Here is a 57671-nt window from a genome sequence, read left to right as displayed (position 1 = left end):
GATGACGTTTCGAGCCTGATCTGGCTGTACCTCAATTTCCGTCATTTCAGTTATCTGGAAACAGCGATCGACCGCTGGACCATCGGCGATGCCTATCTGGTGCAACTGGACAATGTCGCGCGCGAGATGCATCAGGGCATCAGCGAGAATGTCGCGACGCCGGCTGACATCCAGCACTGGAAAGCGCAGATCTTTGCCATCAACGACGGTGTAACGCCGGCGGCCAAGGCTTTCAGCGATGCCTTGGGCGAGGGCTCGCGGATGATCCTGCGCCTGCTGCTGTTCACCAACCTGGCCACGGCGCTGGGGTTGATCATGCTGGCACTGTTGCGCACCCACAAACTGCTCAAGCAGCGCCATGCCTTTGCCCAGGCGCTGCAGCTGGAGAAGGACCGGGCGCACATCACCCTGCAATCGATTGGCGACGGGGTCATCACCACCGACGTCAACGGTGCGATCGATTACATGAATCCTGCGGCAGAAGCCATGACGCACTGGAAGTCCGAGCATGCGGCGGGGCTGCCTCTGGCCGCGCTGTTCAATCTGCTGGACGACAACGCGCAGGCAGAAGGGCTGACGCTGATCGAACATATCCTGAGCGGGCAACTGGTCGGCGGCAGCGAACATTCCAAACTGATTCAGCGCCTGGACGGCAGCACGGTTTCCGTGACGCTGGTGGGCGCACCGATCCGCAATGCCGAGAAAGTCAGTGGCACGGTGTTGGTGCTGCATGACATGACTCAGGAGCGGCAATACATCGCCAACCTGTCGTGGCAGGCGACCCACGATGCCTTGACCGGTCTGGCCAACCGCCGCGAATTCGAATATCGCCTGGAGCAAGCCCTGCACAACCTGACGCGCCAGCCCGGTCGGCATGCGCTGATGTTCCTTGATCTGGACCAGTTCAAACTGGTCAACGACACCTGCGGCCATGCCGCAGGCGATGAGTTGCTGCGGCACATCTGCGCGCTGTTGCAATCGGGCTTGCGCGAGAGCGACACCCTGGCACGGCTGGGCGGCGACGAGTTCGGCATCCTGCTGGAGAACTGCGCCCCGGACGCTGCCGAGAAAATTGCCGAGAGCTTGCGTCAGACTGTGCAGAACCTGCACTTCGTGTGGAAGGGCCGACCGTTTCTGACCACGGTGAGTATCGGTCTGGTGCACATCGCCCAGACCCCGACCACTCTGGAAGCCTCATTGCGCGCGGCTGACATGGCTTGCTACATGGCCAAGGAAAAGGGCCGTAACCGGGTGCAGGTTTATCACGCAGACGACTCCGAACTGTCTCTGCGCTTCGGCGAAATGGCCTGGGTGCAGCGCCTGCACATGGCTCTGGAAGAAGACCGCTTTTGCCTTTACGCCCAGGAAATCGCGCCTCTGGGCCCCGCAGCTGATGGCGGCGGGCACATCGAAATACTCTTGCGTCTGCACGACGAGGCCGGACGAATGATCCTGCCGGACAGTTTCATTCCGGCGGCCGAACGTTATGGTCTGATGAGTCAACTGGACCGCTGGGTTGTAGAAAATGTTTTTAAAGTCATTGCCCAATGTATTGCCGAACAACATGAAGAACCTTTGGCAATGTGTGCGATTAATCTTTCAGGCATTACTATCGGAGATGACGCGTTTTTGCACTTTCTGCGTGAACAGTTTGTTAACTACGCCATACCTCCTGAAATGATTTGTTTTGAAATTACCGAAACCAGTGCAATTGCCAATCTCGGGAGTGCAATTAGATTTATTAATGAACTCAAAGGCTTAGGTTGTTACTTCTCGCTTGATGATTTTTGTGCCGGAATGTCTTCATTCGCTTATCTGAAACATTTGCCTGTAGACTTCCTGAAGATCGACGGAAGTTTCGTAAAGGATATGCTGGACGACCCGATTAACCGCGCAATGGTCGAAGTGATCAATCACATCGGGCATGTCATGGGTAAGCAGACAATTGCCGAGTTTGTAGAAACAACCCAGATCGAGCAGGCATTGCTTGAAATCGGGGTGGATTACGCTCAGGGTTACGTCATCGAACGCCCGCAGTTGTTTACCTGCGACAGTTTGCAAAGTCGGCCCGCCAGACCGCAGCCGTTGTTATTCAAGGCGCCTGGCACGTTCCGTTGAAATCTCTTGCCGATCCTTACAATCACAAATCAAAAGGAGCCGAACAGTGATCGACACATTCAACCGAACCGGACCACTCATGGAAGCTGCAAGTTATCCCGCCTGGGCGCAACAGCTCATCAAGGATTGCAGCGAGAGCAAGCGCCGGGTTGTCGAACATGAACTGTACCAGCGCATGCGCGATAACAAGCTCAGCGCCAGGACCATGCGCCAGTACCTGATCGGGGGCTGGCCGGTCGTTGAACAGTTTGCGTTGTATATGGCGCAGAACCTGACCAAGACCAGGTTTGCCCGCCATCCTGGGGAGGACATGGCGCGCCGCTGGCTGATGCGGAACATCCGTGTTGAACTCAATCATGCCGATTACTGGCTGAACTGGAGCCGCGCGCACGGCGTCAGCCTTGAGGATCTTCAGGCTCAGCAAGTGCCGCCGGAACTGCATGCGCTGAGTCACTGGTGCTGGCATACGAGTTCGGCGGATTCGCTGATCGTCGCCATCGCCGCCACCAACTACGCCATCGAGGGCGCGACCGGGGAGTGGTCGGCGCTGGTGTGTTCCACTGGCGTGTACGCTGCGGCGTTCCCGGAAGAAGACCGCAAGCGCGCGATGAAATGGCTGAAGATGCATGCCCAATACGACGACGCCCATCCATGGGAAGCGCTGGAAATCATCTGCACGCTGGCGGGGATGAACCCGAGCCAGGCATTGCAGACCGAGCTGCGCCAGGCCGTGTGCAAGAGCTACGACTACATGTACCTGTTCCTTGAGCGCTGCATGCAGCTGGAGACCACGGAGCGCGCGATCCACGGTCGTGAACGTCTGGCGTTGGCAGAGAGCTGATTCAAGGTCTGAGGTGTAGCAAAAATGTGGGAGCGAGCCTGCTCGCGAAGACGGCGCTTCAGTCAGCACGGTTTTGACTGATTCACCGCTTTCGCGAGCAGGCTCACTCCCACACTGCTGTGTGCTGTCTGAGAATATTCAGCCCGCCATCGCCAACCGATTACGCCCTTCGCGCTTGGCTACATACAGCGCACTGTCCGCCCGGCGCAGCAGACTGTCGGCCGATTCCCCCGGCAGAAGAGTCGAACAGCCAAGGCTCACGGTCAGGTCGATCAACTGGCCGTCGACGAAGTATTCCTCAGCCTGCGCGGCATGGCGCAAACGCTCGCCAACCATTTGCGCCGCTTCCCGGCCGGTGTTCGACAGCAGGATCAGAAACTCTTCCCCGCCATAGCGAAACACCATGTCGACGTTGCGCAACTGGCTCTTGATCGAGGCTGCCACCGCTTTGAGCACGTCATCGCCGGCGCTGTGGCCGTGGCTGTCGTTGACCCGTTTGAAGTGGTCGATGTCGAGCATCAGAACCGATAGTGGTTGCAGGTGCCGACGTGACATGTCGATCTCGCGCTGCAGGGTCTGCTCCATGGCGATCCGGTTGCCGGTTCCGGTCAGCGGGTCGCGCAGCGCACTTTGCGTCGCAGCGCGGTAGAGTAGGGCGTTGCGCATCGGGAACAACAGCGACGACAGCAGCGATTCGAGGTTGCCCTGATCCTGCTCGCTGAAGCGCTGGTTGCGGCGAAACACCAGTTCGCCCAAGTGCTCGCCTTCGTGGCTGAGGCTATAGCTGACGGAATGGTGACCGCGCGCACCGAATTCCAGACGCAGGTCGCTGCCTGAATGCACGTAACTCAAGGCATCCAGCGGCACCAGGCGCTGAACTTCGCGAAAAAACAGACCGAGGATTCGTTGCGGCTCAAGACTGGTTTGCAGTTGCAGGCTCATTTGCTGGCGCAGTTGCGCGAGGCTGGCCGGGCGTTCCAGAAGCGGAGGCAGCTGACCAAAGCCCAGGCGTTGCAATTTGGCACTGTCAAAGTCAATTGCATTGGTCTGGGAAGGTGATTTCATATGGCGTGAGCCCCTAAGCAGTAAGTCTGTCTTACAGGCTGGGTGAGAGCGGCTATGGGCTGCGCGTCATACTGATCCATCAGTCCCGTAGGACATTTGGCGTAAGTTTAGTCTGCCGGATGACGATTAGTCAGCTATCGAAATCGCCCTTGCCCCAGTGCCTTCACACGGCGTGCTTTGAGGAGATTTAGAGCGAAAGTCGTGCCATTCGGTTCACGATAATTAAAAACGTTATTAATCAACGGGATGGCATTTTGCTTTGGGCAGGAGTGGCAGATATTTGACTGGAATGTGACGGCGAAAAGCGGCAAAGGTGTGCCGCGACGGTAATCCGCCACGGCAACAAAAGCGACGTATGGCACTTATTGCGCGTTGAATGCCTGGCCATTGATGCCCGTGCTGTCCGGGCCCATCAGGTACAGGTACACCGGCATGATCTCTTCCGGGGTCGGATTGTTCAGCGGGTTTTCCCCCGGATAGGCCTGTGCGCGCATGCTGGTACGCGTGCCGCCCGGGTTGATGCTGTTGGAACGCACGGGTGCTACGCCATCGACTTCGTCGGCCAGCGTCTGCATCAGGCCTTCGGTGGCAAACTTCGACACACCGTAGGCGCCCCAGTAGGCCCGGCCCTTGCGTCCGACGCTGCTGGAGGTGAACACCACCGAGGCATCCTGCGACAGCTTGAGCAGCGGCAGCAAGGTGCTGGTGAGCATGAATATGGCGTTGACGTTGACCTGCATGACGCGCATGAAGTTTTCGCCGGACAGTTGCTCGATCGGCGTACGCGGCCCAATGATCGAGGCGTTGTGCAGCAGGCCATCGAGATGGCCGAACTCGGTTTCGATCATCGCCGCCAGCTCATCGTATTGATGGGGCAGGGCGGTCTCGAGGTTGAACGGGATCACCGCCGGTTGTGGATGGCCGGCGGCTTCGATTTCGTCGTAGACCTGCGTCAGATTGGCTTCGGTCTTGCCCAGCAACAGCACGGTGGCGCCATGGGCGGCGTAGGTTTTGGCAGCCGCCGCGCCGATGCCACGGCCGGCACCGGTGACCAGAATGACCCGGTCCTTGAGCAATTCGGGACGGGCGGTGTAATCAAACATAAAAACCTCACAATCCATTCATGAAGACCTGCTTCCCTGTGGTGAGGGGATTTATCCCCGACCGGCTGCGAAGCAGTCGTGAAACCTGTCTATCGAATCGACCTGAAAGTGCGCGGGCTGCTTCGCATCCCATCGGGGATAAATCCCCTCGCCACAACGGCCGTTTTCAGCAGCTGCACAGCGCGTTGTCGATGACCTTGCGCAGTTCCAGCGGGTGATCCACCACCACATCCGCGCCCCAGTGCCGCGGGTTGTCGTCCGGGTGGATATAGCCATAGGTCACGGCGGCGGTTTTGGTGCCCGCATCGCGCCCCGATTCGATGTCGCGCAGATCATCGCCCACAAACAGCACGGTGGACGGATCCAGATCAAGCATCTTGCATGCGAGGATCAGCGGCTCCGGATCCGGCTTGCTGTTTTTCACGTGGTCCGGGCAGATCAACAGCGCCGAGCGCTCGGCCAGCCCCAGTTGCTGCATGATCGGCTCGGCAAACCGAACCGGTTTGTTGGTGACCACGCCCCAGATCAGGTTGCCCCGCTCGATGTCGGCCAGCAATTCGCCCATGCCGTCGAACAGCTTGCTGTGTACCGCGCAACCGGCCAGATAGCGTTCGAGGAACTCTTGACGCAGTTCTTCGAAGCCCGGCGATTCCGGGTCCATCGAGAACGTCACCGCGACCATGGCTTTGGCGCCGCCGGAAATTTCGTCGCGGATGTGCTTGTCGTTCATTGGCGGCAAGCCGCGATCCGCGCGCATCGCCTGACAGATGGCGATGAAATCCGGCGCGGTGTCGAGCAGGGTGCCGTCCATGTCGAAAAGGACTGCTCTGATGGCCATCGGCTTACTCCTCGCGCAGGGTCTGGATCATGTAGTTGACGTCAACGTCGTTGGCCAGCTTGTAGTGCTTGGTCAGCGGGTTGTAGGTCAGGCCAATGATGTCCTTGACGGTCAGGCCGGCGATGCGGCTCCAGGCGCCCAGCTCGGACGGGCGAATGAATTTCTTAAAGTCGTGGGTGCCGCGTGGCAGCAGCTTCATGATGTATTCGGCACCGACGATGGCGAACAGGTACGCCTTCGGGTTGCGGTTGATGGTCGAGAAGAACACCTGGCCGCCCGGTTTGACCATGCGGTAGCAGGCGCGGATCACCGACGACGGGTCCGGTACGTGTTCGAGCATTTCCAGGCAGGTTACGACGTCGAACTGCTCGGGCATTTCTTCGGCAAGGGCTTCAGCGGTGATCTGTCGGTACTCGACGTTGACCCCGGATTCCAATTGATGCAGTTGCGCGACCGCCAGCGGCGCTTCGCCCATGTCGATGCCCGTTACCGTAGCGCCGCGCTGGGCCATGGCTTCGCTGAGGATGCCGCCGCCGCAACCGACGTCGAGAACTTTCTTGCCGGCCAGATTGACCCGCTCGTCAATCCAGTTGACGCGCAGCGGATTGATGTCGTGCAGTGGTTTGAACTCGCTTTCACGGTCCCACCAACGATGGGCCAGGGCTTCGAATTTGGCGATTTCGGCGTGGTCGACGTTGCTCATGATCTATTCCTCGAAAAACTTGAAAAAGGCTGTAGCCGCGAAGTCTGCTCCGCGGTGTTTACGATTCTGAGTGGCCGCTGATGCGCTGGCCCCAGGCCCGGGCGGTGGCGCCCAGCTGTTGTTCGTCCAGGCGGGTCAGGCGCCGGTCGTCGAGTAACTGTTTGCCGGCGACCCACAGGTGTTTCACGCAGTCGCGGCCGGTGGCATAGATAAGCTGTGACACCGGGTCATAGACCGGTTGCTGGGCCAGGCCGGACAGGTCGAAGGCGACGATGTCTGCAGCCTTGCCAATCTCCAGCGAACCGACCTGTGCCTCAATGCCCAGAGCCCGGGCGCCGTTGAGCGTGGCCATGCGCAGCGCGCGATGGGCGTCCAGCGCGGTGGCCGAGCCGGCGACGGCTTTGGCCAGCAGCGCGGCGGTGCGGGTTTCGCCGAGCAGGTCGAGGTCGTTGTTGCTCGCTGCGCCATCGGTGCCGACGGCAACGTTCACGCCAGCCTGCCACAGACGCTCCACCGGGCAGAAACCGCTGGCCAGCTTCAGGTTCGATTCCGGGCAGTGGATCACGCTGGTGTTGCTTTCTACCAGCAATGCCAGATCGTCATCGCTGATCTGGGTCATGTGCACCGCCTGGAAGCGCGGGCCGAGCAGGCCGAGGCGAGCGAGGCGGGCCAGTGGCCGCTCGCCGCGATGCTCCAGCGATTGCTGGACTTCGAAGGCAGTTTCGTGGACATGCATGTGGATCGACGCGTCCAGCTCTTCGGCGATCACGCGGATTTTTTCCAGGTTCTCGTCGCCCACGGTGTAGGGTGCATGAGGGCCGAAAGTGATCTTGATCCGTTCGTGATGCTTCAAATCGCCGAACAGCTCGACGCCCTGACGAATGGCCTCATCGGCGCTGCTGGCACCGGGGATCGGGAAATCGAGGATCGGAATCGCGATCTGTGCGCGAATGCCGCTGTTGTGCACGCGCTCACTGGCAACTTTCGGGAAGAAGTACATGTCCGAGAAGCAACTGATGCCACCTTTGATCTGCTCGGCAATCGCCAAGTCAGTGCCATCACGGACGAAATCTTCATCGACCCATTTGGCTTCGGCCGGCCAGATGTGGTTTTCCAGCCAGGTCATCAGCGGCAGGTCGTCGGCCAGGCCACGGAACAGGGTCATCGCCGCATGCCCGTGGGCGTTGATCAGGCCCGGGCTGAGCAGCACGTCCGGCAATTCGCGGACTTCAGTGGCGTTACACTTCAATGCTTCGGCGCGCGGGCCGATAAACACGATGCGACCGTCACGGATGCCCAGGCCGTGTTCCTTGAGCACAACGCCTGCAGGTTCGACGGGTACCAGCCAGGTCGGCAGCAATAATAAGTCGAGCGCAATGGCAGGTTTCGGCATCGAGGGTCGGTTCCAGTGCTTTTGTAAAGGATGGCGAAGTATACCCGAGCGTCTTCGCGGGGGGATCGCTATAATCGGCGGCTTTTGTTCATGAGTGCGGGGTGAGGGATGCGCGATCGACTGTTGGCTGCGGAGAAAGTAAAGGCCATCGATTGGCGAGATGGCGCGCTCCACCTGCTGGATCAGCGTATTTTGCCGTTTGAGGAAAACTGGATTGCCTACACCAGCGCTGCCGGTGTGGCTGAGGCGATTCGTTCGATGGTGGTGCGTGGCGCGCCGGCCATCGGCATCAGTGCGGCCTATGGCATTGTGCTGGCGGCCCGCGCACGGATCGCTGAGGGGGGTGACTGGTACGCGGCGCTGGAAGAGGATTTCGCCTTGCTCGCCGATTCCCGGCCGACGGCGGTCAATCTGTTCTGGGCGCTGAACCGCATGCACGATCGCCTGGACCGGCTGAAAGAAAACGCCGATCCGCTGGCGGCACTGGAAGCTGAAGCCATCGCCATTCATGAAAGCGACCGCGAAGCCAACCTGACCATGGCTCAGCTCGGTGTCGATCTGATCCGCAAGCATCAGGGCAACGCCCAGGCGATTCTCACTCACTGTAATACCGGCGCTCTGGCCACCGGAGGTTTCGGTACCGCGCTGGGGGTGATTCGCGCGGCCTATCTCGAAGGCATGGTAGAGCGCGTCTACGCCGATGAAACCCGCCCGTGGCTGCAGGGGTCGCGCCTGACCGCCTGGGAGCTGGCGAACGAAGGCATTCCGGTGACGCTCAATGCCGACTCCGCCGCCGCGCACATCATGAAAACCAAAGGCGTGACCTGGGTGATCGTCGGTGCTGACCGCATCACTGCCAATGGCGATGTGGCGAACAAGATCGGCACCTACCAACTGGCGGTCAACGCCATGCACCACGGCGTGCGCTTCATGGTGGTGGCGCCGAGTTCGACCATCGACATGCATCTGGCCAGTGGCGATGACATCCCGATCGAGGAACGTGATGGCGCCGAGTTGCTGGAGGTCGGTGGCAAGCGCGTGGGGGCGGACGTCGAGGCGTTCAACCCGGTGTTCGATGTGACGCCGGCGGATCTGATCGACGCGATCGTCACTGAAAAGGGCATCGTCGAGCGGCCGGATACGGCGAAAATGGCTCAGTTGATGTGCCGCAAACGTCTGCATTGATGGGTCGCGGCGTCTGCAAGGACGCCATCGCTGGCAAGCCAGCTCCTACAGGTCTGGTGCTCGCCACCGATCCTGTGGGAGCTGGCTTGCCAGCGATGGGGGCCTGAAAGTCAATAAACATCGCAAAACCTGACCTCAAAACTGCATTCAAAGAAGCTCTGAGCCTCTCTCGTCCCCTTTACGCCTGTCATCGGTCAACTAACTATGCTCCATGCGCATCTGGGGGATAGGTGCGTGGCGGCTCTTGTGATAACATCCGGCGTTTTCCGAGGCAGCTTCGCGGAGCTGTCTTTACTGCGCAAATCCGTGGTTCTATCCGTTGATTTGTCGTAAGTCGGCGCACGGCACTCAGCCTGCCCCGACGAGCTTCGTACATCCCATATGGATATGACGAAGTTTCACCAGAAAAAGGAATCAGGCTTCTCATGGGCGAACTGGCCAAAGAAATCCTCCCGGTCAATATCGAAGACGAGCTGAAACAGTCCTACCTCGACTACGCAATGAGCGTAATCGTCGGCCGTGCACTGCCGGATGCGCGCGATGGCCTCAAGCCCGTGCACCGTCGCGTACTGTTCGCGATGAGCGAGCTGGGCAACGACTTCAACAAGCCGTACAAGAAATCTGCCCGTGTTGTCGGTGACGTGATCGGTAAGTATCACCCGCATGGTGATACCGCGGTGTACGACACCATCGTCCGCATGGCTCAGCCTTTCTCCCTGCGTTACCTGCTGGTTGACGGTCAGGGCAACTTCGGTTCGGTGGACGGCGACAACGCTGCGGCCATGCGATACACCGAAGTGCGCATGACCAAGCTGGCGCACGAACTGCTGGCCGACCTGCACAAAGAAACCGTGGACTGGGTGCCGAACTACGACGGTACCGAGCTGATCCCGGCGGTCATGCCGACCCGCGTGCCGAACCTGCTGGTCAACGGTTCCAGCGGTATTGCCGTGGGCATGGCGACCAACATTCCGCCGCACAACCTCGGTGAAGTCATCGACGGTTGCCTGGCCCTCATCGACAATCCCGAGCTGACCGTCGACGAGCTGATGCAATACATCCCCGGTCCGGACTTCCCGACGGCCGCGATCATCAACGGTCGTGCCGGCATCATCGAAGCCTACCGCACCGGTCGTGGCCGCATTTACATGCGTGCGCGTTCGATCATCGAAGACATCGACAAGGTCGGTGGTCGTCAGCAGATCGTCATTACTGAACTGCCGTATCAGCTGAACAAGGCGCGTCTGATCGAGAAGATCGCCGAACTGGTCAAAGAGAAGAAGCTCGAGGGCATCACCGAGCTGCGCGACGAGTCCGACAAGGACGGTATGCGCGTCGTGATCGAGCTGCGTCGCGGCGAAGTGCCTGAGGTGATCCTCAACAATCTCTACGCCCAGACCCAGCTGCAATCGGTATTCGGCATCAACATCGTCGCGCTGATCGACGGCCGTCCACGCATCCTCAACCTCAAGGATCTGCTGGAAGCCTTCGTCCGTCACCGTCGCGAAGTGGTCACCCGTCGTACCGTATTCGAGCTGCGCAAGGCCCGCGAGCGTGGTCACATCCTCGAAGGTCAGGCCGTTGCCCTGTCGAACATTGACCCGGTGATCGCCCTGATCAAGGCGTCGCCGACTCCGTCGGAAGCCAAGGAAGCGCTGGTCAGCACCCCTTGGGAATCCTCGGCAGTGGTGGCGATGGTGGAGCGTGCCGGCGCCGATTCGTGCCGTCCGGAAAACCTCGATCCGCAATACGGTCTGCGCGACGGCAAGTACTTCCTGTCGCCAGAACAGGCGCAAGCCATTCTGGAACTGCGTCTGCACCGTCTGACCGGTCTGGAGCACGAGAAGCTGCTGGCCGAGTATCAAGAGATCCTCAACCAGATCGGCGAGCTGATCCGCATCCTCAACAGCGCCGTGCGCCTGATGGAAGTGATCCGCGAAGAGCTGGAAGTGATCCGTGCCGAATACGGCGACGTGCGCCGCACCGAGATTCTCGATGCGCGTCTCGATCTGACCCTGGGCGACATGATCCCGGAAGAGGAGCGCGTCGTGACCATTTCCCACGGTGGCTACGCCAAGACCCAGCCACTGGCTGCGTACCAGGCTCAGCGTCGTGGCGGCAAAGGCAAATCGGCGACCGGCGTCAAGGATGAGGACTACATCGCTCACCTGCTGGTGGCCAACAGTCACACCACGCTGCTGCTGTTCTCCAGCAAGGGCAAGGTGTACTGGCTGAAGACTTACGAAATTCCCGAAGCATCCCGCGCCGCCCGTGGTCGTCCGCTAGTCAACCTGCTGCCGCTGGATGACGGTGAATACATCACCACCATGCTGCCGGTCGAGGAATACACCGAAGGTCACTACATCTTCATGGCGACCGCCAACGGCACCGTGAAGAAGACCCCGCTGGAATCCTTCAGCCGTCAGCGCAGCGTCGGTCTGATCGCGCTGGAGCTGGACGAAGGCGACGTGTTGATCTCCGCAGCCATCACCGATGGCGAGCGCGAAGTGATGCTGTTCTCCGACGGCGGCAAAGTGACGCGTTTCAAAGAGTCCGACGTCCGTGCCATGGGCCGTACCGCCCGTGGTGTACGCGGCATGCGTCTGCCGGAAGGGCAGAAGCTGATTTCGATGCTGATCCCGGAAGAAGGCAGCCAGATCCTCACCGCTTCCGAGCGTGGTTATGGCAAGCGCACCGCGATTACCGAGTTCCCAGAGTACAAGCGTGGCGGTCAAGGCGTGATCGCCATGGTCAGCAACGAGCGTAACGGCCGTCTGGTCGGTGCGGTTCAGGTGCTCGACGGCGAAGAAATCATGTTGATTTCCGATCAGGGCACGCTGGTACGTACCCGTGTCGACGAAGTGTCGAGCCTGGGTCGTAACACCCAGGGCGTGACTCTGATCAAGCTGGCCAAGGATGAAACTCTGGTCGGTCTGGAGCGGGTTCAGGAGCCATCGGAGGTCGAAGGCGACGAGCTTGAAGGTGAAGAGGGTGCCGGGTTCGAGGGAGATGTCGTGATCGACGACGTTGCCGAGGACCAGCAACTCGACGCCGCAGCTGACGAAGAGCCGCAGGAATAAGCGGACAAGCGAGGGGGCGGATGAAAATTCGCCCCCTTGTTATTTGTCTGGTATGAAATTTCGACATCATGGAGATCCCCTGTGGGAGCGAGCCGGCTCGCGAAAGCAGGCGCTGCGGTACCTCTGACGCACCGCGGTGATGCATTCGCGAGCAGGCTCGCTCCCACAGGACTGTGTTGATCGGTAGTGTGATTTTTTGCGTGATACCACCAAATCAGAGCGAGATTGGATGTGAGCAAGCGAGCCTATAACTTCTGTGCCGGTCCTGCGGCGCTTCCTGAAGCTGTCCTGCAGCGTGCCCAGGGTGAACTCCTTGATTGGCATGGCAAGGGTCTGTCGGTCATGGAAATGAGCCATCGCAGCGATGAGTTCGTGTCCATTGCCACCCAGGCCGAGCAGGATCTGCGTGACCTGCTGAATATCCCGTCGAACTATAAAGTGCTGTTTCTGCAGGGTGGCGCCAGCCAGCAGTTCGCGCAGATCCCGCTGAACCTGTTGCCGGAAAACGGCAGCGCCGACTATATCGACACCGGTATCTGGTCGCAGAAAGCCATCGACGAAGCTTCGCGCTACGGCCACGTCAACGTTGCTGCCACCGCCAAGCCTTACGACTATTTCGCCATCCCGGGTCAGAACGAGTGGAAGCTGTCGAAAGACGCCGCTTACGTTCACTACGCGCCGAACGAAACCATCGGCGGTCTGGAATTCCAGTGGATCCCGGAAACCGGTGACGTGCCGCTGGTGGCTGACATGTCTTCGGACATCCTCTCGCGTCCGGTCGACATCTCGCGTTTCGGCATGATCTACGCCGGCGCCCAGAAGAACATCGGCCCGAGCGGTATCGTCGTCAACATCATCCGCGAAGACCTGCTGGGCAAGGCACGTTCGCTGTGCCCGACCATGCTCGACTACAAGGTCGCGGCCGACAACGGTTCGATGTACAACACTCCGCCGACCCTGGCCTGGTACCTCTCCGGTCTGGTGTTCCAGTGGCTGAAAGAGCAGGGCGGTGTTGAAGCGATCGCCAAACTGAATGACGTCAAGCAGCGCACGCTGTACGACTTCATCGACGCCAGTGGCCTCTACAGCAACCCGATCAACAAGTCGGACCGCTCGTGGATGAACGTGCCGTTCCGTCTGGCTGACGATCGCCTGGACAAACCGTTCCTGGCCGGTGCCGATGCGCGCGGTCTGCTCAACCTCAAGGGCCACCGCTCCGTGGGCGGCATGCGCGCCTCCATCTACAACGCCGTCGACATCAACGCCGTCAACGCGCTGGTGGCGTACATGGCTGAATTCGAGAAGGAACACGGCTGATGTCCGAGCAAGAACTCAAGGCCCTGCGCCTGCGTATTGACGCTCTGGACGAAAAGGTCCTGGAACTGATCAGTGAGCGTGCGCGCTGCGCCCAGGAAGTTGCGCGAGTCAAGATGGCTTCGCTGGCCGAAGGCGAAGTGCCGGTGTTCTATCGTCCCGAGCGTGAAGCCCAGGTGCTCAAGCGCGTGATGGAGCGCAATCAGGGGCCGCTGGGCAACGAAGAGATGGCGCGCTTGTTCCGCGAAATCATGTCCTCGTGCCTGGCGCTCGAGCAGCCATTGAAAGTGGCTTACCTCGGCCCTGAAGGCACCTTCACTCAAGCAGCGGCGATGAAGCACTTCGGCCACGCGGTGATCAGCAAGCCGATGGCGGCGATCGACGAAGTGTTCCGTGAAGTCGCGGCGGGTGCGGTGAATTTTGGCGTGGTGCCGGTGGAGAATTCCACCGAAGGCGCGGTCAACCACACCCTCGACAGCTTCCTCGAGCACGACATGGTGATCTGCGGCGAAGTCGAACTGCGCATTCACCATCACTTGCTGGTCGGTGAAAACACCAAGACCGACAGCATCAGCCGCATCTACTCCCACGCCCAGTCGCTGGCCCAGTGCCGCAAGTGGCTGGACGCGCACTATCCGAATGTCGAGCGCGTGGCGGTGGCGAGCAATGCCGAAGCGGCGAAGCGGGTCAAGGGTGAATGGAACTCGGCGGCGATTGCCGGCGACATGGCTGCTGGCTTGTATGGTCTGACCCGTCTGGCGGAAAAGATCGAAGATCGTCCGGACAACTCGACGCGCTTCCTGATGATCGGTAACCAGGAAGTGCCGCCGACCGGCGACGACAAGACCTCGATCATCGTCTCGATGAGCAACAAGCCTGGCGCGCTGCATGAGCTGCTGGTGCCGTTCCATGACAACGGGATCGACCTGACCCGGATCGAAACCCGTCCGTCGCGCAGTGGCAAATGGACCTACGTGTTCTTCATCGACTTCGTCGGCCACCACCGTGATCCGTTGATCAAGGGTGTGCTGGAAAAGATCAGTCAGGAAGCAGTAGCACTCAAAGTGCTGGGTTCCTACCCGAAAGCAGTTCTTTAAGGGGCGGTAGCAAATGAGTGGCAACTTCCTCGCTCTGGCACAGCCGGGCGTGCAACAACTTTCGCCGTACGTTCCGGGCAAGCCTGTGGACGAACTGGCGCGCGAGCTGGATCTGGATCCGGCGAAAATCGTCAAACTGGCAAGCAATGAAAACCCGCTGGGCGCCAGCCCGAAAGCGCTGGCGGCAATCCGCGATGAGCTGGCCGAGCTGACCCGTTATCCGGACGGCAACGGCTTCGCGCTGAAATCGCTGTTGGCCGAGCAGTGCCGCGTCGAGCTGAACCAGGTAACCCTTGGCAACGGCTCCAACGACATTCTCGAGCTGGTGGCGCGCGCCTATCTGGCGCCGGGTCTGAACGCCGTGTTCAGTGAGCATGCGTTTGCCGTTTACCCGATCGCCACCCAGGCGGTCGGCGCGCAGGCCAAAGTGGTGCCGGCCAAGGACTGGGGGCACGACTTGCCTGCGATGCTCGCGGCCATCGATGCCAACACTCGTGTAGTGTTCATTGCCAACCCGAACAATCCGACCGGCACCTGGTTCGGCGCCGAAGCGCTGGACGAGTTCCTGCAAGATGTACCGGAACATGTGTTGGTGGTGCTGGACGAGGCGTACATCGAGTACGCCGAAGGCAGCGACCTGCCGGACGGTCTGGATTTCCTCGCGGCGTACCCGAATCTGCTGGTATCGCGCACGTTCTCCAAGGCCTATGGCCTGGCAGCGCTGCGCGTTGGTTATGGCCTGTCCACTGCGGTAGTAGCGGACGTGCTCAACCGTGTGCGCCAACCATTCAACGTCAACAGCCTGGCTCTGGCCGCAGCCTGTGCGGCGTTGAAGGATGACGAGTATCTGGCGCAAAGCCGTCAGCTCAACGAATCCGGCATGCAGCAACTGCAAGCGGGTTTCCGTGAGCTGGGTCTGAACTGGATCGAGTCCAAGGGCAACTTCATCTGCGTCGATCTTGGTCAGGTCGCTGCGCCGATTTTTCAGGGGCTGCTGCGTGAAGGCGTGATTGTGCGTCCGGTGGCCAATTACGGCATGCCGAACCACCTGCGGGTGACCATCGGTCTGCCGGCGGAAAACAGCCGCTTCCTTGAAGCGCTGCGCAAGGTTCTGGCTCGTGGGTGATGTCACTGCTCTGCAATCTGCTGCACCTATGATCGGTCGCCTTGTGGTGGTCGGTCTGGGGTTGATCGGTGGTTCGTTTGCCAAAGGCTTGCGTGAAAGCGGCATCTGCCGTGAAGTGGTCGGGGTCGATCTCGACCCGCAATCGCGCAAGCTGGCGGTCGAGTTGGGTGTGGTGGACCGTTGCGAAGACGACCTGATTGCTGCGTGTCAGGGTGCTGACGTGATTCAGCTGGCAGTGCCGATTCTGGCCATGGAGAAGGTGCTCGCGCGTCTGGCGAGTGTCGATCTGGGTCAGGCGATTCTGACCGATGTCGGCAGCGCCAAGGGTAATGTGGTGCGCGCGGCGACCGAGGCGTTCGGCGGCATGCCGGGGCGTTTCGTGCCGGGCCATCCGATTGCCGGTTCCGAGCAGAGCGGGGTGGAAGCCTCCAACTCTGAGCTGTTCCGTCGGCACAAGGTGATTCTGACCCCGCTCGCGCAAACCGATCCGGCCGCACTGGCGGTGGTTGATCGCTTGTGGCGCGAGCTGGGTGCCGATGTCGAGCACATGCAGGTCGAGCGCCACGACGAAGTGTTGGCTGCGACCAGTCATCTGCCGCACTTGCTGGCCTTCGGTCTGGTCGACTCGTTGGCCAAACGCAATGAAAACCTTGAGATCTTCCGTTACGCTGCGGGCGGTTTCCGCGATTTCACAAGAATCGCCGGAAGCGACCCGGTGATGTGGCACGACATCTTCCTCGCCAACCGCGAGGCTGTCCTGCGCACACTCGATACATTTCGCAGCGACCTCGACGCCTTGCGCGACGCGGTCGATGCAGGGGATGGGCACCAATTGTTGGGCGTCTTCACGCGCGCCCGGGTTGCCCGCGAGCATTTCAGTAAAATCCTGGCCCGCAGGGCCTATGTGGACGCTATGAATTCCAACGATCTGATTTTTCTGGCTCAACCTGGTGGCCGCTTGTCCGGTCGGATTCGCGTACCAGGTGACAAATCGATTTCCCACCGCTCGATCATGCTCGGCTCGCTGGCCGAAGGCGTGACCGAGGTGGAAGGTTTCCTCGAGGGTGAAGATGCCCTGGCGACCTTGCAGGCATTTCGCGACATGGGCGTGGTCATCGAAGGCCCGCACCACGGTCGCGTGACCATTCACGGCGTTGGCCTGCATGGCTTGAAGCCGGCACCTGGCCCGATCTATCTGGGCAACTCCGGTACCTCGATGCGTCTGTTGTCCGGCCTGCTGGCGGCGCAGAACTTCGACAGCACCCTGACGGGCGATGCGTCGCTGTCCAAGCGTCCGATGAATCGCGTGGCCAATCCGCTGCGGGAAATGGGCGCCGTGATCGAAACCGCTGCCGAAGGTCGTCCACCAATGACCATTCGTGGCGGGCACAAGCTGAAAGGCCTGACCTACACCATGCCGATGGCCAGTGCTCAGGTGAAGTCCTGCCTGCTGCTGGCGGGTCTGTACGCGGAAGGCAAGACCACCGTCACTGAACCGGCTCCAACCCGTGATCACACCGAGCGCATGCTGCGTGGCTTCGGCTACCCGGTGACTGTTGACGGCGCGACCGCGTCGGTCGAGTCCGGCGGCAAGCTGACCGCGACCCACATTGAAGTGCCGGGCGATATCTCGTCGTCGGCGTTCTTCCTGGTGGCGGCCTCGATTGCCGAAGGTTCCGAGCTGGTGCTGGAGCACGTCGGCATCAACCCGACCCGTACCGGCGTTATCGACATCCTGCGGCTGATGGGCGCCGATATCACTCTGGAAAACCAGCGTGAAGTCGGTGGCGAACCGGTAGCCGACCTGCGCGTGCGGGCGGCTAAACTCAAAGGTATCGAGATTCCGGAAGCGCTGGTGCCACTGGCCATCGACGAATTCCCGGTGCTGTTCGTGGCGGCGGCCTGTGCCGAAGGTCGTACTGTGCTGACGGGTGCTGAAGAGTTGCGCGTCAAGGAATCGGACCGCATCCAGGTAATGGCGGACGGCTTGCTGGCGCTGGGCGTCAAGTGCCAGCCGACCCCGGACGGCATCATCATCGATGGCGGCCAGATCGGTGGTGGCGAAGTGCATGGTCACGGCGATCACCGTATCGCCATGGCCTTCAGCGTGGCCTCGCTGCGCGCCACTGCGCCGATCCGCATCCATGATTGCGCCAATGTCGCGACGTCGTTCCCGAACTTCCTCGCGCTGTGCGCGCAGGTCGGCATTCGTGTGGCACAAGAGGCTCAGTCGTGAAAAACATTGCACCGGTCATCACCATCGATGGGCCAAGCGGTTCGGGCAAGGGCACGGTCGCCGGGATTCTGGCCAAGCGTCTGGGCTGGAACCTGCTGGATTCCGGTGCGCTGTATCGCCTGCTGGCGTTCGCTGCGCACAACCATGGTGTCGACCTGACCAATGAAGAGTTGCTTAAAAAGCTGGCGGCTCATCTGGATGTGCAGTTCATCGCGGCGACCGAAGGCCAGTTGCAGCGCATCATTCTGGAAGGTGATGAAGTCAGCGATGTCATCCGTACAGAAAGCGTCGGCGCGGGCGCGTCCCAGGTAGCTGCGCTGCCGGCAGTGCGCGAGGCGCTGCTGCAGCGCCAGCGCGCTTTCCAGGAAGCGCCGGGGCTGGTGGCTGATGGGCGCGACATGGGCACAGTGGTTTTTCCTGACGCACCATTGAAAATCTTCCTGACCGCCAGCGCCGAGGAACGGGCGCGCCGCCGATATTTGCAGTTGAAGGGCAAAGGCGAGGATGTTAGTCTGTCGAGTCTGCTAGATGAGATCCGTGCACGCGACGAGCGTGATACCCAGCGTGCAGTGGCCCCGCTCAAGCCGGCGGCCGACGCGATTCAGCTGGATTCCACGGAGTTGTCCATCGATCAGGTGCTTGAACGCATCATGAGCGAGATCGCCATTCGCGATATCGCCGGGTGACCAAGAAGGCCGCAGGGGACCAGTCATAGTCCTGCAGCGCTTCTTTTAAATGAAACTAACCCACACCGTCTGGGGTGTGGAGATGGGCGTATTCTTCGCCCTCATCTACAGGAATTAAAATGAGCGAAAGCTTTGCGGAACTCTTTGAAGAAAGCCTAAAGACCCTGAACCTTCAGGCAGGCTCCATCATCACCGGTGTTATCGTTGATATCGATTACCAGGCTCGCTGGGTAACCGTTCACGCTGGCCTGAAGTCTGAAGCACTCATCCCGCTGGAACAGTTCTACAACGACGCTGGCGATCTGACTATCAATGTCGGTGACGAAGTTCACGTTGCTCTGGATTCGGTTGAAGACGGTTTCGGTGAAACCAAGCTGTCCCGTGAAAAAGCCAAGCGCGCTGAATGCTGGATCGTTCTGGAAGCAGCCTTCGCAGCTGAGGAAGTGGTCAAGGGCGTTATCAACGGTAAGGTTAAAGGCGGCTTCACTGTCGACGTTAACGGCATCCGTGCGTTCCTGCCAGGTTCCCTGGTTGACGTCCGTCCAGTGCGCGACACTACGCACCTGGAAGGCAAAGAGCTGGAATTCAAGGTCATCAAGCTGGACCAGAAGCGCAACAACGTTGTCGTTTCCCGTCGCAGCGTCCTCGAAGCCGAGAACTCCGCCGAGCGTGAAGCTCTGCTGGAATCCCTGCAGGAAGGCCAGCAAGTCAAAGGTATCGTCAAAAACCTCACCGATTACGGCGCATTCGTCGATCTGGGTGGCGTGGACGGCCTGCTGCACATTACCGACATGGCCTGGAAGCGCATCAAGCATCCTTCCGAGATCGTCAACGTTGGTGATGAAATCGACGTCAAGGTTCTGAAATACGATCGCGAACGCAACCGTGTTTCCCTGGGCCTGAAGCAACTGGGCGAAGATCCATGGGTTGCTATCAAAGCCCGTTACCCAGAAGGCACTCGCGTTACCGCTCGTGTAACCAACCTGACCGACTACGGCTGCTTCGCTGAGCTGGAAGAAGGCGTTGAAGGTCTGGTGCACGTTTCGGAAATGGACTGGACCAACAAGAACATCCACCCTTCGAAAGTCGTACAAGTCGGCGACGAAGTGGAAGTCATGGTTCTGGACATCGACGAAGAGCGTCGTCGTATCTCCCTGGGCATCAAGCAGTGCAAGTCGAACCCATGGGAAGACTTCTCTGGCCAGTTCAACAAGGGCGACAAGATCTCCGGCACCATCAAGTCGATCACCGATTTCGGTATCTTCATTGGTCTGGACGGCGGCATCGACGGTCTGGTTCACCTGTCCGACATCTCCTGGAACGAAGTGGGCGAAGAAGCCGTACGTCGTTTCAAGAAGGGCGACGAGCTGGACACAGTCATCCTGTCGGTTGATCCAGAGCGCGAGCGCATCTCCCTGGGCATCAAGCAACTGGAAAGCGATCCGTTCTCCGAGTACGTCTCGGTTAACGACAAAGGCGCTATCGTTAAAGGCACCGTGAAAGAAGTTGACGCCAAAGGCGCCATCATCGTTCTGGCTGACGACATCGAAGCGACCCTGAAAGCCTCCGAAATCAGCCGTGACCGCGTTGAAGACGCGCGCAACGTTCTGAAAGAAGGCCAGGAAGTTGAAGCCAAGATCATCAGCGTTGACCGCAAGAGCCGCGTAATCCAGCTCTCGATCAAGTCGAAAGATGACGCTGAAGAGAAAGAAGCTATCCAGAGCCTGAACTCCGTTCAGGAAGCTCCAGCCGATACCACCATGGCTGCTCTGTTGAAGCAAGCAATGGCCAAACAGAACTAAGTTCTGCTTGATCATGAAAAAGGGCGACTTCGGTCGCCCTTTTTTGTGCCTGCGATTTGGTGGGGGCTGAGACAGCGGTGAAACCATTCCCTTCAGCGGGTTGTCTGTTTCTTTAATCGGATCAATCGCCTATTCGCGACTAAGCTGTGGGTAGTAGTCGTGCAGTAGTCGGGCGTTGCCTGGCATAAGGAAGTGGATGAACAGATTTATTGTGTTGATTGCTGTGTTGATTTTGGCTGGCTGTACCACCAGTGCCAAGACGCATGCGGTGCGTGGCGTCAGTGGTATCGAGATTGACTGCTCCGGTTTGGGGTCGGGTTGGGAGAAGTGCCAAAGGCGCGCGGCGAAGGAGTGCAAGGGGGCGGGTTACCGGGTGATCACCCGATCTGATCAGGCCAAAGATGAGGATGAATATCCGTTTGGCTTCAATCCCGCGGGCTACGTCACTCGAACCATGCTGGTGATGTGTCGCTGAATGAGCGTTGCTCCTGTTCAGTGCTTTAGTGTGCTGAAAACGGGCGTTTTGATGCCGAGAAAGATATGTCAATCCCTGGGCTGTTCAAAATCTTCCGGGCGTGCTAAAACCTTTCAAGCGCTGATCTAGCTGCTTGAAAAAGAAGGGAAAAATATGACGAAGTCGGAGTTGATCGAACGAATTGTCACCCATCAAGGGCTACTCTCATCCAAGGATGTGGAGCTGGCCATCAAGACCATGCTTGAACAAATGTCCCAGTGCCTCGCTACCGGTGATCGCATCGAGATCCGTGGGTTTGGCAGCTTCTCCTTGCATTATCGTGCGCCGCGCGTCGGTCGCAATCCAAAGACCGGTCAGTCTGTCAGCCTTGACGGCAAGTTTGTTCCGCATTTCAAGCCAGGCAAGGAATTGCGTGACCGGGTGAATGAGGAAGAGGAGGAGGGGGTTTGACAGTCGCTATCTCTCGAGGAGTTACTTGTGCGTAACCTCAAGCGCATACTTCTAGGTGTCTTCATATTGTTGCTGGTGTTGGCGGTTCTTGCGTTTGTGCTTGAGAATCAGCAGTCCATCTCATTAATGTTCCTCGGTTTGTCGGGTCCCCAGCTTCCGCTCTCTGTGGTGGTGGTCATCGCACTGCTCGTTGGCATGTTGATTGGTCCGATTCTGGGGTGGTTTCTGGGACGTTCGTCCAGAGCGGCGCGCAAGCGTCTGGTCTGAGATCGACGACTACGGGCTATCATTCAAATTTGGTTCGTCGCCTGTCCATATCCATTAGTAAAACGTTCATTAAGCTGTAAAATGCAATCCTTGTTCGATAGTGGTTTTTTCCACGTCGATTCAGACTGGCTCTGACGGAACCCTTCAGGTTGATGGCTTCTGCATTCATGGATTAGACAGTGTTCGTGCCACTGTCCGCAGCTCAAGGGTATGGTTTCGCGTGAAAATTCTAGTTACCGGCGGCGCCGGGTTCATCGGCTCGGCAGTGATCCGTCACATCATTTCCAACACTACCGACTCTGTGGTCAACGTCGATAAGTTGACTTATGCCGGTAACCTGGAGTCCCTGGCAGAAGTTAGCCAGGATCCGCGTTATGCATTTGAGCGCGTTGATATCTGCGATCGTGATCAGATCGACCGTGTTCTGCGTGAACATCAGCCGGATGCGATAATGCACCTGGCTGCTGAGTCCCACGTAGATCGTTCGATTACCGGTCCATCCGAGTTTATCCAAACCAATATCATTGGCACCTACACACTGTTGGAAGCTGCACGCCAATATTGGATGGCGCTGGATGATGTGCGTAAGGCCAACTTCCGTTTCCATCATATTTCTACTGACGAAGTTTACGGAGATCTTGAAGGTCCGGAGGATCTCTTCACGGAAACGACGCCATATCAGCCAAGCTCACCGTACTCGGCGAGCAAGGCCAGTTCTGACCACCTCGTTCGCGCCTGGGCTCGTACTTATGGTCTGCCGACATTGGTCACAAACTGCTCGAACAACTACGGTCCTTGTCATTTCCCTGAGAAGTTAATCCCGTTGATCATTCTCAATGCACTTGAAGGAAAACCATTGCCGGTTTATGGCAAAGGTAATCAAGTGCGTGACTGGTTATACGTAGAAGATCATGCGCGTGCGTTGTACAAAGTTGTCACCGAGGGTGTCATCGGTGAAACGTACAACATCGGTGGTCACAACGAGAAACAGAACATTGAAGTTGTGAATACGCTTTGCGCTCTTCTCGATGAACTTTGTCCAGATTCTGCCCATCGTCCTCATGCGAGTCTGATTACCTATGTGCAGGACCGTCCTGGACATGATCAGCGTTACGCTATCGACGCCAGCAAGATCCAGCGCGAGCTCGGCTGGACGCCGGAAGAAACGTTCGAAACTGGTATTCGCAAGACTGTCGAGTGGTATCTTGGCAACACTGAATGGGTCGCTCACGTCAAGAGCGGTAGCTACCAGCAGTGGATTGACCAGAACTACGCTGACCGTACGAATAAGGTATGAAAATTCTCCTGCTGGGCAAAAACGGCCAGGTCGGCTGGGAGCTGCAGCGCTCCCTGGCACCGCTTGGGGAATTGGTTGCCCTCGATCGGCACCCGCTCGAAGGTTTGAGTGGTGATCTGTCTGAGCTGGATGCGCTGCGCGCGACGATCCGCAAGGTTGGGCCCGACATTATCGTCAACGCGGCGGCCTACACAGCTGTCGATAAAGCCGAGTCCGAGACTGAGCTGGCTGATCGTGTAAACGGTGAGGCCAGTCGAGTCATGGCGCAGGAGGCCGCATCGCTGGATGCCTGGCTGATCCACTATTCGACTGATTACGTATTCAGCGGGGAAGGCTCGACGCCTTGGCAAGAATCCGATGCTGTCGCTCCGGTGAACCATTACGGCGCCAGCAAGCTGGCAGGTGAGCAGGCAATTGCAGCCTCGGGCTGTAAGCATCTGATCTTTCGTACCAGTTGGGTCTATGGCGCTCGTGGCAACAACTTTGCCAAAACCATGTTACGCCTGGCCAAGGATCGCGAATCACTGGGCGTCATTGCCGATCAGGTAGGTGCCCCGACGGGTGCGGATCTCATTGCTGATGTTACTGCTCTGGCAATCCAGCAGGTCGTGCATCGCCCGGCACTTTCGGGCATCTACCATCTGGCGGCTGCCGGCGAAGTGTCATGGCACGGATACGCGAGCCTGGTAATCAGTTTTGCCAAAGCCCATGGTGAAGAGCTCGCTGTCACGGCAATCAATCCGATTGATACCACTGCCTATCCAACTCCGGCGCGCCGCCCGTTGAATTCACGTTTGAATACACAGAAGCTGTGCGACAATTTTTCTCTACACTTGCCGGATTGGCAAAGTGGTGTAACCCGAATGCTTAGGGAAGTTCTGAATAAATGACCACGACAAATCGTAAAGGCATCATTCTCGCCGGTGGTTCGGGCACGCGTCTGCATCCTCTGACGCTTGGTGTGTCCAAACAGATGCTGCCAATCTACGACAAGCCGATGATCTTTTATCCGTTGTCAGTGTTGATGCTTGCAGGAATGCGCGAAATTCTGATTATCTCGACGCCGGACGATCTGCCATGCTTCCGTAAGTTGCTTGGAGACGGCAGTCTCTATGGCATCAAACTGACTTACGCCGAACAACCGAGCCCGGATGGGCTGGCGCAAGCTTTCATCATTGGTGAAGAGTTCATCGGTAATGATCCTTGCTGTTTGATCCTGGGAGACAACATTTTCTATGGTCAGCATTTCTCCGATAACCTGCGCTCCGCCAGTGACCGTCAGCAAGGTGCAACCGTTTTTGGATACCATGTTTCCGATCCTGAGCGTTTCGGTGTTGTGGAGTTTGATGCTGCTGGTCGTGCGCTGAGTATCGAAGAAAAGCCGGTTAAGCCGAAATCGAGTTACGCGGTCACAGGTCTGTATTTCTACGACAATCAAGTCGTCGATATTGCGAAGAAGATCAAGCCGTCCGAGCGCGGCGAGCTGGAAATCACCGATGTGAATCGTGCTTATCTCGAACAGCAAACCCTTAATGTCGAGATGCTGGGGCGTGGTTTTGCGTGGTTGGATACAGGCACCCATGACTCTCTGCTTGAGGCGAGTCACTTCGTCCACACCATTGAGCAGCGTCAAGGCTTGAAAGTGGCGTGCCTGGAAGAAATTGCATACCACAATGGCTGGATCACTTCAGAACAGTTGGCAGTGCAGGCCGACGCCTTGAAGAAAACCGGCTACGGCCAGTATTTGCAAAAATTGCTGGACTCACCTTCCCACTGACTGAAACACCTCGTTTCGAGTGGGAGCGTTCAACCAGTCCGAGCAGGAAAGCTATGCCAGTAAAACATCCCAAGGTTGCGGTTTTGCTGGCAGCCTTCAATGGAATGCAATGGATCGAAGAGCAACTGGATTCGATTCTTGAGCAGTCTGGCGTCGATGTAACCGTTCATATCAGTGTTGACTCTTCAACGGATGGAACCGAGTCGTGGTGTCATGCCTATGCGGCTCGGCATCCTGCCGTCGTCGTGCTGCCTGGCGCTGGTACTTTCGGTGGAGCCTCACGCAACTTCTTCAGGTTGATTCGCGATGTACCGATTGAAGAGTACGAGTTTGTCGCGTTCGCCGATCAGGATGATGTCTGGTATCCGGGAAAACTTGAGCGAGCAATCCGTCAGATCGGTGATCGGCAAGTAGACGCCTACTCAAGTAACGTTGTTGCATTCTGGCCAGACGGCCGCACACATCTACTCGATAAGGCTCAGCCTCATACTGCTTGGGATTTTCTGTTCGAGGCGGCTGGTCCGGGGTGCACGTATGTGTTCAGTCGCCAGCTATCGAGTCCGCTCAAGGCCTGCATGCTTGCCAACTGGAGCGAGTTGCAGGAAGTCAGTCTCCATGATTGGTACTGCTACGCCTTTGCTCGAAGTAGAGGTTTCGAGTGGTTCATTGATGAGCAGCCTTCGATGGACTATCGCCAGCACGAGCGAAATCAGGTAGGGGCCAATACGGGCATCAACTCGCTGATTGCGCGCTACAAGACCATCCATGACGGCTGGTGGTTTTCACAAGTTAAAACGATCACGCGTTTGGTTGGGCTTGAACATGATGCTTTCGTCAAGCAGTGGTTTTCGTTGTCGAGGTGGCAGTTGTTGAGGCTTTCAATGAGTGCCTGGAAATGTCGACGGCGAGTGCGCGATAAGTTGTTCTTCTTTTGTATCTGCTGGGCGACGGCGGTAGTTGGAAAAAAAGCCAAATGAGCGGTCCACGAGTTCTGGTAACAGGCGCAACCGGTTTTGTGGGTGAGGCGCTGATCTTTCGTTTATTGCGAGACAAAGTGTTCACACCTGTCGCTGCTGTTCGTGGTGAGACGAGGCTGAGTGGACTCTGTCCGGTCGTTGCATTCGATCTGGAGGGGGATCGCGCCTTGCCGGGCCTTGAGCGTGTCGAAGTAGTCATTCACTGCGCGGCGCGTGTGCATGTGATGAACGATGTGGCGGCCGATCCGCTGCAGGAGTTTCGCAGGATAAACGTCGAGGGCTCTGTGCGCCTTGCCCGGCATGCCGCGAGCGCGGGCGTCAGGCGGTTCATCTTTATCAGTTCGATCAAGGTCAATGGCGAGATGACCCAGCCTGGGCAACCATTTTGTGCTGATGATCGACCCGCCCCCGTTGACCCGTATGGCGTATCCAAATGGGAGGCCGAAGAGCAGTTGATGCAGGTCGGCAAAGAGACGGGAATGGAGGTTGTCATCATTCGGCCGCCCCTGATCTATGGGCCAGGTGTCAAAGCCAACTTTTTCAATATGATGCGTTGGCTCGACCGGAGGGTGCCACTTCCGCTCGGCGGGATAAATAATCAGCGCAGTCTGGTTGCGATCGGCAACCTGGTCGATTTGATTGCCGTCTGCATTCGTCATCCGGCTGCTGCTGGCCAGGTATTCCTGGTCAGTGATGGGGAGGATCTTTCTACCTCGCAACTGCTCCGCCGTATGGCCGTTGCGCTGAGCGTAAAATCATATTTACTGCCAGTGCCCTCATGGCTGCTGAGTAGCGCTGCGTCGCTGCTCGGGCAGCGTGCTTTGGCTCAACGCCTGTGTGGTTCGCTGCAGGTCGATATCGGTAAAACCCGCTCGGTTCTCGGCTGGTCGCCTGTCATCACGGTGGAGCAGGCGCTGCGTCAAACGGCGGGGCATCATGATTCCAGGCTCCAGCGCTGAGGTCGCATTGCCCGATTGTTCCTCGTGGGAGGCACGTTTGTTTTCGGGCGTTGGCAAACTGCTACCCTTTTTTGCTCGCGGCGCGCTTGGTACCCTACGCCCCCGGCGCGGTGGCGCATTGTCGATGTTCGAGCGCCAGGCTCAGGGTTACTAATGTTCAGTTTTCCATATCAGCACCGGGCGGTGGAAAACGATAATGTCACTGGGCTATCAAATGGCAAGGCTTCGTCGTTATAATTGCAAATTTTGCGCGACTTGGAGCGACGCATGAGCCCTTGTGCGGCTCGATCGGCCAAGGGGTCGCTCGCCCTCAATAGACGGGCTGTCGCAGGCAAAATTTTATCATTTCAGCAACGGAGTGCTCGGTGGTAGCCCCCCTTTCCCCGGTTGTCCAAAATGACAATTCGGATTATCACGATGTGGATCATGGTCGATCGGATTTCGCCGGGACCAAGGTGCGGATTGCGATTCTATTGTGCACCTTCAATGGTGAGCGGTTTCTGGCTCAGCAGTTGGAGTCCATCGCGCGACAGACTTGCCCTGACTGGTTTGTCGTGGTTTCGGATGATGGTTCCACCGACTCAACCCTGGAATTGCTGCGTGAATACTCCGAACGCTGGGGGGACGGCAAACTCTCTGTCCGTCAAGGACCGAGGTCCGGTTACGCCGCCAATTTCCTCTCATTGACGTGTGACAAAACGATTGAAGCCGACTACTTCGCCTGGGCAGATCAAGACGATATCTGGCAGGCGAACAAGCTGGAATGCGCCCTGCAAAAACTTCAGGAAACGTCTTCGCAAAGTCCGGCGCTGTACTGTGGCAGAACCGAGTTGATTGACGAGCAGGGAGCGCGTATTGGCTTGTCACCCTTGTTCGAGCGTCCGGTCGGATTTGCTAATGCACTGGTGCAGAGTGTAGGTGGTGGAAACACAATGGTGTTCAACCAGGCGGCCAGACAGCTGTTTCAACAGGCAGGCGAGGATCTGGATGTGGTATCTCATGACTGGTGGGCCTATCTCCTCGTTGCCGGTGCGGGCGGCAGTGTGATTTACGATACCAGCCCGACGATTCTCTACAGGCAACATGATGCGAATGTCATCGGTGCTGCGTCGGGCGTGATGGTGCAGTTGATGCGGGTTCGCATGCAGTTTCGCGGTCGTTTTCGTGGGTGGAATCAAAAGAATATTGCAGCACTGGAATCGATCCGGTTCCAGTTGAATGAAGAAAGCCGGATGAGGCTGGATCGGTTTCAGCGAGCGCGAAGCTCTCGAGGATTGGCCCGGGTCATCTGGTTACGAAGATCCGGGGTCTACCGGCAATCCTTATGGGGCAACCTTGGGCTGGTTTTGGCGACGTTGTTCAATGGAATCTGACACGCAGCCGGGCTTGGCTCCTTTCAGGAAGATTTCTGTGGTAATTCAAGTAATGGTTGGGCGAGAGAGTTTGCTGGGGAATTTAAACTCCCTCGGATTTATTGAGGTTTTGAAAAAATGCTGAACTTTTCGACTTCGCCCAAGGAGATGCTCAATGGCATCTGGCGCAATAAAGGTCTCATTCGAGCGCTGGTGCAGCGGGAAATTGTCGGACGCTACCGCGGCTCGATCATGGGCATGCTGTGGTCATTGTTCAACCCGATTGTGATGCTGGTGATCTACACCTTTGTATTCAGCGTCGTGTTCAAAGCCCGATGGAGTGTGGATAGCAGCTCGAAGACCGAGTTCGCGCTCATGCTGTTTGCCGGCCTGATCGTGTTCAATCTGTTCGCCGAGTGTATTAACCGGGCTCCCGGTCTGATTGTCGGCAATGTCAACTATGTAAAGAAAGTGGTATTCCCGCTGGAAATTCTTCCTTGGGTAACGCTGGGCGCCGCCATGTTTCATTTCCTTGTCAGTCTTAGCGTGTGGTTGATTGCTTACCTGATTTTCTTCGGAAAGTTGCAGTACACGGTTTTGCTGTTGCCGGTATTTCTCGCGCCCCTGATGATTTTCGTTGTGGGGCTGGTCTGGTTTCTAGCCTCGATTGGGGTTTACCTCAGAGATGTGAGTCAGATCATTGGAGTCTGCACTTCCGTTCTGATGTTCCTGTCGCCGATTTTCTATCCGATCACGGCATTGCCCGAACAGTACCGGCACCTGTTGTTCCTGAATCCGCTGACACCCGCAATCGAAGATACACGGGCGTTGCTTTTCCGGGGAGAGCTGCCGAGTTTTCTGCACTTGGGTTTCTACTATATCGCTGCAGCCCTTGTCTTATGGCTAGGATTTGCGTGGTTCCAAAAAACGCGTAAAGGGTTCGCTGATGTCCTCTAATGCAGCAATTGCCGTCAATAATCTGAGCAAGTGCTTTCATATCTACGACAAGCCGAGAGATCGGCTGATGCAGATGTTCGCTCGCGGCCGCAAACAGTACTTCCGTGAGTTCTGGGCCCTGCAAGATGTCTCATTCACCATTGAACGTGGCGAAACGGTCGGTATTTTGGGGCGTAACGGTAGCGGTAAATCCACTCTGCTACAGATGATCTGCGGCACCCTCAATCAGACTCATGGCGATATTCTGACCCATGGTCGTGTGGCTGCCTTGCTGGAACTGGGATCCGGGTTCAATCCGGAATTCAGCGGACGCGAAAACGTATACATGAATGCCGCGGTACTCGGTCTTACGCGAGAGGAAACCAACGCTCGCTTTGCCGAAATCGAGGCATTTGCGGAAATCGGCGAATTTATCGATCAGCCGGTCAAGACCTATTCCAGTGGCATGATGGTACGTCTGGCTTTTGCTGTCGCCATTAACGTCGATCCACAAATCCTGATCGTCGATGAGGCATTGTCCGTCGGCGACGAACTGTTTCAGCGTAAATGCTTTGCGCGCATCGAAGCGATCAAAGCCAGTGGCGCCACTATCCTGTTCGTATCGCACTCCGGTAGCGCGGTCATTGAACTGTGTACCCGCGCGATTCTTCTGGACAAGGGCGAAAAGCTTGCCGAGGGTGTGCCGAAGGTCATCGTCGGTCAATACCAGAAACTGCTGTATGCGCCTGCCGACAAGGTTCTCGACATTCGCGAATCGATCAAATCAGGCGCACTTGAACGACTCGAACTGGAGCGAGAAGCGCAACGTTCAGTGGTTGCTGTCGAGGCTTCGCAGGCCTCGGACAACGGTCTGGAAGAGTACTTCGATCCTCATATCGTCTCCAAAAGCGTGATGTCCTACGAATCTCACGGGGTTCTTATCAGCGATCCACGCATCCTCAATGCCGCCGGCAAACAGGTCAATTGCCTCAAGCGTGGTGACAGCTATCGCTATACCTACCGCGTATCGTTTTCGACAGGCGCGGTGGCTGTCCGCTTTGGCATGATGATCAAAACGCTGGCAGGTATCGAGATCGGTGGTGCTGCCAGTGCAGCCAACGCGCAGGACTCGATTACTTACGTTGCAGCCGACGCGCAAATGGACGTCGAGTTCAAGTTTGAGTGCAACCTGAACCCGGGCACCTATTTCCTCAACTCGGGGGTGGTGGGTGTCGTCGGGGAGGGAGAAACCTACCTGCACCGCCTGATCGACGCATGCCTGTTTCGTGTTCTGCCGGAAACCGCAATAACCGCGACCGGAACGGTGGATTTCAAGTGTATTGCAGCCTTTACCACTTCAAGTGTTGAGCATAATTAATCTTATGGATGATAAACAAATAGTCGTAGTTCTGGGCATGCACCGAAGCGGTACCAGTGCCATTACGCGTGGTTTAAAAGTCCTTGGTGTCGACTTGGGTGATAACCTGTTGCCCGCCGAGTCTGGCAATAATGAAAAAGGCTTCTTCGAAGACGCGACCATCACGGCGTACAACGAAGAGTTGTTGGCCGACTTGGGCCACGCCTGGGATAGTCTGGTGCCCATCAGCCCTGAAGAGCTGAATTCGCCGATCACTCAAAGCCATAAAGTTCGTGCCATTGAGCATCTTCGCGAGAAAGTCGCAGATATCAAATGTTTCGGTGTAAAAGACCCACGCATGTCGAGATTGCTGCCGTTCTGGCAGGAAATCTTTGTTGAACTGGGTTTGAAAGTCAGTTACGTCGTCGCCTTTCGTAATCCGAAAAATGTTGCCCATTCGCTGGTCAAACGAAACGACTTCGAAGTAGAGAAGGGCTACTTTCTCTGGCTGGAGCACATGCTGTTGAGTTTGAAGTACAGCCAGGGTGCTTCACGGGTATTTGTAAACTACGAGCTGATGCTTCAGGAGCCTGAGAAGCAGCTATGCCGAATCTCCAAGTCGCTGGGACTGCCGTTCGATCCCCAGGGACCGGAGTTTCAGGAGTATAAGCACGAGTTTCTTCAGCATTCGTTGCAACACAACAGCTTTACCCTTGATGGACTCGCCAAGGACGAAAAGGTCCCCGCCGATGTCTTGAATCTCAGTCTCCTGCTTTTGCAACTTTCGCGCGATGAGCATGCAGATGACCAAGCTGTTGTCGCTACGGTGAGCGAGCTCTATCAAGCGATGCTCACGCGTTTGCCGGCGTACCGGCTCATGCGACATTTCGATATAAATAACGCTTATCTAAGCGAGCAGTTGAGTGTGAAAGGCAAGAACCTGGAGACTCTCGAAGCTGATCACAACGCACTTGCCAGTGCTCATGGCAAGCTTGAGACGATCCACGCCGAGTTGAAAGCTGATTATTCAAAGCTGAGCGAACACCGTCGCTGGCTTGAGAATCAATACGATTCTTTTCAAGCCACTCTTTCCGAATCACAGGGCTCGGTTCAGAGCCTCGAAAATGAACTGTATCGCTACAGCTCGGGGCGGTTTTTGCTCAAGTCGCTGGTCTTGCATATGGCCGAACGTTTTGGCTTGCGTTATCGAGGCGATAACCCCGCTGAAAGCGAACTGTTCGATGCTGATTACTACCTGAGTACCTACGAAGACGTTCGTGCCGCAGGTATCAATCCGTTGCAGCACTATCTCGAGCAAGGCTGGCGTGAGGGGCGTGATCCATCGGCTGGTTTTTCCACCAAGGCGTACCTGGAGCATTATTCAGATGTACGGCTGCGACGTATCAACCCGCTGATACATTACTTGCGTTATGGGTATTATGAAGGGCGACCGATTTTCGACACCAAGGGGCGCAACTATTACCTGTCCCGTAAAATAAGCCGTCACCGAGTTGTCGTGCAGCTGCTGAACCTGGTTTCGCAGCAGCCGGAATTGCTCGGACGTTTTGTGCGTGAAGCGCGGCGTGGTGGGCTGCGTCACGCGTTGGCGATTGCTGTTCGTAAACTCAAGCGTAGTCAGAAGCGATTTGCACTGAGCCAGATCGCCAAACCGCTCGGTGATGTGGCATTGACTGAGTACGAAGTACTGAAGATCGTGCCTTACTATCTGGATCCTTATCTTTGCGAGGTTCCAAAAACCGCCACGCAGATGATTGCTGTTCATCTTCATTTGAACAGTGAGCAAATGTCCGGGAACTGGCTTGGATATCTCAAGAACATCCCTGTCGAATTCGACTTGTACATTTCGCGCATTGGCAACGGTGGGTCGAAGTTTGACGAAAAGTTGCTGCGCGCTACCGTCCCTCTATTGCGCCAGCTGGTTGTTGAAGTCGTACCTGAGCAGGCCGGAGCGATTGCATCTCTTATTATCCAGTTCGGCGGGCGTCTGAAGGAATATGACGTTGTAGCGCACTTGCATGATGAAGCTGGCGCTGCCGAGGATTCGGGCGTGAAAGTGCGTCTTGATCTCCTTTGTGGTTCGCCTGCCAATGTCGGGCAGATTCTGCAACTGCTCGATGGGGATGCGAAGGTGGTGTATCCCGTTGATACCCGGGCTGAGTCCGCTGCCTACCATCAGGCCGGCTGGAATGATGCCGCAAATGTGATCGGCATGGCTCTGGAAAAATACAGAGAGGTTGATGCGAAGGTTTTCCCGAGCGCGCAATTCCCGCGCCCCACTCTGTTCTGGGCACGGGGTGGCACGATCAGCGATCTGCTACAACTTCCATTGCAGTATGAGCACTTCGCAAATACCGCCAATGATGTTGCGCCGGAGATGTTGAGCCGTTCGCTGGAGCGTCTGGTGCTGGTAAATACCACGACCAGTGAAGGGCGCAATTACCAGTTGGAAGCCCCGCAGATCTCCCACGAACCTCGGGACTACTACGAGCCACAGGTCGATTACTCCACGAGTATCAAGCACGACACCGTCAAGGTGCTGGCGTACTACCTGCCGCAGTTCCACCCTACGCCTGAAAACGATGAGTGGCACGGGACCGGGTTTACCGAATGGTACAAAGTTCGTTCAGCCAATCCGCTGTTCTTCGGGCATTACCAACAACATGTTCCGCATGAAGATATTGGCTATTACCACCTGGATGGCCCGGCGCAGTTGCAGCAGCAAGCCGAAATGATGCAGAAGTCAGGGGTTCATGGCCTGATTTTCTATCACTACTGGTTTACTGGCCGCATGATCCTTGAGAAGCCGGCGCAGATGCTGATGGCCAATCGCGAGATCAACATGCCTTTTGCCTTCTGCTGGGCGAATGAAAACTGGACTCGCCGTTGGGATGGCAACGAACAGGAGATTCTGCTGGGTCAGGTCTATTCGAAAGAGGATGCGCGCGGCTTCATTCGGTACCTGATCCCGTTCTTCAAAGACGAGCGCTACATCAAGGTAGACGGGCGTCCGATGCTGCATGTGTATCGTCCGTCTTCGATCGAACATATCGAAGAGTACCTGGAAGTCTGGCGTGAGGAGTGCGAAAGCGCAGGTCTCAAGGCACCTTACATGGTGGCGACATTGACGCGCGGCGCTACGCACCCTGACGACCACGGGATGGATGCTGCAGTCGAGCGGGTATTGCACGACTGGACCGCTGATGCCGTGCAGGACACCCGCAGCCAGTTGCGTCCGTACTGGCCTCTGGAAGGTAACGTTCTGAACTACGGTGAAGTTGCCGAGCATTATATGGCGCAGGATCTGGGCAAGGATTTCACCTTGTTCCGGTCCTTGGTTCCGACTTGGGACAACACCGCTCGTTACGGCAATCGAGCCTATGTGCTGAACAACTTCACTACGGAAAAATTCCAGACTTGGATGGAGTTTTTGGTGGACTATTCCGAGCAGAACCTGCCGGAAGATCGTCGGTACGTTGTCGTCAACGCGTGGAATGAATGGGCAGAGGGCGCGCACCTTGAACCCGATACCCGTTTCGGGTACGGCTACCTCAATTCCATCGGGCGCGCACTGTCTGGGCAGGCGTTTGCAGCGACCAGTCACTGTGCTCCTGCCACGGATCTGAAGCTCAACGTAACCTTGACCTCCGACGCCTTGGCTCGTCTGGACGCCGAGCCGGAATCGCGTCGCAAGTTCCTGGAGTGCCTGGCCAGCTCGAACGTGCTGCAGAATTGCTCGGTTGCTACAGACAGCGCTCAGGTCCAGCAGGCATTAATGGCGCAAGGTCTGAATGTCGGCAACCACCAGCCCGAGAATGCTGACTTCACGTTGGTGTTCAGTGATATTTGCCTGTTTCCTGCATCGGCCATCGAGTCGTTGCTGAAAATGGCGAAACGGCACAAGGGTTATGCGGTATCGGCCAGTGTGCGAAATGACCCGCTGTATGTGCAGAGTGAAGGTACTGTCAACTTCAGTATCAATGCTGACCAGGTGGCGTTCATGGCATTGCAGCCCGCGGCCCCAGCGGTCGGTTACAAAATATGCTGTGAAGCCACATGTTTCCGTTTGCTGCCTGAGAGCGGTATTCAGTCCGCAACACCCGATACGGTATCGACCATCGTGCGTTATCACCGTCGAGGTGACCGGGCGTCGTTGCTCAATGCACTGCTCTCATTGATTGCCCAGTCCGGTTGCCGGGTGTTGCCCGTGCTGGCTATCCAGGACATGGATGACGAAGAAATAGCGCTACTTCAGGCGCAACTTGATCAGTTGCCGTGGAGCGAGCATTGCGAACCGGTGATTCGCCGCTACTTTTCGACAGAGCAGACACCGGATCTGCGCTCGCTGATGTTGAACGATGCGCTGAAGGCCGTCGGCAGTGGCTATGCAGCATTTCTTGATTATGACGACATGCTGTTTCCGTGGGCCTATAGCTCACAACTTGAGCAGCTCAAGTCCAGCGGTAAAAACGCAACCTTCGCGCGCGTTTACTCCACCATGGTGGATTCGGCGACCGGGTGCATTATCAAGCGTGACAAAATTTATGACTACGGTGAAACCTATCGCGACTTCATCGAGCATAACCATGCGCCGCTGCACAGCTTCCTGCTGGATCTGAACCAGTGCGATCTGCAAGCCATTACTTACTTCGATGATATGAAGTACATGGAAGACTACTATCTGACGATGCAGCTGTTCACTCGCGAAGGTACAGATTGGGAGTCATTGCGCACCTGTGGTTTTATCGGTGACTACATCCATCGAATTGGCTGTGACACTCATACGCTTGCGCTGACTGACGAACAGCAGCGTGCCGACTTGCTCAACAGCGAGTCCTATCGCATCTGTGAGGCCCGCATCAAAGCCTTGCGTGATCGTCTACTGCCCCAGGCATAGGGCTCAGGAGGCCCGTCAGTGCACTGGCGGGCCTTGATCGTAAGATTTATTAAGGTTAATCGAATGAGTAAGGATCTGGTTTTTCACGCCACGGCCATCAGCGCCTCGGCCAGAGCCCAGGTGAAAGGGCAAAAACCGGCAGTGATCTGGCTCACGGGGTTGAGCGGGGCGGGCAAGTCAACGATCGCCAATGCCTTGGAGCAAGCCTTGGTGGCCAAGGCACGGCATACCTTTCTGCTGGATGGCGATAACTTGCGCATGGGCTTGTGCAAGGATCTTGGCTTTACCGATGCTGATCGAGTCGAAAACATTCGCCGTGTTGCGGAAGTTTCGAAGTTGCTCATCGACGCCGGATTGATCGTGATTACAGCCTTTATCTCTCCGTTTCATCGCGATCGTGCGATGGCGCGCGAGGTGATCGGAAATGATGCGTTTGTTGAAGTGTTTATCGACACTTCCCTGGAGGAGTGCGAGCGCCGTGATCCGAAAGGGCTGTACGGCAAGGCCAGAGCCGGACAGATAAAGAACTTCACTGGAATCGATTCAGCCTACGAGGCTCCAACGGATCCGCATATCCGGATCAATACGGTTACCGAGGAATTGTCCGAATCCATTGCGCGAGTGTTGGAGTATCTGGACAAAAGGTTCGGTCAATGAAAACGCTCGTTATCATTGGGGCGGGTTTCAGCGGTGCGGTGACGGCGGCGCAATTTCTGCACCATAGCCCTCCTGGTACTCGAGTCGTACTGATCAATCGTTCGGGCGCAATGGCCAGAGGATTGGCATATGGAACCAACAGCTCACTGCATCTGTTGAATGTGCCTGCCGGTAACATGAGTGCCTATGTTGATGATCCAGAACATTTTCTACGTTTTTGCCAAGCTCGGGATTCTGATTGTGTGGCTTCATCCTTCGTGCCTCGCAAGATCTATGGAGATTACCTGACTTCCGTTCTGGATGAGGCAGAGAAGCAGGCGCGCCCCGATGTAAGGCTTGAACGGTTAATTTCGGAGGTGCGAAGCCTTCGCCCGGAAGGCGCCGGCGCTGTGCTCGAGTTGAGGAGTGGCCAACAGATACATGCCGATCAGGTGGTATTGGCTTTTGGTAACTTTTCTCCATTGGATCCTCCGGGGTTTGGCTCATACTTGGGTGAGCGCTATCAGTCGGACCCATGGTCTGGTGCTGAGATGCTACCGGACGATTTAGAGAGTCCGGTGCTGTTGGTAGGCGCTGGGCTTACTGCACTGGATGTTTCATTGGGCCTGCTTCAGCAAGGTCATCGTGGTCCGATCTATATGATTTCGCGGCGCGGGCTGCGGCCTCTGCCTCATCGCCAGCAACGTCCGTCACATGAAGTACCCTCCGCTATCACACAAAGGCTTCTTGAGGAAGCCCCGTCTGTACGCGGATATATGCGCGTGATGCGACATGAAATTAATCTTGCCAAATCGCAAGGCTTTGATTGGCGGGATTTGTTAGCTGTCATGCGTTCCATTACGGCGAAACTATGGACGCGTTTACCAGACGTCGAGCGTCGGAGATTTTTGCGACATGCTCAACCTTATTGGGATGTTCATCGCCATCGGGTGGCGCCGGCAGCCTATCTGCGATTCGAGGAGGCCTTGAAGATAGGTCAGGTACGTTCGATGGCTGGGCGTATCAGAACGGTAGCGGCAAATACCATCGGTCTGACGGTCGGAGTAGAGTTGCGAGAGGGGCGCAAGTTGACCACCATCGATGTTGCTCGAGTGATTAATTGCACTGGGCCCAATACAAACTTGTTGCGGGTGAATGACACCCTGATTAGTCAATTGAGAGCTGACGGTCTTATCCAGCCTGACGCTTTGGGGTTAGGCTTGAGCCTCAGTCAACACTGTGAAGTGAATGACCTCAATGGTCGAGCAGTGCCGTGGTTGAATTACATAGGTCCCATGTTGAAAGCTGACTTGTGGGAAGCCACTGCGGTGCCAGAGCTACGGCAATGCGCTAAGACATTGGCCGTACGTCTGGCCCGTAAGATGAGTCTATCGGTCGACTCGCAATGAGTTGAACGAAGTGCAGGCTCTGTAAGACAGACTTAATGGGAATATTACGCTGAAAACGTAACTCCCCGAAGCCGTGCAGAGCCTGCCGATACCTTAATACTTCAGATACTGGATTGCATTTCGCAAACGATTGCTCGCGCAATGCGGTCGGCGTTCGCCATGATGGTGAGCGTGTGAGACTTCTCAGTCAGCTTGGGTAACACTGCACCGTCGACGACGTGTAATCCCGCAAGTCCATTTACTTCGCCAATCTTGTTGGTCGTGCCAAGCTTTGAGGTAGAACTCATTGGGAGCGTGGCGGAATAGTGAATATCCGCCCCTGGTTTTCCTACGGTGAAGCTCATCGGCATTAAAACCGCGCCCAGTTTCCAATAGGCTTTGCGCAGAAGAGTTTCGGTTTTTTTCATCAGCGCGCCTGTATCTGCATGCTCGGCGCCCTTGATTTTCAGCTTGCCATCGGGCATCAGCGTTGCGGTGTGTTCGGAGAGGTGCCCGGGCAAGAATACGTTCCCTACAACGCATGAGCTTAACAAGTTAGACATCAATTCGATGCTGTATCGCTTGCTGAGCGGCGTTCGGATGACAAATTCGGAAATTGGCAAACCTGTTGTGCTGAACGTCGAGCCAAACGCGGTAACTCCTGGCTCCAGATCAAGTGAAAAGGATAGTTGGCCCAGACCGAGCGTTTGCGTACGTGGTGTTCCGAGCATTTTGGGTAGCCACAGCAGAAAGGCTGCAGTGGGCGACGCTTGCAACGAAACCGGGGCAGTATATTTCAGACAGTCCAGTGCAAGCCGGGTGGAAGTGAGTGTCCCTGCGGCGAGCAGTAGTCGTTTGGCAGAAAATGTTTTCTCACTATTGGAACTGGAAACTGTCCAGCCATCAGCATTCTTGCTGATACTGTCCACCAGCACTCCAGATATATGAGTAAAGCCGGGATACACCTTCAGCGTCGGTATTTCCTGATGTGCCGAATAGAGTGCGTTGTTGTGGCATCCCCACAGGCAGTTTCCGGAAAGGTCGCATGCCTTTCGGTCTCCCTGGTCCCGGCTCAGAGCAGCAACTCTCGAGCGCCCCATCCGAAATTCAGGCAGGCGTGACGCGGTCGGCAGTTTGTTGTACTTGGTGAGTAGCCTGTCATGAAGCCGATCCATTGCAATGGGCGCCTGAGCCCATTCATCCACACCAAAATAATCAGATAGATCATCAGCGGTGTTTCCGCTTATGCCCATTCGCCGCGCGACGATGGCGTAGGACTTTTCGAAATCCGAGTAATCGATGTTCAGGTCGGCAAAATCTTCTTTTGGAAAGCGTGCGACACCGCAACCCCAGGCATTGGAAAGTCCGCCCGTTGCAAGTGAGCCGACGGAGATGAAGTTCTCAGTGATCAGACCATTGGACTCATTGAATTTCTTGAAAGTCTGCTCATGGGTCGGGGTTTTGAGTTTTGGTGACACTGCATCCATGTTGCTCAGGGCATGGAACGAGCGGCCAATCATCCACTCCCATTGCCTTGATTCGTTTGCACGATTATCCAGGTAGCTACCTTTCGGTACTTCAGGCGAGCGAGCACTCGATGCGGCGTCCAGCATGAGCACTTTCAGTCCTGCCTTTACCAGCGGGTAAGCTGCCGAGGTTCCCGCGGGGCCACTTCCAACGATGATGACATCAAAATCAGGCGTCACGCGCGATCTTCCTTTCTAACAGACGTTTCAAGATCAAGGGGTTGATAAAAACTGCCAGCAGTCTCCAGCTAACTTCCTTGATAACTGTTAATCCAAGTGCAACGAAAGTACGGGAAAAACCGCGGGAATTCCGCAGTCCCAGAAAAACGTTGGCACCCTGAGGGCTCGCCTCGGCCAGATTGGTCGCAATCTGCAAGCGCCATGACAGCTCTTTACCGAATTCGTGGCGAAGGAAGGCGTGGTTGTCGACCAGGGAAACGGCACTTGGGAACGTGTTAAGTAATCTAGAGTTCACGACGGCGTGCCCGTCGCCAAGCGTCTCAATGGCCTGCAGGTAGCGTTTCAGCAAGCCAAGCGCGGGCTTCACCTTCAACACATAAGTCAGGAGGGTTTTACCTTCCACTAGCAGGTAACGGCGGCGGCCATTGCCAGAGCGATGCATCCCGTACGCCATTGGTCGCAATGTCAGGCCAACGCGTTCCAGTGAATCTTCCGTCGACATCGGTTTCAGTTTCAGCAAGGAAAACAGTCGATCCAGGCCTACTTGTGCGGTTTTTTTCTTTCCGAGAATCGAGCTGATAAGACTGAACAGGGCCACTGGAATGGGGATTGGAAGGCGCGACTGATACAGTTTGTAATTCGCAATGTACAGTAGAAACTTTCCAAAAGAGACGGGGGTTTTCGCTCCTAAAGAGAGTACCTCTCCTTTAAGATCATTCGATTTGGCGACCGTCAATATGGCGGCTGCAAGGTCGTCGACGTGAATCGGTTGAATCAACGGCGCTGGAAGTAAAATCGGGATCGCTGGGAAGCGGCGAACCAGAGAGGACAACGTACCGAACAAGCCGCGCTCGCTACCACCGTAGACTTGGCCAGGGCGTATGACGACACCGCCGGCAGCAATGACATCTTGTTCAATATGCCATTTTGTTCGACCGTAAGAGGTCGGAGCATCTGGAGAGGCCGTCTGGCTGGAGATGAATATCAGCTTGGAGTTGCTGCGCTGCGCTTTGAGGATCAAAGCCTTGGTAGCTTCGATTTCGACATCAGCCGATGTGTTTTTGTTGTGGCTTGTATCCGCCGCCAGGTGCACCAACGCGCGAGTGCCTTCGGGAATATCAAGCACGGGAGCATTGAGGTCAAAAGGAAGCCATTTATAATTGGATTGAGTCTGCCTGCGGCTCGCGGCATAGATCTCGTGGCCCTCTTTATAAGCCAGTGCAGCCAAGCGTTCACCTATATAACCAGAGGCGCCGGTAATTAAGATTTTCATCAGGCGAGCCTTACGTGTCGGTAGACTTTTTATTGATTGATGGATTGTTATGGAAGATTGCCACTTTACTGATCCAATAGGAAAGTACAGTGCAGGCGGCATCAGATACAAATTTGGCCAGTGCCGGTGGGGCTATGAACTGGAGGGTAAGGCTGAATAGGCCTGCGGAAATGGGGATGTTCAGACCAAGCAATGAGAAATATCTGATTGCCTGAGTTCTTGGACTGAGCTGTGTCGACTTAAATGTGAAGTGACGATGTAAGAAGAAGGAGACAATGCCGGAAAACAGCTTGCTAAGAACATTCGCCTCTACATGCCGCCCACCCAATAAATAAACAAAAAGGAAGAAGAATCCCATGTCCAAGGCGTACGCTAAAAATTGTACGCCTATGTATTTTGCAAGTATCAAACCTTGTTCTTCCTTATAAAAAATACGCGGTGATGGAGACTGTAGGGCTGGATGTTTAAACAGCTAAACGGCTCTGTGATCAGGGTTGTCTGCAAGAAGGCAGCTCACCGGGCAAAGCCCGCATTGATTATCGCACATACTATTTGCTGCTTGGGTAGTCGAACAGAAACTTCTGGTTGCACGAGCTCAGGAAGGCCGCCGGGGTGCGCTCTGACGATAGCGTCACGGGGGAAGAGCGTGGCTGAGAAGGGCATCCAGAGTTCGTTGCCTGGCGCAAAAAAATGCTCGCATCTTCCGATGCGAGCATTTTTGAAGGGGTCAGTAGATAACCGTGTCTTCATCGGTGGTCGGGCTGGCCTCACCCGGAAGACGATGGCTGCGTAGACCCTATTTCTGCGGCAAGGAGACCGTGAGCTGCTTCAAGCACTCCTGTGCTTGCTCGACAGTTTGCGCTTCAACCTCGATTCTGCCAGAAATGCCTCGCAACGCGGCATCTACCAGCTCCTCTCCACCAGCCATCAGCGGGTAGCGGGTCATCCACGAGTTACCTGTGCCGCAAGGAAGCGATATCGTCAGTTTTGCGTCCACAGGAACGGGCTGCGACAGTCTGCTGTTCCAGAACAGCTCAAAGCCTTTGTCGGATTTGCCGATGACACCGGTTTGAATGTTGCTGATCAGTGAGTTGCTGGCATTGCTCGAGTTAATGACGCTGTGGGCAAATGCTACCGCGCCTACATTTCCCGGGAATATGACTGTCGCGCCGGTTGTATTGGCAATGCCGATATTATCAAACGAGATTCCGCGGAACTGATTAAAGAGTGCATCTGATTCGTCTTGAGTAATGTCAAATAGTTTTGCGTAGATCGATCTGTTCACGTTAACCAAATGAATGGCGTTATAAACCGCCAAGCCCTCGCCCCGGAGCAAGTGTCCGTAATTTCCAATCACGGAAGCACCTTTTCCATCGCTAAGCTCAACAAGCTTGCGCACATCTCGCGTAAGTTGGTTATCGACTGGCCTGAGAATGTCACCCGCATTCATGATTGGGTTGAATGAGCCGTAAGTCAGGAACTGGAAGCACACCATCCCGATAAAGAACAGGTAGATAAATACATCGCGCGCTCTTCTTTCATCTTTGAGGAGCAGCCAGGCCGGAATAGCCAAAATAGCCACTAAGGTGGGTATGAGCCACAGCCAATTGATCAGATAAAATTCGGTTTCGATATCATGCCGTACACCGAAGGCGTAGGAAATCGCCGAAAACACCAGACATGCGAAAACCACAGCGCTGATTCTTATCTGCTGCCATTGATGAGAGATCATCACTGTGCAGTAAAGAACAATCAGCATGGAGAATCCAAGCAGCATGCGCCGCCCGGGCACCAGATAGAACAGGGAAATCTTGGACAGGAGTCTTGGGAATCCAATGAGCATGAAGACGCTCATGATGACCAGCATCACTGCCGTGGCAACGGTCAAATTTCTACTGAATTTGTCCCATTTGATGAATGGCAGCAAGGACAGAAAAATCAGCGGCAAAATGGTGCCGATGAGACTGAACTCATGTACCGGATCCACTCCCGGACCACCAGGGCCGACGGGAATGCTGGGAAATATCGCCGAGAGCAAGAGTTCTGGTTGAACATTGCCCCCGGTACTTACCCTTACCCCGGGATAAGACGTGGCTGAAACGTCTTTTACGTAGTCCCATCGCATATACATGAAAAACGCAATGGCGGCCGCGGCAGCGATCAGCGACCAGAAAATCTGTTTCTTGTTGATGAGGTCCGGCCGTGCAGCTAGCAGGATCGGAAGAAGTGCTGCTGCGAGCGAGACATAGAACGGTGGGTAGATTTGCCCAAAAATGACGTGTCCGACTGCCCAGAAGAAAAGCGGAAACTTAATGAGCGGGCGAAGTCTGCTGGCAAATACTGCAAAAGGCAAAATGCTTGCGCCGAGGGCGGGGAAGTTACTTGTCCACCAAACCTGGTACATTTGACTGAACAGTATCATCAAACCTACGCAAATGGCCATGCCAGGCTTGACTTCCAGGTTTTTCAAAAGCCAGCAGATGGAAAATAGAAAGATAAAGTTGTAGTAAGCACCTTGCAAGGCAAGTGCATTGGCTCCTGGCAGAACCCAGAATGCAAGATGATTAGGCAGGAAAAAAAGCGATGCGTTGAACTTTGGAATGGAAATGACCCATTCAAGGTTTTCGTAGTAAGGTACGAGCGACGATTTATCCGGAAAGCCCTCAAGGTATGCCTGCTTTAGAATCGGCAGGTACGTAGACCACTCGTCTCCGCGTCCCTCTTTGGAAACGCCAATGATACTCTGAGTCGAGTAGTCTCCCAGAATGCGCAGCGCAGATATAAAGTGGCTTTGGTAAAGTCCAAGCGCAACCCAAATCAAAGCTATGCAGGAAAGTGCGGCCAGAGCCAGCCACCACTTGTTTCTATCAGTTTGCAGCATGTCTATAATGCCTTTTTAACAGTGAGCCGTTTGAGCGCAGGTCCATGTATTGCTATGGCAGTCCGTGGTCTCGACGTGGCTCGATATATCGTCCAATATCTATATCTACGCTACTCACTAAAACTTTAAATGGCTTGAATGAGTAGCGCCTGAATTTATTCTGCCTGTACGTTGCTGGCTTCTTTTCTCATTATTTTGAACTGCGCCATCTTTTTGTGTAACACCTTGGTGGGCAGTGCCGAAATGTCGTAGGCGACAAACGCCAATATAAGTTGCGTCCCCAAAATGATCGGGAGCGAGGCCAGCATCACTGTGCCTGAGGTGGTCGCGATGCCGGTCGATAGCCCGTGTATCCAGCTATATCCGCCATAAATAGTACCGAACAGAAACAGTAGGATGCCTAGCGGTAACTCGAACGAGGCAATCGACATGTCGCGTAGATAGTAGTTGTAGAAAATTCTTTTGAAAAAGTTACGAGTATGCTTGGCAAGGAATTCGCCAATAATTTTGGAGATCTTCAGGTTGCTGACTTCATCGCCATATTTAGCATCCATCGGAATGTCTGCCACCACCGCGCGAAGCGTGTTTAGGCGGAAAAGAATATCTGTTTCAAAGAAGTAGCGGCGGCTGATTTTTTTAAAAGGGAGATGTTTGGCCACGTCGCGGTGAATAGCCGTGAATCCGTTAGTCGGATCAAACAGGTCCCAATAGCCAGATGAGAGTTTTGTCATCAATGACAGTACGGAATTGCCGAACAGTCTGAGCTTCGGCATGGCCGTGATTTCTTCGAGGTCAAAGAAACGGTTACCCTTGGTGTAGTCAGCTTCGCCGGCCAGAATAGGTGCGGTGAAGTTGGGGATCAGATGAGGTTCCATCTGATCGTCCCCATCAACTTTTACAATGACATCCATACCGTCGTCAATCGCGGCCTGATACCCGGTCATTACTGCGCCGCCCACACCCTGGTTTTCGATGTGTCGTAATACTTTGACGCGTTCGTCCTTGCAGTTTTGCTCTACGAAATCGCCCGATTGTTCCGGGCAGCAATCATCAATAACGTAGATTTTTTCAACTTCAGGTCCGATTTTATTGATGACGTTGAGAACATGACTGCGTACCCGAAAACTAGGTATTACTACAGCAATTTTTTTTTCAGTGCTCATCCGATGATCGCCCAGTCTTGTTTGAAAGCAAAAAACTGAATTTAGTTAATAGCTTCCGTTCATGATAAATTAAGTTAACTCCGCGCTTCTATCTGCCGAATTTTCCACTGTATATTGGAAAAACCTGCGTGCTGGCGCTTGGTCTAGCCTGTTTGGGGCGCATTTTACAGACTAAACGTCGGGATTGCCTTATGCACACGAAAAAAAATCAAGCATAATCGGCGATTGCAAGAGGTGTGGGCTCCGAGGGCTCGTGGGTGATGGCATCTGCTCACGTGTTGAGGGGGTATCCTCGCCAGTAGGAAATGTCAAGGGGCAAACCGAACGATGCGCTGATTCTTTTCAGGAGATCGGGGAGAGGGCGTATTTCCTTTGATGGCGCAGGTCCACATTTTTCAACGATTAGAAATGTTTCGGAAGTCGTACTAAAAGCGGCATTCATAATGGAAGAGTTTTTGATGTCAACGGTACTACCATCTGCTCAGGCAGCTTCTGCGGCTTTAGAAAGCAAAAATAAGTTATCGGTGGTGCGACTTAATCGGTTCCACTGGCAAGATTACTTTTATTTTGTTGCATTGGTGTTGGTTTTAGCGATTGGAGCTTACTTTCGAGTTGCCTACACGGATCTGGATCGAACACCTGTTCCTGGTGATGAATATACCTACCATAATGCTGCCAAAAGCATTATTGAATATGGCTATATGGTCAGGGAACCCTATATCACCAATGGCGATTTTTCTCGATCTGCAGCAGTAACAGGACTGTCGCCGGGATATCCTGTATTCCTTGCTCTTGTCTATAAGTTTGCGGGCGAAATTTTTCAGAATGTTATCGTTGCGCAGGTGCTCCTCAGCATATTTTCACTGATTCTCATCGCTGTGATTCTAAGTCAGTTGAAGGTCCATCGACTGTCGGTGTTGTTGTCTCTATTGCTGTCGGCTGTATATCCGGGTTTTTTGTATAATAACGACAGACTATTAACAGAGCATTTGTTTGTTTTTTTCATGCTTGGTTTTGTTTCAGCCTTCATAAGCTCTCTGCGCACAGGGTCCGCCCGGCTTGCTTTGCTTGCGGCGCTCGTGCTGGCTTGCGCAGTTCATGTTCGAGCACAGGCATTGCCGTTCGGATTACTGGCGATAGTCTTTTTCATTCTTTACGGGCGAGGTGTTCTCAAGGAACGTTGCTGGCAATCTGGTGTATTTGTGCTGGGCGTGATCTTGGGGATGGCACCCTATTGGCTACACAATTATCTCCAGTTTGGTCGAATTCTATTACTCCCGGAAACCGGGATAGGCCCGATGATCTGGGGGGGCGTCCCATATTTTCTTGATATGGGTGCAACCGTCAATCGTCATCTGACTGACGTTATCGCAGCCAACAGTACGCCCGCTCCTTTGACGTATTGGAACTGGCGCGTATTCGGCTATACCCAGCAAATGTGGGGCGATGTCTGGGATGAGCGGCTTGTACACGCTCAGACGCTGCTGCGTCCGTGGTTGCTGTTGCAGCATCTTTTAATTATTCCTACATTGGTGGCCATACCGTTTCTGGCGCGCAAGGCTGAACCCCGAGTATTTTTTGTGGCGGCAGCGCCTCTCGCGATTACCTTTATGAATGCGCCTTTTCACGGGTTGCCACGATATGCATACCCGGCGCTTCCATTCGTATTTATCATATTTGGCGTGTTGTTGAGCTACCTGGTTGAGCGATTCAGTTCGCAAGCCCGAGTGAATGCCTTGGAAGTGATAAAACCAAACTATGCTGGCTGGAATAGAGTGGTTCGCACGAGCTTTTTGTTTTCCGCCACTCTGCTTTCCATTGTAGTTGTGTACAGCACGTATCTTTTTGCGTGGAATATACATAAGGAAATGTCGACCTATCGACTGGCGCGGTACATGGGAGTTACGCCTTCTCAGGCAACCGCTGAGCGCGAGGTCGGTTCCTATAAATTTGATGTCAACGCGCTACCCGTTGGTAATGCCACGAAAATCGGTGAGGGTGTATATGTTAATGACGTAGACGCTCCTCCTGTTATAAGTCTTTCTGTTCCGCAAGCGACTATTTTGGACGGTAAGCGCATAGTTTCGAAAGTCGTTCTGAAGATAAGTGGCGGTTTTTACTATGACTTCATGACTGTTTACTGGAAGTCTCCAAAAGTTAAGGATTTCTCCGAAAATCATGTTTATGGGCGGTTTCCCACCAATTTTCTGGAAACGAAACAGGTTATCTACGTAGATGATGATGTTACTGAGCTTCTTGTTGTTCCGACCGGCTTCCGCGGCGGCGAGATCCACGTAAATTCCATCGAAGTCAAAAAGTACGACATGAGTAAATAGCATCGCTGAAGTGGCTATAGGCCGGAAAATGCGCGCGGCTTATTCACATGCACGGGTTTTTTACCGGGTTTGCTGACAAAATGGAGTGACGTATCAATGGTTTTTTGGTGGATCTTGCCTCTGGTTTTCAGTCTTTCTTTCGGGTTGACTGCGGTGCTGCGTCGATACGCGCTGACGCGCAACATGATAGATATCCCGAACGACCGTAGTTCACATACGGTCCCCACTCCCAGAGGGGGCGGTGTATCTATCGTTGTCACCTTTTTGATTTCACTGGTCTGTCTTTGGTCTGGCGGAGGGATCGCTACTTCTTTTTTTCTCGGCGCTGTTGGCTGCGGTCTGCTCGCGGCTGTCATCGGATTTATGGATGACCACGGTCACATCGCGGCTCGCTGGCGTCTGCTTGGACATTTCATCGCCGCGATCTGGGGGGTTGTCTGGATAGGCGGACTTGCGCCATTGAATTTGCTTGGCTCATTGGTTGATTTGAGCTGGATCGGCAGTGCTCTTGCCGTGCTTTATCTGGTGTGGATATTAAATCTGTACAACTTCATGGACGGCATTGATGGCATAGCCAGTGTTGAGGCTGTTTGCGTATGCGCTGGCGTAAGCATCCTTTACTGGATAAGCGGTCATGGGACGTTGATCTGGGGCCCGATTTTGTTGCTGATGGCGGTCCTGGGTTTCCTGCTTTGGAATTTTCCTCCCGCAAAGATATTCATGGGCGACTCAGGCAGTGGGTTTTTGGGCGTTATTCTCGGGGTTTTGTCGCTTCAAGCTGCTTGGGTCAATCCAGACTTGCTGTGGGTTTGGCTGATTTTGCTTGGTGTTTTCATCGTTGATGCAACCTTCACCCTGTTGCGACGTCTTTTGCAGGGGGCCAAGGTGTACCAAGCTCATAGAAGTCATGCCTATCAGTATGCTTCTCGGCGTTACGGAAGCCATTTGCCGGTAACGTTGGGGGTGGTCGCCATCAATATCTTTTGGCTATTTCCCATCGCATTTTGCGTCATCGCATTCGGAATGGACGGCATGCTGGGGTTGATTGTGGCGTATACACCGCTTCTGGCACTGGCTCTAACATTCCACGCAGGGAAACCGGAGGAGGCAACCGTTAAGCGTTGAATCAAGGAAAATGTCCGTCGGCTCCGGATTATTTCGTACAATGAGTTGGGACTACGCGGTCAAACTGTTCTGATCGGTTGAGGTTTATGGATAAAGTTCGCGCCTTTTTGTTAGGTTTGCCACGCCGGCAAAAGCGATTGATACAGGTTGCCACGGACGTTTTTCTAGTCTGGGTCTCGCTCTGGCTTGCATTTATCGTCAGGCTTGGTATCGACGATATGTACAATCCACTGAAAGTGCATTTTTGGCTGTTCATCAGTGCTCCCATCGTTGCCATTCCGCTCTTCATACGTTTCGGAATGTATCGAGCGGTCATGCGTTATTTTGGTAATGACGCGTTGATTGCAATCGGAAAGGCTGTAAGTCTGTCCTCGTTGATTCTCGCCTTGGTGGTTTACTGGTATAGCAATCATGAAAGTGTTGTGCCGCGCTCCATCATTTTCAACTATTGGTGGTTGAGCCTGGTTATCATCGGTGGCTTGCGCCTGTGCATGCGCCAGTATTTTATGGGCGATTGGTTCACAGCCGTCCAGCACGTCCCCTTCACGAGCAGGGACGACAGCCTTACCAAGGTCGCCATCTACGGTGCCGGTGTCGCCGGGAATCAGTTGGTCGCTGCATTGCGTATGGGACGTGTCATGCGCCCGGTCGCTTTTATCGATGACGATGCCAGTATTGCCGATCGCGCGATATCCGGTCTTCAGGTATATAAACCCAAGCACATTCAAGAAATGATCGATGTCACTGGTGCTCAGGAAATTCTGTTGGCACTACCATCGTCAACCAGGGCTCGTCGCCGGGAGGTTCTCAATCTGCTCGAAGGGTTTCCTCTGCATGTTCGCAGTGTTCCCAACTTTACTGATCTGGCCAGCGGACGGGTTCGGGTGGAAGACATTCAGGAGGTCGATATTGCCGACTTGCTGGGGCGTGACCCGGTTCCGGCTCAACCTGACCTGCTAGCCCGGTGTATCAAGGGCCGGGTAGTGATGGTAACTGGCGCTGGCGGGTCCATCGGCTCGGAGTTATGCAGGCAGATTTTTGCCCTGGGTCCGACCACGCTGATTCTGTTCGAACACAGCGAGTTCAATCTCTACAGCATTCTTTCGGAGCTTGAGCAGCGCGGTAACAGGGAATCGGTCTCAGTACGGCTGTTGCCGATACTTGGATCAATCCGCCATCAGGACAAACTGCTTGATGTGATGAAAACCTGGAAAGTCGATACGGTTTACCACGCAGCGGCGTACAAACACGTGCCGATGGTCGAGCACAACATTGCCGAGGGCGTGCTGAACAATGTCATCGGTACGCTCAATACTGCTCAGGCCGCCCTGCAGTCCGGTGTTGCGAACTTTGTTCTGATCTCCACCGACAAAGCAGTGCGGCCCACGAACGTCATGGGCAGTACCAAGCGGTTGGCCGAGTTGACGTTGCAGGCCTTGAGCCGTGAGATAGCGCCGGTATTGTTTGGCGACAGTTCCAACGTGTCCCGAGTCAACAAGACCCGCTTCACCATGGTGCGTTTCGGCAATGTGCTGGGCTCGTCGGGTTCGGTGATCCCGCTGTTTCACAGCCAGATCAAGTCAGGCGGCCCGCTGACGGTCACCCATCCCAAGATAACTCGCTACTTCATGACGATCCCGGAAGCCGCGCAACTGGTGATACAGGCCGGATCCATGGGGCAGGGTGGCGATGTCTTCGTGCTGGACATGGGCGAACCGGTCAAAATTGTCGAGCTGGCAGAAAAAATGATCCACCTGTCGGGCTTGAGCATTCGTTCCGAGCGCAACCCGCAGGGCGATATTTCCATCGAGTTCACTGGCTTGCGGCCAGGTGAAAAGCTCTACGAGGAGCTGTTGATCGGCGACAACGTAGCAGCAACACCCCATCCGATGATTATGTCCGCCAACGAGGATCACCTTCCTTGGGATGTACTCAAGGCGCGCCTGCACGAATTGCTCGTCGCAGTCGAAAAGGATGATTACTCACGAGTGCGCCAGTTGCTGCGCGAAACTGTCAGCGGCTACACCCCGGACGGCGAAATCGTCGACTGGATCTATCAACAACGCCGTCTCGAACCCTGATTGTTTCACATCCTGTAATAGACGCATTTTTGACACCCGCCAACCATCGCCTAAGTTTGGAGAGCAGCTTCGGAAAAGCTGCTTTCTCAAACGATGATGGAGCGTCACTTATGCGTAACGGTTTTTTCTACTCTCTGGTTTTTGCTTTGCTCACCAGTGCTTCAATCGCTGTAGTGGCGGCACCTGCCGTTGTCCCGAACGCGGAAAAGGCGACAATGGTGAGCGATACCGTTGCGACGTCTACCAGTGAAAAGGTCGATCTCAACGGTGCCGACGCAGCCACTCTGCAAAAACAATTGGCCGGAGTTGGCGAGACAAAGGCCAAAGCCATTGTTGCGTATCGTGATGCTAATGGGCCATTCGCCTCGGTGGATGAGTTGCTGGAAGTGAAGGGCATCGGCAAGGCGATCCTCGATCGCAATCGCGACAAGCTGGAAGTGAACTAAGCTGATAATTCAACGCCAAGGGGCCGGTCATTGACCGGCCTTTCTGCTTTTTGGTGGCAGAGATGCGACAGAGGGAGCGCCGTCGCGTCTGTCGGCGAGCTGAAGATTATGGGTATCATATTGTCTTGAGATTATGCCTATAATAATTTCCGTCACCTCCAGGCAAGTGAGCCTTGGAGGCACATCTCCCAATAGGTTTCAGGAGCGCTCTCATGAGTCCAGTCCAGTCTCAAGGTACGGCCGTCGTCACTGGCGCATCGTCCGGTATCGGTGCCATCTACGCGCAGCGGCTGGCAGCGCGTGGTTTTGATTTGCTGTTGGTGGCACGCGATCAACAGCGTCTTGAAAGCGCTGCGGGCGAGTTGCGCGAAGCGCACGGTGTAAAGGTCGAAGTGCTCAAAGCCGACCTGACGCAAAAGGACGATGTCCTCAAACTCCAGCAACGCCTGCGCAGTGATTCGAGCATCAGCCTGTTGGTGAATAACGCAGGGGTCGCAGCCGATGGCTTGCTTGCCAATTCCGATGCCGAGCAACTGGAGCGTCTGATCCAGTTGAACGTCACCGCCGTAACTTGGCTGGCCTCGGCAGCAGCCGCCAGTTTCGCCAAGGCTGGACGCGGCACGATCATCAATATCGCGTCGGTGGTGGCGCTGTTTCCTGAACGCTTCAACGCGACCTACAGCGCCAGCAAAGCCTACGTGTTGAGCCTGACTCAATCGCTCAACGCCGAGCTCGAAGGTACTGGCGTGAAAGTGCAAGCGGTGCTGCCCGGGGTTACTCGCACTGAAATCTGGGAACGCTCGGGCATCGACGCCAGCGGTATTCCGGCGGAGATGGTGATGGAGGCTGGCGAGATGGTTGATGCGGCGCTGGCCGGTCTGGATCAGGGCGAGTTGATTACGATCCCTTCATTGCCGGATGAGGGTGAATGGCAGGCCTTCGTGCGCGCGCGGCATGTCATGGCACCGAATCTGTCGCGCAGCTCCGCGGCCCAACGCTACAAAAATTGATCAGAGGTAACTGCGGTATGAGTCAGCGTCGAATTGTTGTCACCGGTATGGGTCTGGTTTCGCCTTTGGGCAGTGACGTCGAGGTTGTCTGGCAGCGCTTGCTCGCCGGGCGCTCGGGTTTGCGCAATTTGCCGGACGCGGTGAGCGCAGATCTGCCGACCCGGGTCGCCGGGATGGTGCCAACGGCGGCGGAGGACGTCGAGGCCGGTTTCGATCCGGACCTTGCCACGCCACCCAAAGAGCAGAAAAAAATGGATCACTTCATCCTGTTTGCCATGGAAGCGGCACGCCAGGCGCTGGCGCAAGCCGGATGGCAGCCGTCCGAGGCCGAGGATCAGGAACGCACCGCAACGATCATCGGCTCCGGTGTTGGCGGGTTCGGTGCAATAGCCGACGCCGTACGCACCACCGACAGTCGTGGTCCGCGTCGTCTGTCGCCGTTTACCATCCCATCGTTTCTGGTCAATCTGGCGGCCGGACATGTGTCGATCCAGCACGCTTTGAAAGGCCCGCTCGGCGCACCGGTGACTGCTTGTGCTGCCGGGGTCCAGGCGATTGGCGACGCTGCGCGGATGATTCGTGCCGGTGAAGCGGACATCGCGGTTTGTGGCGGAGCGGAAGCCTGTATTGATCGGGTCAGTCTGGCCGGTTTTGCCGCGGCGCGGGCGCTGTCCAGTGGTTACAACGACACCCCCGAACGAGCTTCACGGCCGTTTGATAGCGGTCGCGATGGTTTCGTGATGGGCGAAGGCGCCGGGCTGCTGGTGATCGAGTCGCTGGAGCATGCACTGGCACGCGGTGCGCAACCGTTGGCTGAGCTGGTCGGTTATGGCACCACTGCCGACGCCTATCACCTCACTGCCGGGCCGGAAGATGGCAGCGGTGCGCGACGGGCGATGCAGTTGGCGTTGGCTCAGGCAGGTGTTGCGCCGGAGCAGGTGCAGCATCTGAATGCGCATGCGACTTCAACGCCGGTGGGTGATCTTGGTGAGTTGGCAGCGATCAAGGCACTGTTCGGTACGGAGAATAAAGTCGCCGTGACTTCGACCAAATCCGCCACCGGGCATTTGCTCGGTGCTGCCGGCGGACTGGAAGCGATCTTCACCCTGCTGGCCATCCGCGATCAGGTCGTCCCGCCGACGCTTAACTTCGATAATCCCGATCCGGCGAGTGCGGGTGTAGACATTGTTCATGGTCAGGCACGGTCGATGCCGATCGAGTATGCCCTGTCCAACGGTTTCGGTTTCGGCGGGGTAAACGCCAGTGTGCTGTTCAAGCGTTGGCAGGCTTAGTCCTGCGATTGCTTGAGGTGATCGCGCGTGACGTCGAGGATGCGCTGGGCAAGCTCGGCGTCAGCGACACTGCGTGACAGCAAGAGCGCGCCGACCAGCGTCGACATGATGACGATGGCCCGGTCGGCGCTGTTGTCGCCCTCAAGGGTGCCTTCGATTTGACTCAGTCGAGCATTGAGTACCGCATCACTGGTCGGGCTCGGCTGGCCGCGCAGACCCAGCTCTGAGGAAATGGTCAGCAGTGGACAGCCTTCGTGCGGGGAGGTCTGATGCCATTCGGACAGGTAGGTGTCGATAAACGTCTGCAGCGGCTGTTCCTGAGCAAAGATCTCGGCGCACAGGCCATCGACTTGAGCACTCGCCTCCTGCAAGGCTTTTTCGACCAGTTCGTCCTTGGATTTGAAGTGCGAATAAAAGCCGCCGTGGGTCAGCCCCAGTGCTTTCATCAAAGGTTGCAGGCCGGTGGCACCGATGCCGTCTTTGCGAAATCGCGCCGAGGCTTCCTTGATGATCCGCTGATGGGTTTGAGCTTTATGATCTTGCGAGTAACGCATGTGGAACTCTCCGCAACAAGACCACCATCTTAACCAAGGTAAATGAAATGGTGACTGTACTTCTACTTCTTAAAAGCGTGTGGCTGAGTCCAACATGATCCTTGGGGGAATACGCTCCACAAAAAACAAACCCCGCCTGATCCGACGGGGTTTTTCGTTCAGCGATCCTGCGCGTCCTTGATGTCCGCTTCGGCGTTGCGCTGCGCAACGCGCTTGCGTTCCTCATCGGTCAGTTCAACCTTGTTGGCGGTGTCGCGCAACATCATCAATCCGCCAACGATCGAGCCGATTGCAACGACCAGAATCAACCAGGCATACCAGGGCATAACGGCTCTCCTTAATGGCAGCTTGGCGGGCGAGGGTTCGCCAGCGACGCTGCATACCACTTATGAGCGAAATGACTTCGCAGTGGTTCCATTCTAGGCCCGATATCCAAGCCGCACCTTAATTCCCTTCGGCAGCTCCTACATGATGCGTTATCGCCCCGTCAGCATGGCATCGGCCGGAGCGTCAGCGCGCAGTTGCCCGGTCAGCAGGAAGTAGCCGAAACCGACCGACATGAAGCCAAGGAAAATCAGCCCGATCAGCGCATTGAACCAAGCCATGGCGATCAGGCACACCACCGCCAGCACCAGCGCGATCAGCGGGATCAACGGATAGCACGGCGCACGGAAAGTCCGCTCGAGATTGGGTTCGGATTTACGCAGTTTGAACAGGCTGAGCATGCTCATGATGTACATCACGATCGCGCCGAACACGGCCATGGTGATCATCGCCGCGGTAAGGGTCATGCCGCCGAGGTTGATCAGGCCGTCGCTGTAGATCGCGGCGATGCCGATCACGCCACCAGCGATGATTGCGCGGTGCGGAGTCTGGAAGCGCGAGAGTTTCGCCAGCGACGCCGGCAGGTAACCGGCACGGGCGAGGGCGAAGAACTGCCGCGAGTAGCCGAGGATGATCCCGTGGAAACTCGCCACCAGACCGAACAGGCCGATCCACACCAGCATGTGCAACCAGCCGGAATTGTCGCCGACCACGGTTTTCATCGCCTGTGGCAGCGGGTCATTGATGTTCGCCAGGGTGCGCCAGTCACCGACACCGCCGGCGAAGAACATCACGCCCATCGCCAGCAACACCAGAGTCAGGATCCCGCTGATGTAGGCCTTGGGAATCGTGCGCTTGGGATCCTTGGCCTCTTCGGCGGCCATCGCCGCACCTTCAATGGCGAGGAAAAACCAGATCGCAAACGGAATCGCAGCGAACATCCCGGCAATCGCCGGCGCACCGAACACATCGGAGCCGGCCCAGCCGTTCAGGGCAAAGCTGCTGAAGCTGAAGGCCGGTGCGACCACGCCCATGAACACCAGCAATTCGATCACTGCCAGCACGCAGACGATCAGTTCGAACGTTGCCGCCAGTTTCACCCCGAGGATGTTCAGGGTCATGAACACGATGTACGCGCCGACTGCTGCGTGTTTCGGGTCGAGCGCCGGAAACTGCACATTCAGATAGGCGCCAATCGCCAGGGCGATGGCCGGAGGGGCGAAGACGAATTCGATCAGCGTGGCCAGTCCGGCAATCAGTCCGCCTTTTTCACCGAAGGCTCGGCGGCTATAGGCGAACGGCCCGCCCGCATGAGGAATCGCGGTGGTCAGTTCGGTGAAGCTGAAGATGAAGCAGGTGTACATCGTGGCGACCATGAAGGAGGTCACCAGAAACCCCAGTGTGCCGGCGACGCCCCAGCCGTAACTCCAGCCGAAGTACTCGCCGGAAATCACCAGCCCGACGGCGATGCCCCACAGGTGCAAAGTGCCCAGCGTGGGTTTGAGTTGTGTGTTCATGCGCATGCTCCCTGAACGGTTTGGAAAGCTCGGGGGAGGGCGTTTGCAGTGGGCGTGCCAGTCATGTGAATCAGGTCGCAATAGGCTGAAAGCTGTCGTTATCCAAGATGTTCATTACCGGATGGGTACATTTTCGTGCGCCAGTTGGGTGCGACGTCGTTAGTGCTGCCGTCTTCGCGGGCAAGCCCGCTCCCACAGGTTTGGCGTTGGAATCAAACTCTGCGGACCACGCAAAAAACTGTGGGAGCCGGGCTTGCCCGCGATGAGGCCCGATCTGACGCTGCAAAACCCCGCTGCAAAACCCCGCTGTAAAGCCAGCATAAACCCACTCTTTACGCTTTCTTTATGCGTCGCTGCACCCCTCGCTCTCGTTCCTTTACAGCCTCCTTTCCGACAATGCCTCCACACGCGGCAATACGCCGTAACACGGAGATCTTCCATGAGCGTTCTGGACGGGGTGTCCCTGCTGTTGGCAGCCGGGCTGTTCATTTATCTGTTGGTTGCGCTGTTGCGCGCGGATCGGAACTAGGAGCGGCTATGCACAGTTATGACTATTGGCTGATCCTCGCGTTTTTTGCGGTGGTCTTGCTGCCGGCGCCGTTCCTCGGGCGCTTTTACTACAAGGTGATGGAAGGTCAGCGCACCTGGCTGACACCGATTCTCGGCCCGGTCGAGCGCGGTTGCTATCGGATTGCCGGGGTTGATCCGCAGGCTGAGCAGAGCTGGCAGAAGTACACGCTGGCCTTGCTGGCGTTCAACCTCGCCGGTTTTCTGCTGCTGTTTGCGATCCTGTTGTTTCAGGATCACTTGCCGCTGAACCCGCAAAACCTGCCGGGCCAGGAATGGACCCAGGCGTTCAACACCGCGGTCAGCTTCATGACCAACACCAACTGGCAGTCCTACAGCGGTGAAGCGACCCTCAGCTACCTGAGCCAGATGGTCGGCCTTACCGTGCAGAACTTCGTCAGCGCTGCCACCGGTCTGGCGGTGCTGGTTGCGTTGTGCCGTGGCATCGGGCGCAAATCGGCCAAGACCCTCGGTAATTTCTGGGTCGACATGAGCCGCGCCACCCTTTACGGCCTGCTGCCGCTGTGCCTGCTGCTGGCGCTGTACCTGGTATGGCAGGGCGTACCGCAGACCTTCGCGCAATACGTCAACGCCGTGACGATGCAAGGCGTTGATCAGGTGATCCCGCTCGGCCCGGCGGCCAGCCAGATTGCGATCAAGCAACTGGGTACCAACGGCGGTGGCTTCTTCGGTGTCAACTCGGCGCATCCGTTCGAGAACCCGACCGCGTGGAGCAACCTGTTCGAAGTCGCTTCAATCATCCTGATCCCGGTGGCGCTGGTGTTCACCTTCGGTCATTACGTGAAAGACCTGCGTCAGAGCCGCGCGATCATCGCCTGCATGCTCGCATTGTTCCTGATTGGCGGCGCGACGTCGCTGTGGGCCGAATATCAGCCTAACCCGGCGCTGAACAATGTCGCGGTCGAACAGACCGCGCCGCTGGAAGGCAAGGAAGCACGCTTCGGTACCACCGCCACCGTGCTGTGGTCGGTGACCACGACTGCGGCGTCGAACGGTTCGGTCAACGGCATGCACGACAGCCTCAACCCGCTCAGCGGCATGGTCGCGCTGGTCAACATGATGGTCGGCGAAGTGATCTTCGGCGGCGTCGGTGCCGGGCTCTACGGCATGTTGCTCAACGTGCTGATCGCGGTGTTCCTCGCTGGCCTGATGATTGGCCGCACCCCGGAATACCTCGGCAAGAAACTGCAGGCGCGGGAAGTGCAATTGCTGGTGGTGACCTTGCTGGTGATGCCGATCGGCGTGCTGGTGCTCGGTGCGATTGCCGCCACTCTGCCTGGCCCGGCGGCGACCATCAGCAACCCCGGCCCGCACGGTTTCAGCCAGTTGCTGTACGCCTACACCTCGGCCAGCGCGAACAACGGTTCGGCGTTCGGTGGCCTGAGCGCCAACACGCCGTTCCACAACCTGATGCTCGGTCTGGGCATGTTGATCGGTCGCTTCGGCTACATCCTGCCGGTACTGGCTCTGGCCGGCAGCCTGGCGATGAAGAAAACCGCACCGATTGGCCAGAACAGCTTCCCGACTCACGGACCACTGTTTGTGACGCTGCTGACCGTGACCATTTTGCTGGTGGGTGGCCTGACGTTCTTGCCGACCCTCGCATTGGGCCCAATCGCCGAACATCTGAGCATGGGCTTCTAAGGAGTCAATGATGAATATGCCCGCAATCAAACCCGCCGCCGTCAAGGCGCCGGAACAAGCGAAAACCGCGATCTCGGCCCTGTGGCGTCCGGCGCTGGTGCAAGCTTTCGTCAAGCTCGACCCGCGCCAGCTGGTGCGTTCGCCGGTGATGCTGGTGGTCGAACTGACGGCGATTTTCACCACCGTACTGTGCTTCATCCCGGACAACGTCGTGCCGACTTTCGTCGCCGCGCAGATTGCTCTGTGGCTGTGGTTCACGGTGCTGTTCGCCAACTTCGCCGAGGCCTTGGCCGAGGGGCGCGGCAAGGCCCGCGCCGACAGCCTCAAGGCCGGCAGCGAAGGTCTCAGCGCGCGGCGC

The 57671-nt window shown here is 56.1% G+C and carries 46 protein-coding genes (2 of these 46 cut by a window edge); 33 read left to right on the top strand and 13 right to left on the bottom strand.

The genetic code is table 11. The features are described from left to right. On the top strand, positions 1-2118 hold the 3' portion of the coding sequence (locus tag AC193Q_RS11975) for an EAL domain-containing protein (RefSeq protein ID WP_239777850.1). It extends 342 nt beyond the left edge of the window; 2118 of the gene's 2460 nt are visible here — the last part of the coding sequence; the start codon falls outside the window, past its left edge; it ends in the stop codon at positions 2116-2118. 79 nt (positions 2119-2197) lie between these two features. Next, entirely contained in the window at positions 2198-2959 is a 762-nt protein-coding gene (locus tag AC193Q_RS11970) for an iron-containing redox enzyme family protein (protein ID WP_483879558.1), read from the top strand. Between the two features lie 138 nt (positions 2960-3097). Here the strand turns inward: AC193Q_RS11970 and AC193Q_RS11965 are convergent, their stop codons facing one another. The 5 genes from AC193Q_RS11965 to AC193Q_RS11945 all read right to left on the bottom strand — a co-directional run bounded on the left by AC193Q_RS11965 (position 3098) and on the right by AC193Q_RS11945 (position 8061). Further along, positions 3098-4024: a GGDEF domain-containing protein gene (locus AC193Q_RS11965; RefSeq protein WP_095668622.1), complete on the bottom strand. Its 927-nt coding sequence runs from the start codon at positions 4022-4024 to the stop codon at positions 3098-3100. Positions 4025-4386: 362 nt separating this feature from the next. Next, positions 4387-5127, bottom strand: coding sequence for a YciK family oxidoreductase (locus tag AC193Q_RS11960; protein ID WP_483879557.1), 741 nt, complete (start codon positions 5125-5127; stop codon positions 4387-4389). 166 nt (positions 5128-5293) lie between these two features. Then, the gene (mupP, locus tag AC193Q_RS11955) at positions 5294-5965 is read right to left on the bottom strand and encodes an N-acetylmuramic acid 6-phosphate phosphatase MupP (RefSeq protein WP_047295560.1); all 672 of its coding nucleotides are present in this window, start codon (positions 5963-5965) and stop codon (positions 5294-5296) included. A 4-nt stretch (positions 5966-5969) separates the two neighbouring features. Continuing rightward, on the bottom strand, positions 5970-6668 hold the full coding sequence (gene ubiG / locus AC193Q_RS11950; protein WP_041069358.1) for a bifunctional 2-polyprenyl-6-hydroxyphenol methylase/3-demethylubiquinol 3-O-methyltransferase UbiG: 699 nt from the start codon (positions 6666-6668) through the stop codon (positions 5970-5972). Positions 6669-6726: 58 nt separating this feature from the next. After that, positions 6727-8061, bottom strand: a complete 1335-nt coding sequence (locus AC193Q_RS11945; RefSeq protein ID WP_041069362.1) for a TRZ/ATZ family hydrolase — start codon at positions 8059-8061, stop codon at positions 6727-6729. Positions 8062-8169: 108 nt separating this feature from the next. Here AC193Q_RS11945 and mtnA point away from each other — a divergent pair, with 108 nt between their 5' ends. The 22 genes from mtnA to AC193Q_RS11835 all read left to right on the top strand — a co-directional run bounded on the left by mtnA (position 8170) and on the right by AC193Q_RS11835 (position 37394). Continuing rightward, positions 8170-9246: an S-methyl-5-thioribose-1-phosphate isomerase gene (mtnA, locus tag AC193Q_RS11940; protein ID WP_095668624.1), complete on the top strand. Its 1077-nt coding sequence runs from the start codon at positions 8170-8172 to the stop codon at positions 9244-9246. Between the two features lie 425 nt (positions 9247-9671). Next, positions 9672-12326, top strand: coding sequence for a DNA gyrase subunit A (gyrA, locus tag AC193Q_RS11935; protein ID WP_047295556.1), 2655 nt, complete (start codon positions 9672-9674; stop codon positions 12324-12326). A 231-nt stretch (positions 12327-12557) separates the two neighbouring features. Continuing rightward, entirely contained in the window at positions 12558-13643 is a 1086-nt protein-coding gene (gene serC, locus AC193Q_RS11930; protein ID WP_047295554.1) for a 3-phosphoserine/phosphohydroxythreonine transaminase, read from the top strand. Then, positions 13643-14737, top strand: coding sequence for a prephenate dehydratase (gene pheA / locus AC193Q_RS11925; protein ID WP_041069374.1), 1095 nt, complete (start codon positions 13643-13645; stop codon positions 14735-14737). The genes serC and pheA overlap by 1 nt, the downstream gene beginning before the upstream one ends. A gap of 13 nt (positions 14738-14750) precedes the next feature. Continuing rightward, positions 14751-15863 carry a histidinol-phosphate transaminase gene (gene hisC / locus AC193Q_RS11920; RefSeq protein WP_182401955.1) on the top strand — a complete coding sequence of 371 codons (1113 nt, stop codon included), beginning with the start codon at positions 14751-14753 and terminating at the stop codon, positions 15861-15863. Between the two features lie 28 nt (positions 15864-15891). Further along, positions 15892-18099 carry a bifunctional prephenate dehydrogenase/3-phosphoshikimate 1-carboxyvinyltransferase gene (locus tag AC193Q_RS11915; protein WP_483879556.1) on the top strand — a complete coding sequence of 736 codons (2208 nt, stop codon included), beginning with the start codon at positions 15892-15894 and terminating at the stop codon, positions 18097-18099. Continuing rightward, positions 18096-18785: a (d)CMP kinase gene (cmk, locus tag AC193Q_RS11910; protein WP_007963625.1), complete on the top strand. Its 690-nt coding sequence runs from the start codon at positions 18096-18098 to the stop codon at positions 18783-18785. Before AC193Q_RS11915 ends, cmk begins: the two co-directional genes overlap by 4 nt. Before the next feature lie 119 nt (positions 18786-18904). Beyond that, complete coding sequence (rpsA, locus tag AC193Q_RS11905) at positions 18905-20587, top strand: 30S ribosomal protein S1 (RefSeq protein ID WP_095668626.1); 1683 nt, start codon at positions 18905-18907, stop codon at positions 20585-20587. 196 nt (positions 20588-20783) lie between these two features. Beyond that, on the top strand, positions 20784-21062 hold the full coding sequence (locus AC193Q_RS11900; protein ID WP_047295550.1) for a hypothetical protein: 279 nt from the start codon (positions 20784-20786) through the stop codon (positions 21060-21062). Positions 21063-21215: 153 nt separating this feature from the next. Next, positions 21216-21512, top strand: a complete 297-nt coding sequence (gene ihfB, locus AC193Q_RS11895) for an integration host factor subunit beta (RefSeq protein WP_003189779.1) — start codon at positions 21216-21218, stop codon at positions 21510-21512. 27 nt (positions 21513-21539) lie between these two features. Beyond that, positions 21540-21779: a LapA family protein gene (locus AC193Q_RS11890; RefSeq protein WP_121186579.1), complete on the top strand. Its 240-nt coding sequence runs from the start codon at positions 21540-21542 to the stop codon at positions 21777-21779. A 220-nt stretch (positions 21780-21999) separates the two neighbouring features. Continuing rightward, entirely contained in the window at positions 22000-23076 is a 1077-nt protein-coding gene (gene rfbB, locus AC193Q_RS11885; protein ID WP_121186577.1) for a dTDP-glucose 4,6-dehydratase, read from the top strand. Continuing rightward, a complete protein-coding gene (gene rfbD / locus AC193Q_RS11880; protein WP_121186575.1) occupies positions 23073-23966 on the top strand; it encodes a dTDP-4-dehydrorhamnose reductase in 894 nt (297 codons plus the stop codon). Before rfbB ends, rfbD begins: the two co-directional genes overlap by 4 nt. After that, positions 23963-24853 carry a glucose-1-phosphate thymidylyltransferase RfbA gene (rfbA, locus tag AC193Q_RS11875; RefSeq protein WP_121186573.1) on the top strand — a complete coding sequence of 297 codons (891 nt, stop codon included), beginning with the start codon at positions 23963-23965 and terminating at the stop codon, positions 24851-24853. Before rfbD ends, rfbA begins: the two co-directional genes overlap by 4 nt. A 53-nt stretch (positions 24854-24906) precedes the next feature. Next, positions 24907-25830 (top strand): glycosyltransferase, encoded by a 924-nt coding sequence (locus AC193Q_RS11870; RefSeq protein ID WP_121186571.1) that lies wholly within the window; start codon positions 24907-24909, stop codon positions 25828-25830. Then, entirely contained in the window at positions 25827-26789 is a 963-nt protein-coding gene (locus tag AC193Q_RS11865; RefSeq protein WP_121186569.1) for a UDP-glucose 4-epimerase family protein, read from the top strand. Before AC193Q_RS11870 ends, AC193Q_RS11865 begins: the two co-directional genes overlap by 4 nt. Before the next feature lie 365 nt (positions 26790-27154). Beyond that, entirely contained in the window at positions 27155-28162 is a 1008-nt protein-coding gene (locus AC193Q_RS11860; RefSeq protein ID WP_121186567.1) for a glycosyltransferase family 2 protein, read from the top strand. A 117-nt stretch (positions 28163-28279) separates the two neighbouring features. Beyond that, the gene (locus tag AC193Q_RS11855; RefSeq protein WP_121186565.1) at positions 28280-29098 is read left to right on the top strand and encodes an ABC transporter permease; all 819 of its coding nucleotides are present in this window, start codon (positions 28280-28282) and stop codon (positions 29096-29098) included. After that, entirely contained in the window at positions 29088-30455 is a 1368-nt protein-coding gene (locus AC193Q_RS11850) for an ABC transporter ATP-binding protein (RefSeq protein WP_121186563.1), read from the top strand. The genes AC193Q_RS11855 and AC193Q_RS11850 overlap by 11 nt, the downstream gene beginning before the upstream one ends. Before the next feature lie 4 nt (positions 30456-30459). Beyond that, on the top strand, positions 30460-35349 hold the full coding sequence (locus tag AC193Q_RS11845) for a glycoside hydrolase family 99-like domain-containing protein (RefSeq protein WP_121186561.1): 4890 nt from the start codon (positions 30460-30462) through the stop codon (positions 35347-35349). Between the two features lie 63 nt (positions 35350-35412). Further along, positions 35413-36006, top strand: coding sequence for an adenylyl-sulfate kinase (gene cysC / locus AC193Q_RS11840; RefSeq protein WP_121187800.1), 594 nt, complete (start codon positions 35413-35415; stop codon positions 36004-36006). Then, the gene (locus tag AC193Q_RS11835; protein ID WP_121186559.1) at positions 36003-37394 is read left to right on the top strand and encodes an FAD/NAD(P)-binding protein; all 1392 of its coding nucleotides are present in this window, start codon (positions 36003-36005) and stop codon (positions 37392-37394) included. Before cysC ends, AC193Q_RS11835 begins: the two co-directional genes overlap by 4 nt. 101 nt (positions 37395-37495) lie before the next feature. Here the strand turns inward: AC193Q_RS11835 and AC193Q_RS11830 are convergent, their stop codons facing one another. The 5 genes from AC193Q_RS11830 to AC193Q_RS11810 form a co-directional block, all read right to left on the bottom strand. After that, positions 37496-39079, bottom strand: a complete 1584-nt coding sequence (locus AC193Q_RS11830; protein WP_121186557.1) for a GMC family oxidoreductase — start codon at positions 39077-39079, stop codon at positions 37496-37498. Beyond that, positions 39069-40352, bottom strand: a complete 1284-nt coding sequence (locus AC193Q_RS11825; RefSeq protein ID WP_121186555.1) for an NAD-dependent epimerase/dehydratase family protein — start codon at positions 40350-40352, stop codon at positions 39069-39071. The genes AC193Q_RS11830 and AC193Q_RS11825 overlap by 11 nt, the downstream gene beginning before the upstream one ends. A gap of 10 nt (positions 40353-40362) precedes the next feature. Further along, entirely contained in the window at positions 40363-40761 is a 399-nt protein-coding gene (locus tag AC193Q_RS11820) for a GtrA family protein (protein WP_121186553.1), read from the bottom strand. A gap of 387 nt (positions 40762-41148) precedes the next feature. Further along, a complete protein-coding gene (locus tag AC193Q_RS11815) occupies positions 41149-43233 on the bottom strand; it encodes a DUF7657 domain-containing protein (protein ID WP_121186551.1) in 2085 nt (694 codons plus the stop codon). Between the two features lie 155 nt (positions 43234-43388). After that, on the bottom strand, positions 43389-44396 hold the full coding sequence (locus tag AC193Q_RS11810) for a glycosyltransferase family 2 protein (protein WP_121186549.1): 1008 nt from the start codon (positions 44394-44396) through the stop codon (positions 43389-43391). A gap of 443 nt (positions 44397-44839) precedes the next feature. Here AC193Q_RS11810 and AC193Q_RS11805 point away from each other — a divergent pair, with 443 nt between their 5' ends. The 6 genes from AC193Q_RS11805 to fabF all read left to right on the top strand — a co-directional run bounded on the left by AC193Q_RS11805 (position 44840) and on the right by fabF (position 52686). Beyond that, positions 44840-46732 carry a glycosyltransferase family 39 protein gene (locus AC193Q_RS11805; protein ID WP_183082860.1) on the top strand — a complete coding sequence of 631 codons (1893 nt, stop codon included), beginning with the start codon at positions 44840-44842 and terminating at the stop codon, positions 46730-46732. Positions 46733-46828: 96 nt separating this feature from the next. After that, positions 46829-47857, top strand: coding sequence for an MraY family glycosyltransferase (locus AC193Q_RS11800; protein ID WP_121186545.1), 1029 nt, complete (start codon positions 46829-46831; stop codon positions 47855-47857). Between the two features lie 86 nt (positions 47858-47943). Next, on the top strand, positions 47944-49938 hold the full coding sequence (locus tag AC193Q_RS11795) for a nucleoside-diphosphate sugar epimerase/dehydratase (RefSeq protein WP_121186543.1): 1995 nt from the start codon (positions 47944-47946) through the stop codon (positions 49936-49938). Between the two features lie 110 nt (positions 49939-50048). Next, positions 50049-50384: a ComEA family DNA-binding protein gene (locus AC193Q_RS11790; RefSeq protein ID WP_121186541.1), complete on the top strand. Its 336-nt coding sequence runs from the start codon at positions 50049-50051 to the stop codon at positions 50382-50384. A gap of 212 nt (positions 50385-50596) precedes the next feature. Further along, positions 50597-51394 carry an SDR family NAD(P)-dependent oxidoreductase gene (locus AC193Q_RS11785; protein WP_121186539.1) on the top strand — a complete coding sequence of 266 codons (798 nt, stop codon included), beginning with the start codon at positions 50597-50599 and terminating at the stop codon, positions 51392-51394. Between the two features lie 17 nt (positions 51395-51411). Beyond that, positions 51412-52686: a beta-ketoacyl-ACP synthase II gene (gene fabF / locus AC193Q_RS11780; RefSeq protein ID WP_121186537.1), complete on the top strand. Its 1275-nt coding sequence runs from the start codon at positions 51412-51414 to the stop codon at positions 52684-52686. Here fabF and AC193Q_RS11775 read toward each other — a convergent pair. The 3 genes from AC193Q_RS11775 to eat form a co-directional block, all read right to left on the bottom strand. Next, positions 52683-53240 carry a TetR/AcrR family transcriptional regulator gene (locus tag AC193Q_RS11775; RefSeq protein ID WP_027612449.1) on the bottom strand — a complete coding sequence of 186 codons (558 nt, stop codon included), beginning with the start codon at positions 53238-53240 and terminating at the stop codon, positions 52683-52685. The genes fabF and AC193Q_RS11775 overlap by 4 nt on opposite strands. Before the next feature lie 158 nt (positions 53241-53398). Then, entirely contained in the window at positions 53399-53566 is a 168-nt protein-coding gene (locus tag AC193Q_RS11770; RefSeq protein ID WP_003226857.1) for a DUF2897 family protein, read from the bottom strand. Positions 53567-53716: 150 nt separating this feature from the next. Continuing rightward, complete coding sequence (gene eat, locus AC193Q_RS11765; RefSeq protein ID WP_121186535.1) at positions 53717-55081, bottom strand: ethanolamine permease; 1365 nt, start codon at positions 55079-55081, stop codon at positions 53717-53719. Positions 55082-55520: 439 nt separating this feature from the next. Between eat and kdpF the strand changes: the two genes are divergently transcribed. The 3 genes in view from kdpF to kdpB are tightly spaced (at most 10 nt apart) and all read left to right on the top strand, a layout consistent with a single transcriptional unit that may run on beyond the window. After that, positions 55521-55610 carry a K(+)-transporting ATPase subunit F gene (gene kdpF, locus AC193Q_RS11760; protein ID WP_007963673.1) on the top strand — a complete coding sequence of 30 codons (90 nt, stop codon included), beginning with the start codon at positions 55521-55523 and terminating at the stop codon, positions 55608-55610. A gap of 8 nt (positions 55611-55618) precedes the next feature. Further along, on the top strand, positions 55619-57313 hold the full coding sequence (gene kdpA / locus AC193Q_RS11755; protein ID WP_121186533.1) for a potassium-transporting ATPase subunit KdpA: 1695 nt from the start codon (positions 55619-55621) through the stop codon (positions 57311-57313). Between the two features lie 10 nt (positions 57314-57323). After that, positions 57324-57671, top strand: partial view of a potassium-transporting ATPase subunit KdpB gene (kdpB, locus tag AC193Q_RS11750; RefSeq protein ID WP_086794265.1) — the beginning only. Its footprint extends 1710 nt past the window's final position; 348 of the gene's 2058 nt are visible here — the first part of the coding sequence; it begins with the start codon at positions 57324-57326; its stop codon lies off the right edge, out of view.

The sequence above is a fragment of the Pseudomonas sp. F2 genome, from assembly GCF_057174385.1.
The sequence above is the reverse complement of the archived record's forward strand: the minus strand, read 5'-3'. Positions and strand labels throughout refer to the sequence as shown.

What these genes read in the sequence shown, in the direction of transcription:
- AC193Q_RS11815 (WP_121186551.1), bottom strand. Translation starts at nt 43,233, where the DNA reads ATGCTGCAAACTGATAGAAACAAGTGGTGGCTGGCTCTGGCCGCACTT.
- rfbA (WP_121186573.1), top strand. Translation starts at nt 23,963, where the DNA reads ATGACCACGACAAATCGTAAAGGCATCATTCTCGCCGGTGGTTCGGGC.
- AC193Q_RS11960 (WP_483879557.1), bottom strand. Translation starts at nt 5,127, where the DNA reads ATGTTTGATTACACCGCCCGTCCCGAATTGCTCAAGGACCGGGTCATT.
- AC193Q_RS11805 (WP_183082860.1), top strand. Translation starts at nt 44,840, where the DNA reads ATGGAAGAGTTTTTGATGTCAACGGTACTACCATCTGCTCAGGCAGCT.
- AC193Q_RS11825 (WP_121186555.1), bottom strand. Translation starts at nt 40,352, where the DNA reads ATGAAAATCTTAATTACCGGCGCCTCTGGTTATATAGGTGAACGCTTG.
- gyrA (WP_047295556.1), top strand. Translation starts at nt 9,672, where the DNA reads ATGGGCGAACTGGCCAAAGAAATCCTCCCGGTCAATATCGAAGACGAG.
- mtnA (WP_095668624.1), top strand. Translation starts at nt 8,170, where the DNA reads ATGCGCGATCGACTGTTGGCTGCGGAGAAAGTAAAGGCCATCGATTGG.
- pheA (WP_041069374.1), top strand. Translation starts at nt 13,643, where the DNA reads ATGTCCGAGCAAGAACTCAAGGCCCTGCGCCTGCGTATTGACGCTCTG.
- AC193Q_RS11790 (WP_121186541.1), top strand. Translation starts at nt 50,049, where the DNA reads ATGCGTAACGGTTTTTTCTACTCTCTGGTTTTTGCTTTGCTCACCAGT.
- AC193Q_RS11865 (WP_121186569.1), top strand. Translation starts at nt 25,827, where the DNA reads ATGAGCGGTCCACGAGTTCTGGTAACAGGCGCAACCGGTTTTGTGGGT.
- AC193Q_RS11965 (WP_095668622.1), bottom strand. Translation starts at nt 4,024, where the DNA reads ATGAAATCACCTTCCCAGACCAATGCAATTGACTTTGACAGTGCCAAA.
- AC193Q_RS11870 (WP_121186571.1), top strand. Translation starts at nt 24,907, where the DNA reads ATGCCAGTAAAACATCCCAAGGTTGCGGTTTTGCTGGCAGCCTTCAAT.
- AC193Q_RS11835 (WP_121186559.1), top strand. Translation starts at nt 36,003, where the DNA reads ATGAAAACGCTCGTTATCATTGGGGCGGGTTTCAGCGGTGCGGTGACG.
- fabF (WP_121186537.1), top strand. Translation starts at nt 51,412, where the DNA reads ATGAGTCAGCGTCGAATTGTTGTCACCGGTATGGGTCTGGTTTCGCCT.
- kdpF (WP_007963673.1), top strand. Translation starts at nt 55,521, where the DNA reads ATGAGCGTTCTGGACGGGGTGTCCCTGCTGTTGGCAGCCGGGCTGTTC.
- AC193Q_RS11970 (WP_483879558.1), top strand. Translation starts at nt 2,198, where the DNA reads ATGGAAGCTGCAAGTTATCCCGCCTGGGCGCAACAGCTCATCAAGGAT.
- AC193Q_RS11785 (WP_121186539.1), top strand. Translation starts at nt 50,597, where the DNA reads ATGAGTCCAGTCCAGTCTCAAGGTACGGCCGTCGTCACTGGCGCATCG.
- kdpA (WP_121186533.1), top strand. Translation starts at nt 55,619, where the DNA reads ATGCACAGTTATGACTATTGGCTGATCCTCGCGTTTTTTGCGGTGGTC.
- AC193Q_RS11900 (WP_047295550.1), top strand. Translation starts at nt 20,784, where the DNA reads ATGAACAGATTTATTGTGTTGATTGCTGTGTTGATTTTGGCTGGCTGT.
- eat (WP_121186535.1), bottom strand. Translation starts at nt 55,081, where the DNA reads ATGAACACACAACTCAAACCCACGCTGGGCACTTTGCACCTGTGGGGC.
- hisC (WP_182401955.1), top strand. Translation starts at nt 14,751, where the DNA reads ATGAGTGGCAACTTCCTCGCTCTGGCACAGCCGGGCGTGCAACAACTT.
- AC193Q_RS11850 (WP_121186563.1), top strand. Translation starts at nt 29,088, where the DNA reads ATGTCCTCTAATGCAGCAATTGCCGTCAATAATCTGAGCAAGTGCTTT.
- AC193Q_RS11775 (WP_027612449.1), bottom strand. Translation starts at nt 53,240, where the DNA reads ATGCGTTACTCGCAAGATCATAAAGCTCAAACCCATCAGCGGATCATC.
- cysC (WP_121187800.1), top strand. Translation starts at nt 35,413, where the DNA reads ATGAGTAAGGATCTGGTTTTTCACGCCACGGCCATCAGCGCCTCGGCC.
- mupP (WP_047295560.1), bottom strand. Translation starts at nt 5,965, where the DNA reads ATGGCCATCAGAGCAGTCCTTTTCGACATGGACGGCACCCTGCTCGAC.
- AC193Q_RS11855 (WP_121186565.1), top strand. Translation starts at nt 28,280, where the DNA reads ATGCTGAACTTTTCGACTTCGCCCAAGGAGATGCTCAATGGCATCTGG.
- ihfB (WP_003189779.1), top strand. Translation starts at nt 21,216, where the DNA reads ATGACGAAGTCGGAGTTGATCGAACGAATTGTCACCCATCAAGGGCTA.
- AC193Q_RS11915 (WP_483879556.1), top strand. Translation starts at nt 15,892, where the DNA reads ATGATCGGTCGCCTTGTGGTGGTCGGTCTGGGGTTGATCGGTGGTTCG.
- rpsA (WP_095668626.1), top strand. Translation starts at nt 18,905, where the DNA reads ATGAGCGAAAGCTTTGCGGAACTCTTTGAAGAAAGCCTAAAGACCCTG.
- AC193Q_RS11795 (WP_121186543.1), top strand. Translation starts at nt 47,944, where the DNA reads ATGGATAAAGTTCGCGCCTTTTTGTTAGGTTTGCCACGCCGGCAAAAG.
- ubiG (WP_041069358.1), bottom strand. Translation starts at nt 6,668, where the DNA reads ATGAGCAACGTCGACCACGCCGAAATCGCCAAATTCGAAGCCCTGGCC.
- AC193Q_RS11800 (WP_121186545.1), top strand. Translation starts at nt 46,829, where the DNA reads ATGGTTTTTTGGTGGATCTTGCCTCTGGTTTTCAGTCTTTCTTTCGGG.
- AC193Q_RS11845 (WP_121186561.1), top strand. Translation starts at nt 30,460, where the DNA reads ATGGATGATAAACAAATAGTCGTAGTTCTGGGCATGCACCGAAGCGGT.
- AC193Q_RS11770 (WP_003226857.1), bottom strand. Translation starts at nt 53,566, where the DNA reads ATGCCCTGGTATGCCTGGTTGATTCTGGTCGTTGCAATCGGCTCGATC.
- rfbD (WP_121186575.1), top strand. Translation starts at nt 23,073, where the DNA reads ATGAAAATTCTCCTGCTGGGCAAAAACGGCCAGGTCGGCTGGGAGCTG.
- AC193Q_RS11810 (WP_121186549.1), bottom strand. Translation starts at nt 44,396, where the DNA reads ATGAGCACTGAAAAAAAAATTGCTGTAGTAATACCTAGTTTTCGGGTA.
- AC193Q_RS11945 (WP_041069362.1), bottom strand. Translation starts at nt 8,061, where the DNA reads ATGCCGAAACCTGCCATTGCGCTCGACTTATTATTGCTGCCGACCTGG.